Source organism: Nonomuraea sp. B12E4, from assembly GCF_039871825.1.
Taxonomy (GTDB): Bacteria; Actinomycetota; Actinomycetes; order Streptosporangiales; family Streptosporangiaceae; genus Nonomuraea.
In genome coordinates this window covers 1-57671 of sequence record NZ_JBDPME010000029.1, presented here as the reverse complement: position 1 = coordinate 57671, position 57671 = coordinate 1, and the positions used below count along the sequence as shown (strand labels likewise).

At 70.4% G+C, this 57671-nt stretch carries 50 protein-coding genes (1 of these 50 running past the window's edge); 35 read left to right on the top strand and 15 right to left on the bottom strand.

Annotated elements, in window-relative coordinates:
* Nucleotides 1–682, bottom strand: the 5' portion of a protein-coding gene (gene iolC, locus ABGB18_RS40445; protein ID WP_347700975.1) for a 5-dehydro-2-deoxygluconokinase. The gene continues 302 nt to the left of window position 1, outside the view; the window shows 682 of its 984 coding nt (coding positions 1–682); its start codon is at nt 680–682; its stop codon lies off the left edge, out of view.
* A 265-nt stretch (nt 683–947) separates the two neighbouring features.
* Between iolC and ABGB18_RS40440 the strand changes: the two genes are divergently transcribed.
* Genes ABGB18_RS40440 through ABGB18_RS40395 form a run of 10 tightly spaced genes read left to right on the top strand, consistent with a single transcriptional unit; the run spans nt 948 to nt 12312 of the window.
* Nucleotides 948–2336: an extracellular solute-binding protein gene (locus tag ABGB18_RS40440; RefSeq protein WP_347700974.1), complete on the top strand. Its 1389-nt coding sequence runs from the start codon at nt 948–950 to the stop codon at nt 2334–2336.
* On the top strand, nt 2311–3240 hold the full coding sequence (locus ABGB18_RS40435) for a sugar ABC transporter permease (RefSeq protein ID WP_347700973.1): 930 nt from the start codon (nt 2311–2313) through the stop codon (nt 3238–3240). The genes ABGB18_RS40440 and ABGB18_RS40435 overlap by 26 nt, the downstream gene beginning before the upstream one ends.
* Entirely contained in the window at nt 3237–4055 is an 819-nt protein-coding gene (locus ABGB18_RS40430; RefSeq protein WP_347700972.1) for a carbohydrate ABC transporter permease, read from the top strand. The genes ABGB18_RS40435 and ABGB18_RS40430 overlap by 4 nt, the downstream gene beginning before the upstream one ends.
* Nucleotides 4056–5120 carry an ABC transporter ATP-binding protein gene (locus ABGB18_RS40425; protein ID WP_347700971.1) on the top strand — a complete coding sequence of 355 codons (1065 nt, stop codon included), beginning with the start codon at nt 4056–4058 and terminating at the stop codon, nt 5118–5120.
* Nucleotides 5117–6319, top strand: coding sequence for a CehA/McbA family metallohydrolase (locus tag ABGB18_RS40420; protein WP_347700970.1), 1203 nt, complete (start codon nt 5117–5119; stop codon nt 6317–6319). Before ABGB18_RS40425 ends, ABGB18_RS40420 begins: the two co-directional genes overlap by 4 nt.
* Nucleotides 6316–7197 carry a TIM barrel protein gene (locus ABGB18_RS40415; RefSeq protein WP_347700969.1) on the top strand — a complete coding sequence of 294 codons (882 nt, stop codon included), beginning with the start codon at nt 6316–6318 and terminating at the stop codon, nt 7195–7197. Before ABGB18_RS40420 ends, ABGB18_RS40415 begins: the two co-directional genes overlap by 4 nt.
* The gene (locus tag ABGB18_RS40410) at nt 7194–8273 is read left to right on the top strand and encodes a Gfo/Idh/MocA family oxidoreductase (protein WP_347700968.1); all 1080 of its coding nucleotides are present in this window, start codon (nt 7194–7196) and stop codon (nt 8271–8273) included. Before ABGB18_RS40415 ends, ABGB18_RS40410 begins: the two co-directional genes overlap by 4 nt.
* Nucleotides 8270–11065: a glycoside hydrolase family 38 C-terminal domain-containing protein gene (locus tag ABGB18_RS40405; protein WP_347700967.1), complete on the top strand. Its 2796-nt coding sequence runs from the start codon at nt 8270–8272 to the stop codon at nt 11063–11065. Before ABGB18_RS40410 ends, ABGB18_RS40405 begins: the two co-directional genes overlap by 4 nt.
* A 55-nt stretch (nt 11066–11120) precedes the next feature.
* Nucleotides 11121–11975, top strand: coding sequence for a hypothetical protein (locus tag ABGB18_RS40400; protein ID WP_347700966.1), 855 nt, complete (start codon nt 11121–11123; stop codon nt 11973–11975).
* 46 nt (nt 11976–12021) lie between these two features.
* Nucleotides 12022–12312, top strand: coding sequence for a hypothetical protein (locus tag ABGB18_RS40395; RefSeq protein ID WP_347700965.1), 291 nt, complete (start codon nt 12022–12024; stop codon nt 12310–12312).
* Here ABGB18_RS40395 and ABGB18_RS40390 read toward each other — a convergent pair.
* Nucleotides 12241–13710 (bottom strand): PucR family transcriptional regulator ligand-binding domain-containing protein, encoded by a 1470-nt coding sequence (locus ABGB18_RS40390; RefSeq protein ID WP_347700964.1) that lies wholly within the window; start codon nt 13708–13710, stop codon nt 12241–12243. The genes ABGB18_RS40395 and ABGB18_RS40390 overlap by 72 nt on opposite strands.
* Before the next feature lie 60 nt (nt 13711–13770).
* Between ABGB18_RS40390 and speB the strand changes: the two genes are divergently transcribed.
* Genes speB through ABGB18_RS40375 form a run of 3 tightly spaced genes read left to right on the top strand, consistent with a single transcriptional unit; the run spans nt 13771 to nt 16870 of the window.
* The gene (gene speB / locus ABGB18_RS40385) at nt 13771–14706 is read left to right on the top strand and encodes an agmatinase (RefSeq protein WP_347700963.1); all 936 of its coding nucleotides are present in this window, start codon (nt 13771–13773) and stop codon (nt 14704–14706) included.
* A complete protein-coding gene (locus tag ABGB18_RS40380) occupies nt 14703–16229 on the top strand; it encodes a cytosine permease (RefSeq protein WP_347700962.1) in 1527 nt (508 codons plus the stop codon). Before speB ends, ABGB18_RS40380 begins: the two co-directional genes overlap by 4 nt.
* Nucleotides 16229–16870, top strand: coding sequence for a cyclase family protein (locus ABGB18_RS40375; protein WP_347700961.1), 642 nt, complete (start codon nt 16229–16231; stop codon nt 16868–16870). The genes ABGB18_RS40380 and ABGB18_RS40375 overlap by 1 nt, the downstream gene beginning before the upstream one ends.
* On the opposite strand, the gene ABGB18_RS40370 is transcribed toward ABGB18_RS40375, so the two are convergent.
* Nucleotides 16867–17358: an Lrp/AsnC family transcriptional regulator gene (locus ABGB18_RS40370; RefSeq protein ID WP_347700960.1), complete on the bottom strand. Its 492-nt coding sequence runs from the start codon at nt 17356–17358 to the stop codon at nt 16867–16869. The two genes, ABGB18_RS40375 and ABGB18_RS40370, sit on opposite strands and share 4 nt — an antisense overlap.
* A 199-nt stretch (nt 17359–17557) precedes the next feature.
* On the opposite strand from ABGB18_RS40370, the gene ABGB18_RS40365 reads away from it, so the two are divergent.
* The 8 genes from ABGB18_RS40365 (at nt 17558) to ABGB18_RS40330 (ending at nt 26288) form a co-directional block, all read left to right on the top strand.
* Nucleotides 17558–18991, top strand: a complete 1434-nt coding sequence (locus tag ABGB18_RS40365) for a gamma-aminobutyraldehyde dehydrogenase (RefSeq protein ID WP_347700959.1) — start codon at nt 17558–17560, stop codon at nt 18989–18991.
* Nucleotides 18992–18995: 4 nt separating this feature from the next.
* On the top strand, nt 18996–20063 hold the full coding sequence (locus ABGB18_RS40360; RefSeq protein ID WP_347700958.1) for an ABC transporter ATP-binding protein: 1068 nt from the start codon (nt 18996–18998) through the stop codon (nt 20061–20063).
* Nucleotides 20064–20102: 39 nt separating this feature from the next.
* Entirely contained in the window at nt 20103–21296 is a 1194-nt protein-coding gene (locus ABGB18_RS40355) for a spermidine/putrescine ABC transporter substrate-binding protein (RefSeq protein WP_347700957.1), read from the top strand.
* Nucleotides 21297–21298: 2 nt separating this feature from the next.
* A complete protein-coding gene (locus ABGB18_RS40350) occupies nt 21299–22150 on the top strand; it encodes an ABC transporter permease (protein ID WP_347700956.1) in 852 nt (283 codons plus the stop codon).
* Nucleotides 22147–22932 (top strand): ABC transporter permease, encoded by a 786-nt coding sequence (locus tag ABGB18_RS40345; RefSeq protein ID WP_347700955.1) that lies wholly within the window; start codon nt 22147–22149, stop codon nt 22930–22932. Before ABGB18_RS40350 ends, ABGB18_RS40345 begins: the two co-directional genes overlap by 4 nt.
* 30 nt (nt 22933–22962) lie before the next feature.
* On the top strand, nt 22963–24357 hold the full coding sequence (locus ABGB18_RS40340; protein WP_347700954.1) for an FAD-dependent oxidoreductase: 1395 nt from the start codon (nt 22963–22965) through the stop codon (nt 24355–24357).
* 15 nt (nt 24358–24372) lie between these two features.
* Nucleotides 24373–25245, top strand: coding sequence for an alpha/beta hydrolase (locus ABGB18_RS40335; RefSeq protein WP_347700953.1), 873 nt, complete (start codon nt 24373–24375; stop codon nt 25243–25245).
* Between the two features lie 236 nt (nt 25246–25481).
* The gene (locus tag ABGB18_RS40330; protein WP_347700952.1) at nt 25482–26288 is read left to right on the top strand and encodes a serine hydrolase; all 807 of its coding nucleotides are present in this window, start codon (nt 25482–25484) and stop codon (nt 26286–26288) included.
* A 7-nt stretch (nt 26289–26295) separates the two neighbouring features.
* Here the strand turns inward: ABGB18_RS40330 and ABGB18_RS40325 are convergent, their stop codons facing one another.
* From ABGB18_RS40325 to ABGB18_RS40295, 7 genes are all read right to left on the bottom strand, one after another.
* Complete coding sequence (locus ABGB18_RS40325; RefSeq protein ID WP_347700951.1) at nt 26296–27807, bottom strand: MFS transporter; 1512 nt, start codon at nt 27805–27807, stop codon at nt 26296–26298.
* 58 nt (nt 27808–27865) lie between these two features.
* Nucleotides 27866–30679: a BTAD domain-containing putative transcriptional regulator gene (locus ABGB18_RS40320; RefSeq protein ID WP_347700950.1), complete on the bottom strand. Its 2814-nt coding sequence runs from the start codon at nt 30677–30679 to the stop codon at nt 27866–27868.
* A gap of 7 nt (nt 30680–30686) precedes the next feature.
* Nucleotides 30687–31478, bottom strand: coding sequence for a hypothetical protein (locus tag ABGB18_RS40315; protein WP_347700949.1), 792 nt, complete (start codon nt 31476–31478; stop codon nt 30687–30689).
* A gap of 52 nt (nt 31479–31530) precedes the next feature.
* Entirely contained in the window at nt 31531–32202 is a 672-nt protein-coding gene (locus tag ABGB18_RS40310; protein WP_347700948.1) for a DUF998 domain-containing protein, read from the bottom strand.
* Nucleotides 32199–33404: a glycosyltransferase gene (locus tag ABGB18_RS40305; RefSeq protein WP_347701017.1), complete on the bottom strand. Its 1206-nt coding sequence runs from the start codon at nt 33402–33404 to the stop codon at nt 32199–32201. Before ABGB18_RS40305 ends, ABGB18_RS40310 begins: the two co-directional genes overlap by 4 nt.
* Nucleotides 33405–33488: 84 nt before the next feature.
* Complete coding sequence (locus ABGB18_RS40300) at nt 33489–34292, bottom strand: DMT family transporter (protein WP_347700947.1); 804 nt, start codon at nt 34290–34292, stop codon at nt 33489–33491.
* Nucleotides 34293–34328: 36 nt separating this feature from the next.
* A complete protein-coding gene (locus ABGB18_RS40295; protein WP_347700946.1) occupies nt 34329–34946 on the bottom strand; it encodes a DedA family protein in 618 nt (205 codons plus the stop codon).
* 392 nt (nt 34947–35338) lie between these two features.
* Here ABGB18_RS40295 and ABGB18_RS40290 point away from each other — a divergent pair, with 392 nt between their 5' ends.
* Nucleotides 35339–36487, top strand: a complete 1149-nt coding sequence (locus ABGB18_RS40290; RefSeq protein ID WP_347700945.1) for a histidine kinase — start codon at nt 35339–35341, stop codon at nt 36485–36487.
* Nucleotides 36488–36838: 351 nt separating this feature from the next.
* The gene (locus tag ABGB18_RS40285) at nt 36839–37534 is read left to right on the top strand and encodes a hypothetical protein (protein WP_347700944.1); all 696 of its coding nucleotides are present in this window, start codon (nt 36839–36841) and stop codon (nt 37532–37534) included.
* 221 nt (nt 37535–37755) lie between these two features.
* On the opposite strand, the gene ABGB18_RS40280 is transcribed toward ABGB18_RS40285, so the two are convergent.
* Both ABGB18_RS40280 and leuE read right to left on the bottom strand, forming a co-directional pair.
* Entirely contained in the window at nt 37756–38397 is a 642-nt protein-coding gene (locus ABGB18_RS40280) for a VC0807 family protein (protein WP_347700943.1), read from the bottom strand.
* Between the two features lie 224 nt (nt 38398–38621).
* Nucleotides 38622–39281, bottom strand: a complete 660-nt coding sequence (gene leuE / locus ABGB18_RS40275) for a leucine efflux protein LeuE (RefSeq protein ID WP_347700942.1) — start codon at nt 39279–39281, stop codon at nt 38622–38624.
* 313 nt (nt 39282–39594) lie between these two features.
* Here leuE and ABGB18_RS40270 point away from each other — a divergent pair, with 313 nt between their 5' ends.
* The 3 genes from ABGB18_RS40270 (at nt 39595) to ABGB18_RS40260 (ending at nt 44656) form a co-directional block, all read left to right on the top strand.
* Nucleotides 39595–41424 (top strand): M14 family zinc carboxypeptidase, encoded by a 1830-nt coding sequence (locus ABGB18_RS40270; protein WP_347700941.1) that lies wholly within the window; start codon nt 39595–39597, stop codon nt 41422–41424.
* Between the two features lie 266 nt (nt 41425–41690).
* Complete coding sequence (locus tag ABGB18_RS40265) at nt 41691–43259, top strand: cellulose binding domain-containing protein (protein WP_347700940.1); 1569 nt, start codon at nt 41691–41693, stop codon at nt 43257–43259.
* A complete protein-coding gene (locus ABGB18_RS40260) occupies nt 43256–44656 on the top strand; it encodes a carbohydrate-binding protein (protein ID WP_347700939.1) in 1401 nt (466 codons plus the stop codon). Before ABGB18_RS40265 ends, ABGB18_RS40260 begins: the two co-directional genes overlap by 4 nt.
* Nucleotides 44657–44748: 92 nt before the next feature.
* Here ABGB18_RS40260 and ABGB18_RS40255 read toward each other — a convergent pair whose 3' ends face one another.
* Nucleotides 44749–46332 carry a molybdopterin-dependent oxidoreductase gene (locus ABGB18_RS40255; protein WP_347700938.1) on the bottom strand — a complete coding sequence of 528 codons (1584 nt, stop codon included), beginning with the start codon at nt 46330–46332 and terminating at the stop codon, nt 44749–44751.
* Nucleotides 46333–46449: 117 nt separating this feature from the next.
* Between ABGB18_RS40255 and ABGB18_RS40250 the strand changes: the two genes are divergently transcribed.
* Nucleotides 46450–47844, top strand: coding sequence for a hypothetical protein (locus tag ABGB18_RS40250; protein WP_347700937.1), 1395 nt, complete (start codon nt 46450–46452; stop codon nt 47842–47844).
* On the opposite strand, the gene erm is transcribed toward ABGB18_RS40250, so the two are convergent.
* The gene (gene erm, locus ABGB18_RS40245) at nt 47833–48654 is read right to left on the bottom strand and encodes an ErmE/ErmH/ErmO/ErmR family 23S rRNA (adenine(2058)-N(6))-methyltransferase (RefSeq protein WP_347700936.1); all 822 of its coding nucleotides are present in this window, start codon (nt 48652–48654) and stop codon (nt 47833–47835) included. The genes ABGB18_RS40250 and erm overlap by 12 nt on opposite strands.
* 244 nt (nt 48655–48898) lie before the next feature.
* Here erm and ABGB18_RS40240 point away from each other — a divergent pair, with 244 nt between their 5' ends.
* The 8 genes from ABGB18_RS40240 to ABGB18_RS40205 all read left to right on the top strand — a co-directional run bounded on the left by ABGB18_RS40240 (nt 48899) and on the right by ABGB18_RS40205 (nt 56316).
* Nucleotides 48899–49576 carry a response regulator transcription factor gene (locus tag ABGB18_RS40240; RefSeq protein WP_347700935.1) on the top strand — a complete coding sequence of 226 codons (678 nt, stop codon included), beginning with the start codon at nt 48899–48901 and terminating at the stop codon, nt 49574–49576.
* The gene (locus tag ABGB18_RS40235) at nt 49573–50982 is read left to right on the top strand and encodes an ATP-binding protein (protein WP_347700934.1); all 1410 of its coding nucleotides are present in this window, start codon (nt 49573–49575) and stop codon (nt 50980–50982) included. Before ABGB18_RS40240 ends, ABGB18_RS40235 begins: the two co-directional genes overlap by 4 nt.
* A gap of 23 nt (nt 50983–51005) precedes the next feature.
* Nucleotides 51006–51524: a hypothetical protein gene (locus tag ABGB18_RS40230; protein ID WP_347700933.1), complete on the top strand. Its 519-nt coding sequence runs from the start codon at nt 51006–51008 to the stop codon at nt 51522–51524.
* A 5-nt stretch (nt 51525–51529) separates the two neighbouring features.
* Complete coding sequence (locus tag ABGB18_RS40225) at nt 51530–52615, top strand: peptidoglycan-binding protein (RefSeq protein WP_347700932.1); 1086 nt, start codon at nt 51530–51532, stop codon at nt 52613–52615.
* The gene (locus ABGB18_RS40220; RefSeq protein WP_347701016.1) at nt 52615–53373 is read left to right on the top strand and encodes an ABC transporter ATP-binding protein; all 759 of its coding nucleotides are present in this window, start codon (nt 52615–52617) and stop codon (nt 53371–53373) included. Before ABGB18_RS40225 ends, ABGB18_RS40220 begins: the two co-directional genes overlap by 1 nt.
* Nucleotides 53370–54566: an ABC transporter permease gene (locus ABGB18_RS40215; RefSeq protein ID WP_347700931.1), complete on the top strand. Its 1197-nt coding sequence runs from the start codon at nt 53370–53372 to the stop codon at nt 54564–54566. Before ABGB18_RS40220 ends, ABGB18_RS40215 begins: the two co-directional genes overlap by 4 nt.
* 147 nt (nt 54567–54713) lie before the next feature.
* Entirely contained in the window at nt 54714–55580 is an 867-nt protein-coding gene (locus ABGB18_RS40210) for a hypothetical protein (RefSeq protein WP_347700930.1), read from the top strand.
* Nucleotides 55581–55629: 49 nt separating this feature from the next.
* On the top strand, nt 55630–56316 hold the full coding sequence (locus tag ABGB18_RS40205; RefSeq protein WP_347700929.1) for a helix-turn-helix transcriptional regulator: 687 nt from the start codon (nt 55630–55632) through the stop codon (nt 56314–56316).
* On the opposite strand, the gene ABGB18_RS40200 is transcribed toward ABGB18_RS40205, so the two are convergent.
* On the bottom strand, nt 56293–57414 hold the full coding sequence (locus tag ABGB18_RS40200) for an AI-2E family transporter (RefSeq protein ID WP_347700928.1): 1122 nt from the start codon (nt 57412–57414) through the stop codon (nt 56293–56295). The two genes, ABGB18_RS40205 and ABGB18_RS40200, sit on opposite strands and share 24 nt — an antisense overlap.
* Nucleotides 57415–57671: the final 257 nt, after the last annotated feature.

Sequence of the window (57671 nt, the reverse complement as noted above, 5' to 3'; positions counted from 1 at the left end):
CCTGCGCGGCGGCCTCCGGGTCGCGCACGCCGACCGCGGTCTCCACCTCGTCCAGGTTGCCCACGGCCACGTTCGCGTACGGCAGCGTGTGCCGGGCCGTCTCCTGGGCCGCCTCGCGCGAGGGCCACAACGTGGGCCGGTAGTCGAGGTCGAACACCGTCCAGCCGGTCTTGCGCGCCGACAGCGCGGCGGCGTGGGCCGCGGCGCTGGGATCCTTGCTCAGGCCGGTCAGCGAGAACCAGAACAGGCGTGCGTCGGCGATCGCCTGGAGGTCCAGGAAGGAAGGGGAGATCCGCAGGTCGGGCGGGTGCTCGCCGCGGTAGAAGTAGATCGGGAAGTGGTCGGGCGGGAAGATCTCGCAGAACGTGACCGGGGTCGGCACCCCCTCGACGGTGCTCACGAAGGTGTCGTCCACGCCGAAGTCGCGGATCGCCCGGCGTACGAACTCGCCGAAGGGGTCGGCGCCCACGGCGGTGATCACGGCGGAGCGCAGCCCGTGCCGTGCCGCGGCGACGGCCACGTTGGTCGGGCTGCCGCCGAGGAACTTGCCGAAAGTCTCGACGTCGGCCAGGCCGACGCCGGTCTGCAGCGGATAGACGTCGACGCCGCAGCGGCCGATCGTGATCAGATCGTACTCGTCGGGCCGCGTCCAGCGGCCTTCCGCGGGTGGCGGACTCTGCACCTAAAGCACCTCCAGGACGGAGTGTTCCCTCGACACTATGGCATATTGTCATGACATTCGGATGTCCGCTATGTTCCTCCCGTGCCCCCTTCTGGAGGTTCGGTGACACGCACCGCACAGTCTCGGGCAGCCGGTCGGTTCCTGTCCGAGCAAAGACGCAGCATGCGGGCGCATCCTCGATTATGGCCAGGCCTTTACGTCATATGCATGTCATGACATATTGGCCCATGGCTTCCTCCCTTTACGGACTTGTCGGAGGGTTTGCATGGCATTGCGGAAACGGTCGATGGGTGTGGTCGCGGTCCTCACGGCGTCCGTGGTGGGGTTAGCAGCCTGCGGCCAGTCGTCCGGTGGGAGCGGTGACACCATCGAGCTGACGATCACCCAGAACGCCATCGCGGGCGGGAAGAACGCCGCGGGCGCGAACTTCATCGCCAACTGGGTGATCCCCAAGTTCGAGGCGGCCCAGAAGGCGAAGGGAAAGGACGTCACGGTCAAGTTCGTTCCCAGCGGCGTCGACGACGAGCAGTACAAGACCAAGCTCTCCCTCGACCTCAAGTCAGGCAAGGGCGCCGACGTGATGGACATCGACTCGATCTGGGCCGGTGAGTTCGCCGAGGCGGGCTACCTCAAGCCGCTGCCGGACCTGGTCGGAGCCGAGGCCGACGGTTGGGACGGCTGGGCGCAGATCCCCGAGGCCGTGCAGGGCATGGTCATGTTCAACGGTAAGAAGTACGCCCTGCCGGTCGGCACCGACGGCCGGGTGCTCTACTTCAACAAGACGCTCTTCCAGAAGGCCGGGCTGCCGGCCGACTGGCAGCCGACGAGCTGGCAGGAGATCCTGGACGCCGGCGCCAAGCTGAAGGCCGCGGGCGTGCCCGTGCCGATCCAGATCAACGCCGGCACCGCCATGGGCGAGGCCACCTCGATGCAGGGCGTGCTGCCGCTGATCGCGGGCGCGGGCGGCGAGGTCCAGCAGGACGGCAAGTGGACCGGCGCGTCCCAGCCGCTGAAGGACGCGCTCGGGCTCTACCAGAAGATCTACGGCGGCGGACTCGGCGACCCCAAGCTGCAGCAGGAGGCCAAGGGCCGCGACAAGTCGTTCCAGCAGTTCGCCGAGGACAAGATCGGCATCCTGCTGGAGGGTGACTACTTCTGGCGCAGCGTGATCAACCCCGCCGAGGGCGTGGCCAAGATGGACGACCGCGACCGACGCGTCGGTTATGCCATGATCCCGGCGGTGGAGCCGGGCAAGGGCCTCAAGGGCCAGGACTTCGTCAGCATGTCCGGCGGCTCCCTGCGCGCGGTGAACCCCAACAGCGAGCACCCGAAGGAGGCCTTCGAACTGGCCACCTTCACGTTGTCGCCCGAGGCGCTCAAGGAGGAGACCAAGGACGGCAACGAACGCATCACACCGCGTACCGACGTCAACAAGGAGATCCTCGCGGACGATCCGCTGATGACCTACATCTCCGAGAAGGTGCTGCCGCTGACGGCCTACCGGCCGCCGGTCGCCGTCTACCCGCAGGTGTCGGTGGCGCTGCAGGAGGCCACCGCGGCGGTGGTCAGCGGCACGGCCCCCGACCAGGCGGCCGCCGACTACCAGAAGAAGCTTGAGGGAATCGTCGGTGGCGCAGGCAACATCGCCTCCTGAGGTCGTCACGGAACCGGCTCCGGCCCGCCGTTACAACTCCGACGCGGCGGGCCTGGGCAGGCTGCGGGCCGGGGCCTTCGCGGCCCCTGCCCTCCTGCTCATCGCGGCCTTCCTGGTCTTCCCCGCGCTCTGGGTGCTCTATCTCGGGCTCACCAACTACCGCCTGACCGGGGTTGCCGCCGCCGAGCCGCGGTTCGTCGGGCTGGACAACCTCCTCAGCGCGGTGTCCGAGCCCACGTTCTGGAGCTCCACCTGGCTGACCGTGCAGTTCGTGCTCGGCTCGGCCGTGATCGGCCAGGTCGGGCTCGGGTTCACCATCGCCTGGCTGCTGCGCGACCGGCGCGGCCCGCTGAAGCGGCTGGTCGAGGGCCTGGTCATCCTGGCCTGGATCCTGCCGGGCGCCATCGTGTCGTTCCTGTGGGTGGCGCTGCTGGAGCGCGACGGCGGCACGCTGAACACGCTGCTCTCGATGCCCGAGTTGGCCCCGCTGCTCGATCACCCGATGCTGTCGATCATCGTGTTCAACATCTGGCGCGGCACGGCCTTCTCGATGATGCTGTACGGCGCCGCGCTCGGGAACGTGCCACCCTCGCACCTGGAGAGCGCCCGCCTGGCCGGGGCCTCCGGCTGGCAGCAGCTCAGAGACGTCGTGTTCCCGCACATCAGGGGCCACATCCTGACGAACCTGCTGCTGATCAGCCTGTGGACGTTCAACGACTTCACCCCCTTCCTGCTCACGGCGGGCGGCCCCGACGGCAGGTCCGAGGTGCTGGCGGTGCACGTGTACCAGGTCGCGCTGCAGGGCGGCGAGCTCGGCTACGGCGCCGCCGTCTCCACGATCATCCTGCTGATCAACCTGGTCGTGGCGGTGTTCTACCTGCGGCTGCTGCGGAGCAAGAAATGACCCGTTTCGTACTGGGCCGGATCGGCTTCTACACGCTGATCGCGGTGCTGCTGGCGTTCTTCACGATCCCGCTGCTGTGGCTGGTGACCGCCCCGTTCACGTCCGACCCCAGCTACAAGGTGTCGGTGCCGGACTTCACCCTGGACAACTTCCGGGCGATCGTGGAGCACCCGTACGCGCTGCCGTCGTTGTGGAACTCCGTGCTGCTCTCGGCGGGCACCGCCGTGCTGGTCGTCCTCCTGGCCGCGCTGGCGGCGTACGCGCTCAGCCGGGTGCGGCTGCCGGGCCGCGACGCGCTGCTCTACGCGCTCCTGCTGCTGTCGTCGATCATCACCGGGACGGCGGCGATGGTGCCGCTGTTCCAGCTCGCGGTCGCGCTCAACCTGATCGACTCGCGGCTCGGGCTGATCCTGATCCTGACCGGCGGGCTGCTGCCGGCGGCGATCTTCATGATGAAGGACTTCATGGACGCCACGCCGAAGTCCTACGAGGAGTCGGCGCGGGTGTTCGGGGCGACGCCGTTGCAGATCGTGCGGCACGTGGTGGTGCCCCTGGTACGGCCGGGGCTGGCGACCATCGGGGTCTGGGCCGTGGCCAACGTGTGGGGAAATTTCCTGATGCCCTACCTGTTCCTGCGGGACGTCGAGGCGCAGCCGGCGGCGGTGATCACGTACACGCTGTACACCGAGGGCGGCCAGGCCAACCTGAGTATGTTGTCCACGTTCGGCCTGCTGTACTCGATCCCTGTGGTGCTCATGTACCTGTTCGTCAGCAAGAAGTATGGCTTCCGCTTCCACGGAGGGATCAAGCGTTAAATGGCGGCAATCGAACTACGCGGCCTGACCAAGGTCTATCCGGGCGGCGTGAAGGCGCTGGACTCACTCGACCTGGTCATTCCCGACGGCGAGTTCTTCGCCCTGCTCGGCCCCTCCGGCTGCGGCAAGACCACGCTGCTGCGCACCATCGCCGGGCTGGAGACCGCCACCGGCGGCGCCGTGGTCATCGGCGAGCGCGACGTGACGGGGGTGCAGCCGGGAGCCCGGGACATCGCGATGGTCTTCCAGGACTACGCGCTCTTCCCGCACATGGACGTCACGGACAACATCTCCTACCCGCTGCGGATCAAGAAGGTCGGCAAGGGGCCGCGCCGCGAGAAGGCCGCCGAGGTGGGCGCCCGGCTCGGGCTCGAACACCTGATGGACCGGCGGCCGGGCCAGCTCTCCGGCGGGCAGCAGCAGCGGGTCGCGCTGGCCAGGGTGATGGCCACACAGGCGCAGGCGTTCCTGTTCGACGAGCCGCTGTCCAACCTGGACGCCAGGTTGCGGCTGGAGGCGCGTACGTTCCTGAAGAAGCTCCAGCGCGAGCTGGGCGTCACCACCGTCTTCGTCACCCACGACCAGGCCGAGGCGCTGGCCATGGCCGACCGGATGGCCGTCATGGAGAGCGGGCACATCCGGCAGATCGGTACGCCGGCCGAGGTGTTCCAGCGGCCCGCCAACACGTTCGTGGCCGGTTTCATCGGATCCACCCCCATGAACCTGCTGGACGGCGCCGTACGAGGTGACACGCTGGAAGTGGCAGGGTGCAAGGTGGCGGTCCCGGCCTCGGCCGAGGGGCTGCTGTCCGACGGAGAGAAGATCGTGTACGGCGTGCGACCCGAGTACATGGCCTACTCGAACGCCCCCGCGGAGGGCGCGTTCGGCGGGCGGGTGGCCATCGTGGAGAACCTGGGCGCCTCCCATCTGGTGACCCTGGAGGTCGGCGGCGTCAGCGTGCAGGCGGTCGTGCCCGAGGGCGGCGAGCCCGCGGTCGGCGACGACGGCCACGCGGTGCCCCGGCGCGACCGGGCCCTGATCTACCGGGACGGAGCGCTCGTATGACGACGAGAAGCGGCCACTGGAGCCTGGACGACCGGCTGGAGCGGATCCTGCGGGAGGTGCCGTTCGAGGTGCCGGCCGGCACCGCCGCCGTGACCGTGCGGCTCGGCTACGACCGGTCGCAGGGGGTGATCGACCTCGGCTGCGGCGCGCCCGACGGCTTCCGCGGCTGGTCGGGCGGCGCGCGGGACGAGTACACGATCACCGCCGGCTGGGCGACCCCCGGCTACCTGCCGGGCGCGCCGGAGGCCGGGACCTGGCACGTGTGGCTGCGCCTGCACCGGATCCCGCCGCAGGGCCTCGACTTCACGCTGGACATCGCCACCGAGGCCGCCGTCCCGCCGCGCCCCGAGGCCGGCGAGCCGCCGCACGGCGAGCGCCCGCCCCGCCGGGACATCCCGGACGTCGACGGCCTGCGCTGGTACGCCGGGGACTTCCACGCCCACACCCTGCACAGCGACGGCGGCCTGACCATCGCCGAGCTGGCCGAGCTGGGCCACGGGCGCGGGCTGGACTTCCTGGCCGTCACCGACCACAACACCGTCAGCCACCACCCGTGGCTGGACAAGATCGACCGCGAGATCACGCTCATCCCCGGCCAGGAGGTCACCACCGACCGGGGTCATGCCAACGTGTTCGGCGACGTAGGCTGGGTGGACTTCAGGCAGCCGGTCGACTCCTGGGTCGAGCACGCCGAGCGCGCGGGCGGCCTGATCTCGATCAACCACCCGCTCGGCGGCGACTGCGCCTGGTTGCAGCCGGTGAGCCGGCGGCCCCGGATCGCCGAGGTCTGGCACTCCGGCTGGTGGGACCGCCGCTGGGGCGCGCCGCTGGCCTGGGCCGACGCCTGGCACGAGGACGTGGTGGCGATCGGCGGCAGCGACTTCCACCGCCACGGCTCCGACGGCCTGCCCGGCGCGCCCACCACCTGGGTGCTGGCCGAGGACGCCGGCACGGTGCTGGAGGGCTTGCGCGCGGGCCGTACCGCCGTCTCCGCGGGCCCTGACGCGCCGCTGCTGCTCAGGCTGGGTGACGAGCTGCTGGCGCTGGACGCCGACGGGCTCGTCCTGGTGCGCCCCGACGGCGGCCGGCAGGTCGTGCGCGGCGAGCGCGTCCTGCTGCCGGCCGCCGACGGGCGGCACCGGCTGGAAACCTACGAGAACGAAGTGATCGCGCTATGCGAGGGAGGGACACGCGCGTGAGGAAGATCGCCAACGCGCCCGTGAGTTTCGGCGTGTTCGAGCTGAGCGACGGGCCGGCCCCGCTGAGCGCCGACGAGATGGTGCACGCCCTGACGGAGGCCGGATACGACGGCATCGACCTGGGGCCGGTGGGTTACCTGGGCACCCCGGCGACCCTCGGCGAGCACCTGGGAGATCTGCGGCTGGCCGGTGGCTGGGCCGACCTGCGCTACAGCGACGCGGAGCAGTTCAGGAAGGGCGTGCCCCTGCTGAACGCCACGCTGGACGTGTTCGCCGCCGCGCCGGAGGGACCGTTCGCGCCGCGGCCCACGCTGGGCTGCTCGGGCTCGCCGGAGCGGTTCGCCCGGCCGGGCGGGAACGCGCCGGGGCTGGCCGGCTCCGACTGGGCCGCCTACGCCGCCCGCGTGCAGGAGGCGGCCGACCGGTGCCGTGAGCGCGGGCTGGAGCCCGCCTTCCACCACCACCTGGGCACCTACGTCGAGACCACCGAGGACGTGGAGCGGCTGCTGGAGCTGACCGACGTGCCGCTCTGCCTCGACACCGGGCACCTGCTGCTGGCCGGGGGAGACCCGGTGACCGCGCTGCGGGAGTGGGCGGACCGGGTCGGCCACGTGCACATCAAGGACGGGGACACCCGGATCCTCGCCCAGGCCCTGGCCGACGGCGTGGACCTGCGCGAGCTGATGGGCCGCGGCGGGTTCACCCCGCTCGGCGAGGGCGAGCTGGACCTGCCCGGCGTGGTGCGCGTTCTCGACGAGATCGGCTATGAGGGCTGGATCGTCGTCGAGCAGGACACGCTGCCGGGCCGCCGCGGCGTCGCCAGGAACATCGCCGACCAGGCCGCCAACCTCCGGAAGCTGAAGGAACTGGGACTGTGAAGATCGCTCTTGTCGGCTGCGGCGCCGTCACCCAGGCGGTCTACGTACCGCTGCTGTCCAGGCGCCGCGACCTGTTCGAGGTGAGCGCCGTCTGCGACCTGTCGCGTACGCTCGCCGACGCCGTGGGCGAGCGGCTGGGCGCGGCCGGGCGTTTCACGGCGGTCGGGGAGATGCTCGACGCCGGCGGGTTCGAGGCCGTGCTCGTGCTGGCCTCCGGCTCGCACGGCGAGACCGTGCGCCGGGCGCTCGCCGCCGGCTACGCCGTCCTCTGCGAGAAGCCGCTGGCGCTGACCAGGGCCGAGGTCGCCGTGCTGCCCTCGGGGCGGCTGATGGTGGGCTACATGAAGCAGTACGACCCGGCCGTGCGCCGCGCCGAGGAGGTGCTGGCCACGCTGGGCGGGCCCGAGGTGATCAGGGCGGTCGAGGTGACCGTGCTGCATCCGAGCGGGGAGTCGCAGCTCGCCTTCGCGAACCTGGAGCAGGCGCGGGACGTGGACGCGGGGCTGCTCGGCTCGCTGCGGGCCGCGGAGGGCGCGCTGGTGTCGCGGGCGCTGGGGGAATCGGCGCCGGAGGCGGTGCGGAATCTGTACGGGGTGTCACTGGGGTCCATATGCCACGATTTGTCGCTTATGAGGCGCTTTACTGGGGCTCCTTCGGAAATTTCGTACGTTGAGACGTGGGGGGCCGCGCCCGGGTCCATCGAGATCTCCGGCGCGCTGCCGGTCCGGGGCCGGTTCTCGATCCGCTGGCACTACCTGGAGGACTATCCGGCCTACCGCGAGACCGTGGCCATCCACCACGACCAGGGCTCGCTGGAGCTGGTCTTCCCCTCGCCCTACCTGATGAACGCGCCCACCACCCTCACCGTCGTGTCCGGTGCCGAGAGCCGGACCGAGTGGCGCGACGTGACTGAGGCGTTCGAGGTGCAACTGGCCGCCTTCCATGCTTTCGTGAACGAGGGCAAGCCGCCGCTCACCGACGTCGGCGGCGGGCTGGAGGACATCGTGACGGCCCAGCGGATCGCCGCCCGCTACGCCGTACAGCATGGGCTGCCCATTGGAGGGGAAGCAGCGTGAGCACGGAGATCGTCGTCGTCCCGCACACGCACTGGGACCGGGAGTGGTACGAGCCGTTCCAGCGCTTCCGGCTGCGTCTGGTGGCGCTGCTGGACGAGGTGCTCGACACCATGGAGCGCGAGCCGGACTACCACTTCACCCTGGACGGGCAGCTCGCCTGCGTGGACGACTATCTGGAGGTGCGGCCGGACAACCGTGACCGCATCGCCGCGCTGGTCGAGTCCGGGCGGCTGGCCGTCGGGCCGTGGCAGATCCTGCTCGACGAGTTCCTGTGCTCGGGCGAGAACATCATCCGCAACCTCGAAATCGGCATGGACCGGGCGGACAAGCTCGGTGGGGCGATGCCGGTGGGATACCTGCCGGACATGTTCGGCCACACGGCGCAGATGCCGCAGATCCTGCGCAGGGCCGGGCTGCTGCACGCCTGCGTCTATCGCGGGGTGCCGTCCTCGGTGACCACCGACGCCTTCGCGTGGGTGGCGCCCGACGGCACGGCGATACGGACTCAATACCTGCCCGCCGGCGGTTACGGCAACGGCGCCTACCTGTTCCACGAGGGCGAAGGGCTGGCCGGGCGGGCGGCGACGTTCGTGGCCACCATGCGGGAGTGGCACGGGGCGGAGGGGCCGCTGCTGGCCATGTACGGCACCGACCACTCGGCGCCCGTGAGCGGGCTGCCGGAGATGGTGGCGGAGATCGGTGCCCGCATGGACACCTTGTCCGGCTATATCGGGATTTATTCGGGCGAGGTGGACGGCCTGCCGCAGGTCGTCGGAGAGCTGCGCTCCCACGCCAGGGCCAACATCCTGCCCGGCGTCATCTCGGTCCGCGCCCACCTCAAGCAGGCCATGGGGCGCGCCGAGCGGATGGTCGAACGCTACGCCGAGCCGCTGGCCACCCTCTGGGGCGGCGACTGGCCGGGACGCTTCCTGGACATGGCGTGGTGGCGGCTGGTGGACGCCAGCGGGCACGACTCGGTGACCGGCTGCGGCGTGGACGACACCACCCAGCAGGTGGCCGCCCGCATCGCGGAGGCCGAGCACCTCGGCCAGGCCGTACGCGACATGGTGACCGCGCGGCTGGCGGCCTCCGTACCGTCCGACGGGGTGCTGGTGGTCAACCCGACGCCCGCCGTACGCAGCGGCGTCGTGGTCGTGGACGTGGCCGGCACCGACCCGCTGGCCGACGCCACCGGTGCCGCGGTGCCCACGCAACCGCTCGAATACGCGCCCACGCTGCTGCTCGACGAGGAGATGGACCCGGCGGTCGCGCTGAGCTTCGTCCACGGGACCGAGCTGTACGGGCAGCACATCACCTCCTGGTCGGTGGCGGACGGGACGCTGACGTTCACGGTCGCCCACGAGACGTCGGTCGCCTACGACGTGGCCGACATCCGGGCGGCGCTGGACGGGGTGACCCGGGTGCGCATCCTGGCCGAGCCGAGGCGCACGGTCGCCGCCCTGGTCCGGGTCCCGCCGCTGGGCCACACCAGCGTCCGGCCGGTGCCCCGCGACCAGCTCTACCCCTCCGCCGTCGCCGATCCCGCCGCCGTCCCCTCTGTCGTCGCCGATTCCGCCGCGGCCGCTGCCACCGGTCCGGCCCCGGCCGTCGCCGGGCATGACCCGTCGTGCTGGCTCAGCTCCGACTCGGGCCCCCTGCCGGTGCGGGGAGACGAGGAGGTGCTGGACAACGGCCTGCTGCGGGTCACGATCGCGGCCGACGGGACGCTGACGCTGATCGGCGCCGACGGCACGACGGTCACGGGCGCGGGCCGCATCGTGGACGGCGGTGACGTCGGCGACACCTACAACCACGCGCCGCCGCTCGCCGACCGGCTCGTGGCCGAGCCGGAGTCCGTGGAGACCGAGCTCGTCTGCTCGGGTCCGCTGGTGGCGGCGGTGGACGTGCGGCGCACGTACCGGTGGCCGGCGGGCGGCGAGGGCGTCGACGGCTCACCCGAGCTTCCGGCCGCCGCGCGTACGCTCCGGGCCGAGGAGGTCGTCGTCACCACCCGGGTGGAGTTGCGGGCGGGCGAGCCGTACGTACGCCTGGAGGTGTCGTTCGACAACCGCTGCGACGACCATCGCGTACGCCTGCACGTGCCGCTGCCGGTGGAGGCGACGCAGTCGTACGCGGAGGGTCAGTTCGCGGTCGTCACCCGTGGGCTGACCGCCGAGGGCGGCTGCGGCGAGACCCCGCTGCCCACCTTCCCCGCCTCCTCCTGGGTGGCGGCCGGAGGCGTGGCGGCACTGCTGGAGCACGTCACGGAGTACGAGCTGGCGGACGGCGACCTCGCCCTCACCCTGCTCCGCTCGGTCGGCTACCTCTCCCGCAACCGCAACGCCCTGCGCCCGGAGCCCGCCGGACCGCAACTCCCGACGCCGGCCGCGCAGTCACGCGGGATGCGCTCGGTGCGGCTGGCGCTGATGCCGTACCAGGAGTCCTGGGAGGAGGTCGTCCCGCACGCGGAGACCTTCCGGCACGACCTCCTGGTGGTCCCCGGCCAGGCCACGCCGGCCGCCGCCCTGCCCGAGCCCGCGCCCGGATTGTCGGTCACGGGTGATGGAGTGGTGATGAGCTCACTCCGGATGCGCGACGACCGGCAGGAGCTCCGGGTGGTCGCCCTGACACCTTCGGCCACGGAGGCGCTCATCGAGGGCCCGTTCACCCGAGCCCGCCGGGCGGACCTGCGAGGCCGGCCGGGCGAGTCCCTGCCGGTCACCGGCGGCGTCCTCCGCCTCCCCCTGAAGGCGTGGGAGATCGCCACGATCCAGATCGCCAACTCAGAGTAATCAATCGAACGCGTGTAGTAATGTATGGGCCATGCTCACACGGCAACACGAGGGTGTGACCAAGCTCCCCACCCTCGATCTCGGGCACACCGCACAAATGCTGCGGGCGCTGTTCGATCTCCCCATACCCGACTCGGGCGAGGCTCGCCTGGCCTCGCCCGACCTGTCGGATCCCGAACCGGCCGTCTGCCGAGCGGACGCGGCCCTGCTGTATGGCAAGGACAAGGAGAAATACGGCGTCATCACGGAGACGCAGCGTGCTCCGGACCCGGAGAAGAAGTATTCGTGGCTGGAATACATCGCCAACTTCCGGGCGCGTGAGGAGTGCCCGGTCTGTCTGGTCGTCATCTGCCCCAATCGAAGAACCGCCCGTTGGGCCAGGAAGCCCATAGCGACCGGCCACCCAGGGCTGACCCTGACCCCCTTGGTCATCGGCCCCGACGAGACCCCTTTCATCACCGATGTGGACGAGGTGCTGAGCAACATCGGACTTGCTGTCGTCGCAGCCATCACAAAGAACGACGACCCGCTGGTCAAAGACGTCCTGGCCCCCTTGATCAAGGCTCTGCACAGGCTCGATCGCGGGCTTGCCACTCGCTACGCTCGGTATCTCGACATATCACTGACAGGCGTCGCACGGAAGGAATGGGGGAGGCTCATGGCTATGCAGACCTACCCGTATCAAGGAGAATACGCCGAAAGCCTGCGGGCCGAGGGTAAGGCGGAAGGCAAGGCGGAAGGCAAGGCGGAAGGCGAGGCCACGCTTCTGCTGATTCTGCTCAAATCGCGCGGTATCGCGGTGTCAGACAAGGTTCGTGAGCGGATCACGACATGTAATGACACTGCCACGATCGAGGCATGGTTTCAGCGGGCGCTGACCGCCGACCCCGCGGAGGAGTTCTTTGTATGACTTTCATGAACCCCCGGACACCGCAGCGGGATACTGGCTGCGCCTCATGGCCACCGAGCAATACGAATACCAGCGTCTCTTCATGCAGGAGATGCGTGAGCAGGCCGAATCGGTGGTCGAGATCCTGGACGCTCGTGGCATAACCATGTCCGGCGAGGTCCGCGAGCGGATCCTTGCCTGCCGCAACTCGTTCATGCTGGACCTGTGGTGTCAGATAGCGAAGAGAGTCCCCTCCGCGCTGGAGCTGTTCCCGCCATGGCACCCGCTACGGGCCGAGAAGGCCGAGGTGGCGGGCGGCGCGGATGGCGAGCCAGACCTCGGTGAACGCGGCGCTTGAGGTCAGATCCCGGCCGGTGAGCGTCGCGAAGCGGCGTAGGCGGTAGGCCAGGGTGTTGGGGTGGATGTGGAGGGCCGCCGCGGCGGCCTCCGTTTGGCGGTTGCGTTCCATCCAGACGCGCACCGAAACGAGCAGTTGCGAATCGTGGGTCTCGTCGTAGGTCAGGGCCTCGCCCAGGACGTGGTCCACCAGGGCCGTCAGGGTGGCCGGGTCGTCGGGGAGCCAGCGGCCCGTGGTGTCCTCGCCGTAGTGGACCAGGGGCTTGCCGGACTCGGCGGCGTGGGTGGCGGCCCAGATCGCCTCGCGTTGGGCCACCCGGAGGGACTCGCCGGGTGGGAAGGGGCGGCTGGCGCCGGCTATGACGGCCGGGACCGTGGCGATGGCGGGGGCCAGGGACGCGGGGCCGAGGACGTAGTGGTCGTCGGCGCGTCTCAGGATGAGGTGGGGGTGGTCGGACAGGGTCCGGCGGAGGGCCTCGTCGTCCGTGCCGCGGATCACCAGCAGGATCGAGTCGGTGTCCAGGGCGAGTCCGAGGCGGGTCAGGCGGCGGCGGGCGGCCGGCGGGTCGAGGACGTCCTGGAGCAGCTCGGCGAGGGTTTCGGCGCCCTCTCGGCGCAGGGTTTCGCGTTCGTGGCGGGCCATGGCGACCTGGAGTGCCGCGACCGTGGCGATGTGCTGGACCACCGCGAGGCCGGCCGGGCGGGCGCCCTCGCGTTCGCGGGCCACCAGGAAACCCGCCGGTCCCCCGGGCGCCGGGACCGGGAGGGCGAAGCCGCCGGGGATGGTGGGGGGTGCCTCCGGGCCGGAGGGGAGGAGGTCGAGGGCGGGGGTCGGGACGCCGGGGAGGAGCGGGCGGCCCTGGGGGGTGCACAAATAGACGTCGTAGCCGGACAGGCGTTCCAGGCGGTTGAAGAGGGTGGTCGTGTCCAGGTCTTCGGAGGCCAGCCAGCGCAGCGCACCGAACACCTGCAACTGCGCCCCGAGCCGGTGGGCGGAGTCCTCCTGCAGCGCCGCCGCGACCTCCTGCGCGATCGCGATGAACGGCACCGCCAGCGGCACCTCCAGCACCGGCATCCCGCGCTCCGCCGCGGCCTCGAAGAACGCCTGGTGCAGCGGCGGCACGTGGAGCTGGGCCGACAGGGCCAGGGCCGAGACGCCGGCGTCGTCGAGGCGTTCGAGATAGGCGCGCTGCCGGGCCGCCCCGCGGGGCACGCCGATGCCCGTCGTCATGATGACCTCGGCGCCGAGCAGCCAGGGCGTGGGGTCGTCGAGCTCGCTCACATGTGCCCACGAGACCGAGCGTGACAGCCCGGCCTCGCCGGCCAGCAGGCGGAGCTGGAGCGCCGGGGAGCGGAGGAGGTCTTCGACCGTGAGCTTGTGGTCGGGCACAACAGACACGGTAATACTTTGTGAACCCGACAATTGTCGCTGGTCGGGTGGCTGGCGAACACTGTCCGCATGAACACAGGTCCCGTCGACTCCTCCCAGGTCCCGCGGTTCGCCGGGCCTGCCACGTTCGCTCGGCTACCCCGGCTCGACCAGGTCGAGCGGGCCGATGTGGCGGTGGTGGGCGTGCCCTTCGACACCGGTGTCTCCTACCGGCCCGGCGCCCGGTTCGGGCCCGCGGCGGTCAGGGAGGCGTCCCGGCTGCTGCGGCCCTACCATCCGGGGCTGGACGTGTCCCCGTTCGAGCGGGCGCAGGTGGTGGACGCCGGGGACATCGTGGCCAATCCGTTCGACATCGGGGCCGCGATCGAGGCGGTCGAGGCCGCCGCCGGCGGCATCGACGCGCGGCTGGTCAGCATCGGCGGGGACCACACGATCGCGCTGCCGCTGCTGCGGGCCGTCGCCAGGAGGCACGGGCCGGTGGCGCTGGTGCACTTCGACGCGCACCTCGACACCTGGGACACCTACTTCGGGGCGGAGTACACGCACGGCACACCGTTCCGGCGGGCCGTCGAGGAGGGGATCCTCGACACCGAGGCGCTCAGCCACGTCGGCATCCGCGGGCCGCTGTACGGCAAGCGGGACCTGGAGGACGACCGGCGCCTCGGGTTCGGCATCCTGACCGCGGCCGACGTGCTGCGGCGGGGCGTGGACGAGGTGATCGACGTGCTGCGGCAGCGGGTCGGGGACCGGCCGGTGTACGTGTCCGTCGACATCGACGTGCTCGACCCCGCCCACGCCCCGGGCACGGGCACCCCGGAGGCGGGCGGGCTCACCAGCCGGGAGCTGCTGGAGATCCTGCGCGGCCTGGCCGGGTGCGACCTGGTGGGGGCGGACGTGGTCGAGGTGGCCCCCGCCTACGACCACGCGGAGGTCACCTCGGTCGCCGCCTCCCACGTGGCCTACGACCTCGTCAGCCTGCTGGCCCTAGGGGAGAGGCGACCATGAGCGGAGGCCTGACCGAGATCGAGACGTACGGTGTCGAGCGCATCCCCGACGCCGACCGCACCGCGCGCCCGCTGGACCTGTTCCGGGTCGCCTTCGGCGGCGCCAACACCTTCGCCACCTGCGTGCTCGGCGCCTTCCCGATCCTGTTCGGGCTGTCGTTCTGGCAGGGCCTGGCCGCCACCGCGCTCGGGCTGGTGGTCGGGGCGCTGATCCTGGCGCCGCTGGCGCTGTTCGGGCCGCTCAACGGCACCAACAACGCCGTCTCCTCCTCGGCCCACCTGGGCGTGCACGGCCGGATCGTCGGCTCGTTCCTGTCGCTGCTGACGGCCGTCGCGTTCTTCTCGATCTCGGTGTGGTCGTCCGGCGACGCGCTGGTGGGCGGCGCGCACCGGCTGGCGGGGCTGCCGGACACCGAGCTCTCGTACGGCGTCGCGTACGCGATCTTCGCCGTCCTCGTGCTCGTCGTCTGCGTGTACGGCTTCCGCTTCATGCTGTTCGTCAACAAGATCGCGGTCGCGGCGGCGTCACTGCTGTTCGTGCTGGGCGTGTTCGCCTTCGCCGGCGACTTCGACCCGTCCTATCCGGGCACGCTCCCACCCGGCGACCCGCTGTTCTGGCCGTCGTTCATCGGGGCGGCGCTGATCGTGCTGTCGAACCCCGTCTCCTTCGGCGCCTTCCTGGGCGACTGGTCCCGCTACATCCCGGCGAACACGCCGCGCTCCCGCGTGATGGCCGCCGCGTTCCTGTCGCAGATCGCCACCATCCTGCCGTTCTTCTTCGGCCTGGCCACCGCCTCGATCATCGCCGCCAGGGCCGCGGACTACGTGGACCCGGCCGCGCCCAACTACGTCGGCGGCCTGCTGGCGGTCTCGCCCGGCTGGTATTTCGTGCCCGTATGCCTGATCGCCCTGATCGGCGGCATGTCCACCGGCACGACCTCCCTCTACGGCACCGGCCTCGACTTCTCCAGCGTCTTCCCCCGTTTCTCCAGGGTGCAGGCCACGGTGTTCATCGGCACCCTGTCGATCGCGTTCATCTTCGCCGGGCGTTTCGCGGCGAACCTGACGCAGAGCATCTCGACGTTCGCCACACTGATCATCACGTGCACCGCCCCATGGATGGTGATCATGATGATCGGCTATGTGACCCGCCGGGGCTGGTACGACCCCGAGGCGCTCCAGGTCTTCAACCGCCGCCAGCGCGGCGGCCGCTACTGGTTCAGTCACGGCTGGAACTGGCGCGGGCTGAGCGCCTGGCTGCTGTCGGCCGGGCTGGCGCTGATGTTCGTCAACCTGCCGGGCCAGTTCGTCGGCCCGCTCGGCGGGCTGGCCGGCGGGGTGGACGTCTCGCTGCCGCTCGGGCTGGCCGTGGCCGCGCTGCTGTACCTGGCGTTGCTGGCGCTCTTCCCGGAGCCGCGCGAGGTCTACGGCCCGGCCGGGCCGCGCCTCGCCCGGTCCGCCGACACCCCGGTCCTGCCCATTGTGGACAGAGTTACGGACGCTGCCACCGAGCAGGTGGCGTGATGGAGTTGGTGGACCTGTCGGTGCCGATCGAGACCGGGATGCCCGTCTATCCGGGCGACCCGGAGGTCTCGGTGGGCCCGGCGCTCACCGTGGCCCGGGACGGCGTCAACGTGCTGGGCCTGCACCTGGGCTCCCAGTCGGGCACCCACGTGGACGCGCCCTTCCACATCGACGACACGCTGCCGGCGCTCGACGACCTGCCGCTCGACCGGTTCTGCGGCCCCGCCGTCGTGGTGGACGCCCGGGGCCTGGCGCCGCGCTCCCCGATCGGGGCCGAGCGCTTCGCGGAGGTCGTGGCGCCGGCGATCGTGCTCGTGGCCACCGGGTGGTCGGCGCACTGGGGGACCGGGGCCTACCAGGGGCATCCCTTCCTGACCGAGGAGGCCGCGGAGCTGCTGGCCGGGCGCGGGATCCGTACGGTGGGCATCGACGCGCTGAGCGTGGATCCCACGCCCGCCACGGACTTCCCGGCGCACCGGGTGCTGTGCGGCGCGCACGCCGTCATCGCCGAGAATCTGACCGGCCTCGGCCGCCTGCTCGACGCGCAGGCACGCGGCCGGTCGATCGAGGTGTTCCTCATGCCGCTGCGGCTGCCCGGGGCCGACGGCGCGCCCGTGCGCGCGGTGGCCAGGGTCGGTTAGCGGGTGCCCCAGGAGTAGGTCTGCTTGCGTAGTTTCAGGTAGACGAACGACTCCGTGGCCCGAACGGCGGGAATGGCGCGAATTTTACTAAGAATTTCCAGGAGGTGGCCGTCACCCTCGCAGACCACCTCGACGATCACGTCGAAGGACCCCGCGGTCAGCACCACGTAGTCGATCTCCTCGATGGCCGCCAGCTCGTCGGCGACCGTCTCCAGGTCGCCCTCGCAGTTGACGCCGATCATGGCCTGCCGGGGGAAGCCGAGAGTGAGGGGATCGGTGACGGCGACGATCTGCATGACCCCCGAGTCCTGCAGGCGTTGCACGCGCTGGCGCACGGCGGCCTCGGACAGCCCGACCGCCTTGCCGATCGCCGCGTACGGCATGCGCCCGTCGTTCTGCAACTGCTCGATGATCTGCTTGGACAGGTCGTCGAGCACCACCGGTCCGGCATTGGAGTTGGTGCGGCGTACGCGCGGTGGCGTCGTCATCGGGGGGGGTCCTCCTAGCGGTCCGGCATCACGGGGGCGTTCCCGCTGGATTGCCTTCCTGGTGCGACATGTTGTCAGTTTCCGGCAGTCTGTCAAGCGAATTCGTAGCAATTTGGTATCTTCGCCACGAAATCCCTTGTCCAGATGCGTACGCTCTGTAAGAGTCGCGGCATCTCAGCCACCTCACGAGGAGGTCACCTTGACCACCCGTCTGCAGAACTTCATTAACGGCGAGTTCGTGGACGCCAAGAGCGGCCGATTCTCCGACATCATCGATCCGTGCACGGGCGAGACCTACGTCCAGGCCCCCCTGTCCGGGACGGAGGACGTCGACGCCGCCTTCGCCGCCGCGGCCACCGCGTTCGAGTCGTGGGGCAGGACCACTCCGGCTGAGCGGGCGAACCTGCTGCTCAAGGTCGCCGACGCGATCGACGCGCGGGCCGATGAGATCAACGAGGCCGAGTGCCTGAACACCGGCAAGCCGCGCGCCCGCATGGCCGAGGATGAGACTCCCGTAGCCGCCGACCACTTCCGCTTCTTCGCCGGCGCCGCGCGCACGCTGGAGGGGCCCACCGCCGGGGAGTTCCTGGCCGAGCACACCAGCGTCATCAGGCACGAGCCGATCGGCGTGGTGGGCCAGGTCACCCCGTGGAACTACCCGATGATGATGGCGGTCTGGAAGATCGCCCCCGCGCTGGCGGCCGGCAACACGATCGTGCTCAAGCCGTCGGACACGACCCCGGTCTCCACGCTCAAGCTCGCGGAGATCCTCGGCTCGGTGCTGCCCGCGGGCGTCTTCAACGTCGTGACCGGCGACCGCGAGACCGGTGCCCAGGTGGTGGGCCACCCCACGGCCGCGATGGTCGCGATCACCGGCTCGGTCGGCGCGGGCATGTCGGTCGCCAAGAGCGCCGCCGACGACCTCAAGCGGGTGCACCTGGAGCTCGGCGGCAAGGCCCCGGTCGTGGTGTTCGAGGACGTCAAGGACCTGGCCAAGGCCGCCGGGGACATCGCCGTGGCCGGCCTCTACAACGCCGGCCAGGACTGCACCGCCGCCTGCCGGGTGCTGGTGCAGGAGAGCGTGCACGACGAGTTCGTGGCCGCGCTGACGGAGGCCGCCGCCGGCACCGTGACCGGCGACCTGTCCAACGCGGAAGCGCTCTACGGGCCGCTCAACAACGAGAACCAGCTCGCCCGGGTGCAGGGCTTCATCGAGCGGGTGCCCGCGCACGCCAAGGTCCTCACGGGTGGCCGGCGGATCGGCGACAAGGGCTACTTCTTCGCGCCGACGATCGTGGACGGGCTCCGGCAGGACGACGAGATGGTGCAGAACGAGGTCTTCGGGCCGGTGATCACCGTCCAGACGTTCACCGACGAGGCCGACGCCCTGGCCAAGGCCAACGACGTCAAATATGGCCTGAGCGGCTCGGTCTGGACCTCCGACCACGGCCGCGCGATGCGCATGTCGAACCGGCTCGACTTCGGCGTGGTCTGGGTCAACACCCACATCCCGTTCGTCTCGGAGATGCCGCACGGCGGCTTCAAGCACTCCGGGTACGGCAAGGACCTGTCCGTGTTCGGCCTGCACGACTACACCAGGGTCAAGCACGTCATGCACTACATCGGTGAATAGCCCGATGACCGGATCATCGGCGATCGAACTCGTCGACGTCGTCAAGGAGTACCACTCGCACGGAGAGGTCGTCCGGGCGGTCAAGGGCGTGACGCTGGACATCGCCGAGGGGGAGTTCTTCTCCCTCCTCGGCCCGTCCGGGTGCGGTAAGACCACCACCATGCGCATGATCGCCGGCTTCGAGGCCCCCTCGAAGGGCCTGGTGAAGCTGCTCGGCCAGGACGTCACGAACGTCCCGCCGAACAAGCGCGACGTCAACATGGTCTTCCAGTCCTACGCGCTCTTCCCGCACATGAGCGTCTGGGACAACGTGGCGTTCGGGCTGAAGCAGCGCAGGACGCCGCAGGAGGAGATCAGGCGGCGGGTCGGCGAGATGCTGGAGATCGTCGATCTCGCCGGCCGGGAGAAACGCCGGCCGCGCGAGATGTCCGGTGGCCAGCAGCAGCGGGTGGCGCTGGCCAGGGCCCTGGTCAACCGGCCGCGGGCGCTGCTGCTGGACGAGCCGCTGGGCGCGCTCGACCTCAAGCTCCGCCAGGCCATGCAGATCGAGCTCAAGCGCATCCAGCGCGAGGTCGGCATCACGTTCGTGTACGTGACACACGACCAGAACGAGGCGCTCACCATGAGCGACCGGATCGCGGTCATGAACGACGGCCTGGTCGAGCAGCTCGCCGGGCCGCGCGAGATCTACGAGCGGCCCTCGACCGCGTTCGTGGCCGGTTTCATCGGCACCTCCAACCTGCTCGCGGGCAGCGCCGTGGGCGGGGAGCTGAAGGTCGGCGGCGGCCGGGTGCTGGTGCCCGGGCACGACGGCGACGTGTCGGTGACCGTGCGACCCGAGAAGATCACCATCGGCGGGGACGAGCCGGGGACGGGCGTGAGCGCCGTTCGGGGCACCGTCAGCGAGGTGGTCTACCTGGGCACCTACAACAGCTACACCGTGAGTCTCACTGACGGGGTGGAAATTACGGTTTTCCAGCAGAACGTGCACGATGCCGCGGCCACGGCGGAGCGGGGCGACTCCGTGTGGCTGGCCTGGCAGGCGCAGCACTCGTATGTGATTGGAAGTTGATAGCACTCCATGGACCCCCGCCTGCCTCTCCTACGAGGCATGACCCAGCCCCGTACCCGCCGTGACGCCCTCAGGCTGGCGGGCCTGTCGGCTGCCGGTCTCGCCCTGGCCGCCTGTGGCGTGCAGGGACAGAAGGCCGCGCCGCCCAAGGCCGACGCCGTCCAGGACTTCTGGTCCAAGCAGACCAAGCACGGCAAGGTCGTCTTCGCCAACTGGCCCGAGTACATGCCCGAGGACAAGGGGCCGCTGGAGAAGTTCAAGAAGGACACGGGCATCTCGTACGAGTACAAAGAGGTCATCCAGGAGAACGCGGAGTTCTTCGGTAAGGCCGACCCCGTGTTGCGCGCCGGGCAGTCGCTGGGCTACGACATCGTGGTCATGACCAACGGCGTCCAGCTTGAGCACATGATCGAGCTGGGCTACGTCGTGCCGCTCGACCACGCCCGGCTGCCGAACTTCCAGGCCAACGCGGGCCAGAAGTACAAGGAGCGGGTCTACGACCCCGGGAACAAGTACACGATTCCGTACACGTCGGGTGTGACGGGGATCGCGTACAACACCAACTACGTCAAGGACGACATCACCAGCATCGAGTCGTTGTTCGATCCCAAGTACAAGGGGCGGGTCGGCATGATGGCCGACGCTCAGGAGATCGGCAACTTCGGGATGTTCGCGCTGGGGATCGATCCGGAGAAGTCGACCGAGGCCGACTGGAAGAAGGCCGGGGAGAAGCTCCAGGCGCAGCGCGACGCCGGAATTGTCCGGAAATATTACGATCAGAGCTACATTGACGCCGTGTCCAAGGGCGACATCTGGCTGAGCATGGCCTGGTCGGGCGACATCTTCCAGCGGCAGCTCGCCGGTGAGCCGGTCAAGTTCGTGGTCCCCGAGGAGGGCGGCACGATCTGGACCGACAACATGCTCATCCCCAAGGGCGCCGCCAACCCGGTGGACGCGCTCATGCTGATGGACTACCTCTACCAGCCGGCCGTGGCCGCCGAGCTGGATGAGTTCATCCAGTACGTCACGCCGGTCCCGGCCGTGCAGGACCTGCTGCGGGAGAAGGCGAAGGCGGCCACCGGCGAGGACAAGAAGTCGCTGGAGGAGATGGTCGACAGCCCGCTGATGTTCCCGACCGAGGCCGACTACGCCAAGCTGCGTACCTACACCAAGCTCACCACCCAGCAGGAGCAGGTGTTCAACCCGATCTTCCAGTCGATCACGCAGGCGTAGCGATGAGGCGGCTCACCCCCTACCTGCTGGCCCTGCCGAGCTGGATGTGGCTGGCGATCTTCCTGGTCGTGCCCATGGTCGCGATGGCGTCGGTGTCGTTGCAGACCGGCAACGCGATCGACGGCTTCGTCATGACGTTCAGCTTCTCCAACTACGGTGACGCGCTCAGCAGGTACAGCCCCCAGTTGCTGCGCTCGCTGCTCTATGGCGGGCTCGCCACCGTGGCCATGCTGGTGATCGGCTATCCGGTGGCGTACTGGATCGCCTTCCGGGGCGGCAACCGCAAGTCGATGTACCTGTTCCTGCTGCTGCTGCCGTTCTTCGTGTCGTTCGTGCTGCGTACGATCTCGTGGAACTTCCTGCTGTCCGACAACGGCATCCTGTTCGGCACGCTGAAGGGCTGGGGGTTGCTGCCTGCGGACTTCCACGTGCTGGCCACGACGTTCGCCGTGGTGGGCGGGCTGACGTACAACTTCCTGCCGTTCATGATCCTGCCGATCTACGTGGCGCTGGAGCGCGTGGACCCGCGGGTGGTGGAGGCCGCGCAGGACCTGTACGCGACCCGGGCGGCGGCCTTCCGCCGGGTGGTGCTGCCGCTGTCGCTGCCCGGGGTGTTCGCCGGGGTGCTGATGACGTTCGTGCCGGCCACGGCCGACCCGATCAACGCGCAGATCCTCGGCGGCACCGCCAACACCATGATCGGCAACATCATCCAGACCGAGTACCTGACGAACCTCGACTACCCGACCGCCTCCGCGCTCTCGTTCACGCTCATGGCGGTGCTGCTGGTCGGCATCTTCATCTACGCCAGGGTGCTGGGGACGGAAAACGTCCTTGAGGCGGCGGCCCGATGAGGGGCACGAGGGTCGGGGACCGGCTGCTGCACATCTACACGTGGATGATCATCGTCTGGCTGTCGTCGCCGATCGCCGTGATGATCGTCTTCGGGTTCAACGACAAGCAGAGCAAGTCGAACACCTCCTGGCAGGGCTTCACATTCCGGTGGTACACGGAGTTGTTCGACATCTCCGACCTGACCGTGGCGTTGTACAACTCGCTGAAGATCGCTGTGATCAGCACCGTCATCACGGTGGTGATCGGCACCATGCTCGGGCTGGCGCTGGGGCGGCACCGCTTCCGCGGCAGGGGCGTGACGAACTTCCTGGTCTTCGCCGCCATCTCCACGCCCGAGCTGGTCATGGGCGCGTCGTTGCTGTCGCTGTTCGTCTCCGGCAGCGTGCCGCGCGACCAGGACACGATCATCGTCTCGCACGTGCTGTTCTCGCTGTCGTTCGTGGTGGTGACGGTGCGGGCGCGGGTCGTCACGCTGGACCCGGCGCTGGAGGAGGCGGCCAGGGACCTGGGGGCCACCGCGTGGGGCACGTTCAGGCAGGTGACGCTGCCGTCGATCCTGCCGGGCGTGCTGGCCGGGGCGATGTTGTCGTTCGCGCTGTCCATCGACGACTACGTGGTCACGAGCTTCGTCAACGGCTCCACCGTCACGTTCCCGCTGTGGATCGTCGGTGCCGTGAAGACGGGGATCCCGCCGCAGGTCAACGTCATGGGTACGTTGATCTTCGGCGTTGGCGTGCTGATCGCGATCGCCAATGCGGTGGCGGCGCGGCGCCGTCATTGACAACTATGACTTCGTAGGGAAGTGGGATTTGTGGATCCGCTGAAGGCGCTGGCTGATGCGGAGCGCAAGCCGTACTGGCTGGACAGCCCGGCCAGACCCGAGCCGCAGCCGCGGCTTGACCGCAGCACCCGAGCCGACCTGGTCGTCGTCGGCGGTGGCTTCTCGGGGTTGTGGACCGCCCTGATGGCCAAGGAACGTGACCCCTCGCTGGACGTGGTCCTGCTCGAGGGCCGCAGGATCGGCTGGGCGGCCACCGGCCGCAACGGCGGGTTCTGCATGGCCACCCTCACCCACGGCCTGGCCAACGGGGTGGAGCGGTGGCCCGACGAGATCGCCCGGCTGGAACGGATGGGAGTGGAGAACCTCGACGAGATCGAGGGCACGCTGGAGCGCTACGGCCTCGACTGCTCGTTCGAGCGCACCGGGGAGCTGCACGTGGCCACCGAGCCGTGGCAGCTCGACGCCCTGCAGGAGCACCTGCGCCTGGTCTCCGGCCTGGGGCTGGACTACCTGGCGCTGGACCGGGAGCAGGTGCGGGCGGAGGTGAACTCGCCGACCTACCTGGGCGGCCTGTGGGACCGCGGCGGTTGCGCCATGCTCGACCCGGCGCGGCTGGCGTGGGGGCTGCGCGAGATCTGCCTGCGGCTCGGCGTGCGGGTCCACGAGCGCACCCCGGTCCGGGCCCTGCACGACGACGGGACCACGATCACCCTGCGCACCCCGCTCGGGGCCGTCTCGGCGCCGCGGGTGGCGCTGGCCACCGGGGTGTTCCCGCCGCTGCTGCGGCGGCTCAAGCACTTCCTGGTCCCGGTGTACGACTACGCGCTGATGACCGAGCCGCTGACCGAGGCCCAGGTCGCCGAGGTGGGCTGGCGCAACCGGCAGGGCGTGGGCGATTCGGCCAACCGGTTCCACTACTACCGGCTGACCGACGACAACCGCATCCTGTGGGGCGGCTACGACGCGGTCTACTACAACGGCGGCCTGGTCAAGCCCGAGTACGACCAGCGCGACGAGACCTTCGTCAAGCTCGCCACCCACTTCTACGAGACGTTCCCGCAGCTCGACGGGGTGCGGTTCACCCACAGGTGGGGCGGCGTGATCGACACCTGCAGCCGGTTCAGCGCCTTCTACGGGCGGGCGCACGGCGGGCGGCTGGTCTACGCCGCCGGCTACACCGGCATGGGCGTCGGCGCCACCCGGTTCGGCGCGAACGTGATGCTCGACCTGCTGTCGGGCCGGCCGACCGAGCGGACCGAGCTGCGGATGGTGCAGGAGAAGCCGATCCCGTTCCCGCCCGAGCCGGTGCGCTCGGGGGTGATCCAGGTGACCCGGTGGTCGATCGCCCAGGCCGACGAGCACCAGGGCCGGCGCAACCTGTGGTTGCGTACGCTCGACAAAATGGGGCTGGGCTTCGACTCGTGACGCAAACTTGGGCGTATGAGAGTTGATTTCGTCGTGGACGGCCTCACCCTGGCCGGAGACCTGCGGGTGCCGGGCGGGGTTGGGCCGTGGCCGGGGCTGGTGTTCACCGGGCCCTTCACCGGGGTGAAGGAGCAGGTCACGGGGCTGTACGCGGAGCGGCTGGCGGCGCGCGGCTACGTGACGCTGGCCTTCGACCATCGCAACTGGGGCGAGTCGGGCGGCCGGCCGCGGTTCGAGGAGGATCCGCAGGGCAAGTTGCGGGATCTGCGGGCGGCGGTGTCGTTCCTGCGGGGGCGGTCCGAGGTGGACGCGGAGCGGATCGGGGCGGTGGGGGTGTGCCTCGGAGGGGGATATGCCCTGAAATTTGCTGCTTTTGAGCCTCGGGTGAAGGTGTTCGCGGGGATCGCCGGGGCGTACAACAACCCCTACACCATGCGGGCGGGCATGGACTACCAGGACGTGCTGGGGACATTCGCCGAGGTGCTGGAGCGGCAGGATCGGGGCGGGCCGGTCGAGTGCCTGCCGGCGGTGTCGGAGCGGGGCGAGGCCGCCATGCCGGGCGACGAGCCGTACGCCTACTACGGGACCGAGCGCGGCGCCGCGCCCTCCTGGGAGAACTCCGTGACCAGGGCCGGCGTGCGAGAGCTGGTCACGATGGACAACATGATGGGGGCGGACTTCCTGTCGCCCAAGCCGGCGCTGATCGTGCACGGGGTCGTCGACCGGTTCTGCCCGCCGGAGGGCGCCGAGGAGGTCTTCCGGCGGCTCGACCAGCCCAAGCGGCTCGTCTGGGTGGACGCCAAGCAGCACATCGACCTCTACGACCGCGAGCCGTACGTCACCCAGGCCGTGGACGCGACCGCCGACTTCCTGCGCGAGCACCTGTGACGTGGCAGGCAAGGCCGTCGTGAAGGAATGGCCAGGAAAGCGCCGGGTCCGATGAGGTTGGCCGGAAAAAGGGAAGTATGCGTGCGAACCCCCGCTGAGATCGCGGGGGTTGGCGCGTGCGTGCTGAGTGGACTTGCTGGCGGGCCTGCCTGGCCCTGGCGCTCGTGGCGGGGTGTGCGGGGTGCGGGTCCGATCAGGCGGCGGTCCTGCCCGCCCCGGTGAGGGAGCCGGCCAAGATGGTGCGCTGTTTGCTGAAATATCCGCATATCAGGGCCGGGCGGGTGGCCCGGGTCCGTCTCAGGACGGACCTCGCCCGCTACGTGAGCGGGCGCCCCGGTCGGATCGTCTACGCCGCGCAGGACCTGGTCAGCGGGGTGCGGCTGGGTCAGGGAGAGCACGAGCGCGACATGATCAGCGCCAGCGGGGCCAAGGTGGACATCGTGACCGCGCTGCTGCAGCGGCGTACCGGCGGGCTCGACGAGGAGGAGCTCGACCTGGCGGCCCGCATGATCAAGGAGAGCGACAACAAGGCGGCGGACGCGATGTGGTCGCGGATCGGCGCGGGCGGGGCGATGAGCGAGTTCTACCGGCGGATGGGGCTGAAGGAGACCACACCGGGGCCGGGCAAGTACTGGGGCGGCACCACGACGAGCCCCGCCGACCGCCTCCGGCTGATGAAGGTGCTCGTCAAGGGCGGCAAGGGCCTGAGCGCCCGCGACCGGCGGCTGGTGTTGAGGCTGATGAGCCAGGTGATTCCTGATCAGGCGTGGGGCGTCAGCGCCGCCGCCCGGCCGGGTGACCGGGTGGAGCTGAAGAACGGCTGGACCCCGCGTCCGTTCAAGAACAACACCTGGGCCGTCACCAGCTACGGGCGGGTGACCGGGCCGGGGCGCGACCTGCTGCTGTCGGTGCAGACGGACGGACAGCCGGGGGAGGGGACGGGCAGGGAGACGATCGAGGGCATCACCCGCCTGATCGGCACCCGCCTCGACTCCCTCTCCCCGACCGTCACCCGCCTCTGTCCGACCAACGCCTTCGCCTGACCGGGCCTCAGGAGCGGGCGCCGGCCAGGACCTCCTCGGGGATGACCTTCGGCACCCCGCGCAGCCCCACCAGCGCCAGCACCGCCACCACCGCCAGCAGGCCCGCCGTGACGAGCGAGGTGAGGTGCACCCCCTCGATGAAGGCCGCCTGCGCCGCCTGGACGAGCCGGCCGGCCTGGTCCGGGGGCAGCGTCGCGGCCGTCCCCACCGCGCCCGCGATCGACTCCCGCGCGGCCTCGCCGGGGACCCCGGCGGGCAGCACCAGATTGGCCCGGTAGGCGCTGTTGAGCACGGTGCCCAGGATCGCGATCCCGAGCGCCCCGCCCAGCTCGAACGCCGTCTCCGACACCGCGGCCGCCGCCCCCGCCCGCTCCCTGGGCGCGGTGGCCAGCACGTTGTCGTTGTTGACGGTGAAGGCGAATCCGATCCCCAGACCACCGATGATCATGACGGGCAGCAGGACGAGGTAGTTCAGCTCGGTCCCGAGCGTGCTGTAGTAGAGGAAGGCGCCCGCGTTCATGGCCAGGCCCAGCGCGACCACGCCGTTCCTGCCGATGCGGTGGATGAGCTTGGCCGCCAGCACGCCGCCCACCGCGCCGCTCAATCCGCCGGGGATCTGGGCCAGGCCCGCCTGCAGCGGCGACCAGCCGAGCACGAGCTGCAGGTACCAGGCGAACATCAGCATCATGGCCGACATCGCGAAGATCGACAGCAGGTTCGTGTAGATGGAGGCCGTGAACGCCCGGCGCCTGAACAGCCGCACGTCGATCAGCGGCTCGGCCAGCCGCGTCTGCCGCCACCCGAACAACCCCAGCAGCGCCATCCCGGCGATGCCCGCCGCCAGCACGTCCGTGTGCTCCAGACTCTTGTGCGCGGCCTCCTTGATGGCGTAGACGGTGGTCACGATCCCGGCGAAGGACAGCGCGACACTGATCAGGTCGAGCCGGCCGGCGTGCGGGTTGCTCGACTCGGGCAGCACCAGCACCCCGCCGACCAGCACGACCACCATGATCGGCACGTTGATCAGGAAGACCGAGCCCCACCAGAAGTGATCGAGCAGCAGGCCACCGACCACCGGGCCCAAGGCGAAACCGGCGGCGCTCATCCCGCTCCAGATGCCGACGGCCGTGGTCCGCTCACCGGGGTCGGTGAACACGTTGCGGATGATCGATAGGGTGGACGGCATGATCGTGGCGCCGGCCACGCCGAGCAGCGTCCGGGCGGCGATCAGCAGCTCGGCGTTGGGGGCGTACGCGGTGATCACCGAGGCGACGCCGAACGCGGCCGCGCCGATCAGCAGCAGGCGCTTGCGGCCGATGCGGTCGCCGACGTTGCCCATGGTGACGAGCAGGCCGGCCAGCGCGAAGCCGTAGATGTCGCCGATCCAGAGCAGTTGCGTGGAGCTCGCGCCGAGGTCGGTCACCAGCCTGGGCAGAGCCAGGTGCAGGACCGTCAGGTCGAGCGAGAGCAGGAGGGTGGCCAGGCAGGCGATGGCCAGACAGGACCATTTGTTCTTCATGCCGCCCACTCTGGGAAGGGCGGCTGACGGCCCACGTACCGTTCGCTGACGGGCCCGCCTACGGGCTGCCCAGCGTGGCCAGGCCCGCCTCGATGCGGACGCGGGTGCTCTGGGCGCTGTACCAGTCGTCGGGGCACACCTCGCGCGCCTGGTCCAGCAGCGTGCGCGCCTGGTCCAGGTCTCCCTCGGCCAGCGCCACCTCGCCCAGGCCGAGATACGCCCAGGCCAGCACCTCCGTCGAGCCGTTGCGCCGCGACTGCTCCGCCGCCTGGGCGTAGTCGTCCCGTGCGCCCATCCGATCGTCCAGACCCATCAGGGCGTCGCCTCGCCGGCACAGGCTCTCGGCGATCTCCGTCTTCGCGCCCAGCTCCCACGCCGTCGTCAGCGCCTCGCCCGCCAGCGTGCACGCGGCCTCGAACTCGCCCTGCTCGTGGCACAGGTTGCTGAGCCCGGACAGCACCAGCACCGTGCCCCAGCGCTCCCCGATGGCGGTGAACGCGGCCCGGCACTGCTCGAAATGGGCCCGCGCCTCGTCGATCTTCCCCTTGATCTGCATCACGAAGCCCGACCCGCCGTGGGCCAGCGCCCGCTGCCAGGGTGGAAGGTGGGCGACGTTCCGCATGACGAGCATGTACGCCTCGTCGAAGTCGTCGGGCGGCCCCGTGAACATGGCCAGCAGCATCATCAGGAACTCGACCCGCATCGGCACGTAGGTCAGCGGCAGCAACTCGCGCACCACGGCCAGCCGGGCCTGCAGCCGGTCGTCGGCCTCGCCGGTCCAGGCGGTGACAAGCACGCACGTGGCATATTCCTCGTCCAGGTGCTCGAACGACGGGGCCGGATCCAGCTCGGCCAGCAGCTCGGCGGCCAGGTTGGCGCTGGCGACGCGATGGCCGCGCATCCACCAGTAGCAGGCGCTGTGGGCCAGCAGCCGCAGCCCCACCTCCAGCCGCCCGGACTCGGTCACCCAGCGCACGGCCGCGCTGAGGTCGTCGCTCTCCTCGTCGAGCCGGGCCAGCCACTCCATCTGCTCGCGGGTGCGCAGATGGGAGTCGGCCGTGATCACCAGGTCGAGGTAGTAGTCGGCGTGCGCGTCCCGGGTCGCGGCCACCTCGCCGGAGTCCGCCAGCCGCTCGGCGCAGAAGGCCCGGATCGTCTCCAGCATCCGGTAGCGCCCGTCCACGACCTCCACCAGCGACTTCTCCGCCAGCGAGAACAGCACGTCCTCCGGCAGCCCGCACACCCGCTCGGCCGCCTCGGGCCGCGCGCCGGCCACGAACACCGTCAGCCGGGCGGCCAGCCGCTGCTCGTCCTCGTCCAGCAGGTCCCAGCTCCACGCGACGACCGCGTGCAGCGTCTGGTGCCTGGGCAGCGCCGTACGGCTGCCGCGCGTCAGCAACCTGAACCGGTCGTCCAGCCGGGCCGCGATGTCGGGCAGCGACAACGTACGCAGCCGCGCCGCGGCCAGCTCGATGGCCAGCGGCAGCCCGTCGAGCGCCCGGCAGATGCGCGTCACCTGTGCCGCGTTGCCCGCGTCGACCGCAAAGCCCGGCCGCACGGCGGCGGCCCGGTCGGCGAACAGCCGGACGGCGGGATGGTCCAGCGGGTTGCCCGCCGCCGGCGGCGGCAGCCGCAGCGGCGCCACCGGCAGGATGGACTCGCCGGTGATGCCGAGCGCCTCGCGCCCGGTCACCAGCACCCGCAGCTCCGGGCAGGAGGCCAGCAACTGGTCGGTCAGCTCGGCGGTGGCCGCGACGAGATGCTCGCAATTGTCCAGGACCAGCAGCAGTTTGCGGTCGGCGAGCGCGGTGACGAGCCTGGCGACCGGGTCGAGCACGGGCCGGTCGGGATTGTGCAGCAGGGCGTCGCGGATGTCGAGCGCGTCCAGCACCGCCCAGGGCACGTCGGCACCGTCGGAGACCGGCGCGAGCGGCACGACGCACACGTCGCCCGCCGCCTGCTCGGCCGCCTCGGTCGCGAGCCGGGTCTTGCCCGCGCCGCCCGGGCCGATCAGAGTGACAAGCCTGTTGGCGCCCAGCCGCTCGCCCACCTGCGCCAGCTCCTCCGACCGGCCGACGAAGCTGGTGAGCTGGGCCCGCAGCCCCCGCCTGAACCGCGGCCCGCCGGCGGTCGCCGGGGCGCCGAGCGCGGGGTCGGCCCGCAGCACGGCCAGGTGCGCGGCGGCCAGCTCGGCGCCAGGCTCGACGCCCAGCTCCTCGTCCAGCAGCTTTCTGGCCTTGTCGTAGACGGTCAGCGCCTCCGCCTGGCGGCCGCTGCCGTAGAGGGCGCGCATGAGCTGGGCCCGCAGCCGCTCGCGCAGCGGGTGCGCGGCGGTGAGCTGGCTCAGCTCGGCCACCAGCTCCCGGTGCCTGCCCAGGTCGAGGTCGGCCTGCACACGGGCTTCGGTGGCGGCCAGCCGCAGCTCCGCCAGCGCCGCCGCGGCGGCCTCGGCGTGCGGGGCGTCGGCGAGCGGCTCCCCCCGCCACAGCTCCAGCGCCTCGCGCAGCAGGGCGGCGGCCCGGCCGGGGTCGCCGTCGGCCAGCGCCTGCCGGCCCTCCTGCGCCCGCAGCTCGAACTCGCGCGCGTCCACGTCGCGCGGGTCCGCGATCAGCCGGTATCCGGCCGGGTGGAACTCCACCAGATCCCGGCCCAGCGCCCGGCGCAGCCTGGACACCTGTGACTGCAGCGCGTTGGCCACGCCCTCGGGGGGCCGCTCGCCGTACATGCCGTCCACGAGCTGCTCCGCGCCGACGATGCGGCCGGCGTGCAGGGCGAGCAGCGTCAGCAGGGCACGGACCCGGGGACCGCCGAGTGTGACCGGCTCGCCCTCCTCATCCAGCACGGTGGTGGGACCGAGGATCTGGAAGCGCATATGTCGATTATCGCGGCCGCGGGTCCACTTCGGTCTGGGCGGACTCACGGGGGCTCCTGCTCAGCAGGGCTTCCAGCACTCCCGCGGCCAGGGCGAGCGCGTGCTCGGGCGCGGGGCAGGGACGCAGCCCGGCGCCGAACGTCAGGTGCGGGGTACGGCCGCGGGCGAGGTCGAACCGATCGGGTTCGGCGAACGCCTCCGGGTCGCGGTTGACCGCCACCAGATCGATCGTCACCTCCTCACCCGTCCGGGTGTCGAGCCTGCGGGTGGCCTTCAGCGGCGGATCCTGCCGGAGTGTCTCGTGGAGCAGCGCCTCGACGTCGTCATCCGCCGATGCGTGCGCGAGCGCGGTCTCGATGAGCGCCTCCGTGGCGGCGTGTCCCTGCAGCAGGAGCGTGATCGCGGGCAGGTCGGTCAGACCGAGCAATTCGGCGACGGCGGCGTCGGCCGGCGGGCTCTCCTCGCCGGACAGGTAGCCGGTCGCGGCGGCGGCCACGGCGCTCGTGTCCCGCACGCCGAGCGCGGCGCCCAGCACCGCCGTGGGCACGCCCCGCCAGTCGCCGTCCCGCTCGGCGGTCATGGCCCTGGCGGCCGTTCTCAGCTCGGCCGGGTCCAGCGTGGCCAGCCGCTCCACGAGCAGGTCTCGCCGCTCCGCGTGCGTCCGGCCGGTACTGAACCTGGACACCTGGGCACGCAGCCAGGCGAGCGTGCCCTCGCCGCCGTCCTGGCGGACCGGAGACGGCACGTATCCGGCGTCGCCCAGCAGTGTCCTGGCCTGGGCATGGCTTGTGATCAGCATGTTCAGCACGTTAGGACGTCATGGCTTCGGTGGTGGCCGAAGTGTGCAGGTGTCAGGCGGCCAGCCGGTGCGGCCGCTCGGTCTCCGTGGGCCGCGCCGGGACCGCCACGTCCGCCGCGACCCGATGCTCCCGGTGCGAGGCCAGCGCCATGACGACGATGAGCCCCATCTCCACCAGCACCAGGGCCCGCTCCATCAGCCCGTAGAAGGACGCGCCGTTGATCAGCGGGGAGGTGAAGCTGGCCGGGTGCGCCGCCAGGTAGATTGCCAGCGTCACCGCGGAGGTCAGGCTCATGGCCCTGACCGCGTTCCACCGGGGCGCCGCGTCCCGGCGCCGGGCCAGCACCCAGCCGGCGACCGGCAGCGAGTTGAAGACCACGGCCGCCGACCAGCGGTGGATCTCGCCGGACAGCGAGCCGATCTCCGACCCGCCGGGGTCGGTGGGGAAGATCGCGCTCATCATCAGCCCGGCCGCCCCGGCCAGTAACAGCACCCTGGTCGCCGCGGTGCGCGACGGGTCGCCGGCCGCCAGTCCGTAGGCGAGAGTCAGGCACGCCCCCGCGAGTGCCAGCATCCCGATGAGCACCGGCGCCGGCCCGCCGGACACGAGCACGTAGTCGCTCAGCAGCGGTTGCGCCGGCAGGGCGACCTGCGCGTAGACCAGAGCGCCCGCGGACACCGCCGTCCCGCACACGGTGCCCCAGAGGATCTGGCGTTGGGTCATCGGGCCACCTCATCGTAGATCTGCTCGAACCGGGCGAGCGACGCCTTGTCGTCGTGGGTGAGAGCCAGGTCCCTGCTGGCCTTGCCGAGCCGCGCACGCAGGTCGTCGTCGGTCAGGATGGTCGTCAGGTGACGGCCGAGCGAGATCACGTCGCCGGGCTGGAAGAGATAGCCGTTGTCGCTCACCAGGTGCGGCAGCGCCATCGCGTCCGCGGCCACCACGGGCAGCCCGGTGGCCATGGCCTCCAGCGTGGCGATGCTCTGCAACTCGGCGATGCCCGGCATGGCGAACACGTCGGCGGCGGCGAAGGCCTGGGGCATGCTCTCGTCGGGCACGAAGCCGAGGAAGAACACCCGCTCGCCCACCCCGATGCGGCGGGCCAGCCGCTCCAGCTCCGCCCGCTGGTTGCCCTTGCCGACGAGCGCCACCTGCGCGTCGGTCTCGTTGAGCACCAGGGGCAGTGCGCGGACGAGCTCGTCCAGGCGCTTCTCCTCGTCCAGCCGGCCGACGAACATGATGGTCGGCCGGTCGGGCAGGTCGAACCGCTTGCGCGCCCACGCCTTGGGCTCGGCGTGCGGGTGGAACCGGGCCAGGTCGATGCCGCAGGAGACCGGCTCAACCTGGCGCGAGAACCCCTGGTCGGCCAGCAGCTTGGCGGCCAGCGGGGTGGGCGTGGTGATGTGGTCGGCGCGGTTGAAGATGCGGCTGAAGTCACGCCAGGCCAGCCGCCCGGCCTTGGTCCGCAGCCGGTCGGGGATGTGCACGAACTGGAAGAGGTTGTCCGGCATGAAGTGGTTGGTGGCCACAATGGGCACGCCGGCGCGGCGGGCGGCCGCCATGGCGGCCCGGCCGACCACGAAGTGACCCTGGGTGTGCAGTACGTCGGGCTTGACGCCGGCGAACAGCCGGTCGAGCCGGGTCGGCACGGTGAACCGCATGGTGGGGTGGACCAGCAGGGGCGCCGAGCGCAGCCGGTGCACGATCACGCCGTCCAGCAGGTCGGCGCTGGCCGGGCCGAGCTCCGACTGGCAGACCACGTGCACCTCGTTGCCGCGCGCGGCGAGCCCGGTGGCCAGTCGATGGGTGAAATAGGCGGCACCGTTCACATCAGGGGGATAGGTGTCGCTCGAGATCAGGATGCGGCGGGGACGCACGGGCGCGGCGGCAAGGTCGGCGAGCTCGGAAACGCGGTGCAGGGGCATGGCCATGACAGGTGACTCCAATTTCACGATGCCCAGGGGAGGGCCGGGGGGACAACGGGTGGTACGCGGACGGGTTCGGCATGATCAGTGACGGGCCTCCAGCGGGGTGGTTCTGGCCAGGGCGACGGTTCCGGCGGCGGTCAGCGCCGCGGCGGCGATCGGCAGGATCCCGGTCGGCAGCGGCTCGCCGAGCAGCAGCGCGCCGAACGCCACCGCCGTCAGCGGGTCGGCGACCTGCAACGAGGCGAACGAGACGCCGAAGTGCCCGATGGCGTAGGCGCGCTGGAGCATCACCAGTGCCAGCAGGGTGGGCACCGGCAACGCCAGCAGGTACCACCAGTTCCACGTGCCGTCCACCAGGACGCGCATGAGAGTGGCCGTGGCGCCGTACAGGACGCCGGCGCTGGTCGCCAGCAGGGCCGCCCGGCCGGCCGGGGAGGCCGCCCGGGAGCCTGCCCACAGCAGCACCGCCGCGACCCCGGACACGGCCAGCAGCGTCAGGACACCACCCGGGCTGAGGTAGGTGGGGCCTTGGGAGTCGGGGACCAGCAGGACCAGGCCGACCAGCCCGGCCGCCACGACTCCCGCCGCCGACAACTCCTTGGGGCTCGGCCGGCGGCCGTGCAGCGCGGCCGCGATGGGCAGCGCGAACAGCAGGCTGGCCACGCCCATCGGCTGGACGATGGTCAGCGGGCCGAGGCCGAGCGCGACGATGTGCAGGCCGCCGCCCACCAGGATGGACGCGCCGCCGATCAGCCACCGCGGTTTCCGCAGCAGGGCGAGCAGCCCAGGCTTGGCGGTGCCGACCGCCTCGAACTGCTGGAGGGCGGCTCCGAGCGCGAAAAACAGCGAACCGACCAGGGCGACCACCGCGGCCAGCACAGTCATGCAGACTCCTTCCCCACGGATGGTGACCAGACAGGGTCAAACGGACGTGTCGGCTGGAAGACGTTCTGGGAAAGCCTGGGTGGCGCGTCGCTTCCTGAGCCATCTCACGACCTCGACGACCGCGGTGATGGACAGTGCGATGCCGAGGCCGAGCAGCAGTCCCTTGATCGGGTCGTTCTCGAAGGCCATGCCGCCGAAGAAGCCGATCAGCCCCGAGTAGACCGCCCATGAGACCGCCGCGATGGCGTCGAAGAACGTGAACGAGCGCAGCCGATAGCGCACCGCGCCCATCGTCAGCGTGGTCGCGGTACGGCCACCCGGGATGTACCTGGCCACCACGAGGACGAGGCCGCCCCGCTCGTCAAGGGCCCGGCGGGCCCAGACGAACGCCTTCTTGCCCCGCAGCCTGCCCGCCGACTTGTAGCCGACCAGGTAGGACACGTGATCGCCCATGAACGCCCCGAGCGCCGCGACCGCGATGACCAGAGCGAGGTTCGTCTCTCCGGTGGCGGCGAACACCCCAGCGGTGATCACCGCCGTCTCGGCGGGCACGATGGGGAAGAACCCGTCGAGCAGCGCCAGCGCGAAGATCGCCGCGAATAGCCAGGGTGCGGACATCACCTGGTTGACCAGGTCGAGCATGGCGTGGGACATGGGCGTGTACTCCGATCATTCAAGGCACTCACACAGCGTGTCGGTGTGGGTGGTGCGGGGACATCCGGGAATGCCCCTGGTCGAACGCGGACCCGACCCCTACGGGAGTCAGGGCCGCCACCCCATGAACGTAGAAACACCGCAGGTCACAGCACATCGAACGATCGGTGCGAACCATCCCCTACCTTCGTCGGGGTAGGGGCTACGATCTGCGTGCCGACCCTTCGATCAAACCGGTTTCCGCCGGTCGGCACAGCAATGGAGGTAGGTATTTTCCAGGTGGGGTTATCCCTACCGTGACGGTGGATCATCCCCCACCCTGACGATCGTCAGGGTCGGCACCCCACTTCCGCCGGGGGCCGTGGCTCCCGGCTGCGGATAACGTCGATGCAGTGCAGTTTCTGAGCCGTATTCGCCGGGAGAGCCGCCGCCAGGTGGTCTACGACCTGCTGCTCTTTGCCGGGCTCGGCATCTTCGTCGCCGCCGTGGGGCCCGATCCGATCCGTGACCCCGCCGCGTTCGGCATGGTGACCGTACCCAGGATCGCGCTCGCCGGAGCGGCCGTGCTGGTCGGCCGGCGGTGGCCGTTGGCCGCGCTGGTGCTGCTGTTGCCGCTCGGGCCGTGGGAGTTCAGCCAGGGCTTCGCGACCGTGGACATGAGCTGGCTGCTGCCCCGGCAGCGCGTCCGCATCGTCCCGCTGGTGACCACCTCGCCGTACATCATGTGGTACGCCTACCTGACCGGGCGGCGCATGACCGGGCTCTGGCCGCCGCTGGGGACGTTCTTCCTGATCAGCGCCGTGGGTGTGGGCGTGGTGGTGGCCCAGGGAGGCGACCTGGCCCTGTGGGTGGCCATGACCACCGGGCTGGTCGGCACGTATCTGGTGCCGTTCCTGCTCGGGTTGCTCCGGCGCAAGCTGCTGCAGCAGCGGACGCAGACCCGGCTGTCGGCCGAGGCGCAGGCCAGGCTGCGCGAGCGGGCCAGGATCGCGCGGGACATGCACGACTCGCTCGGCCACGACCTGGCCCTGATCGCGGTACGGGCCGCCGGGCTGGAGCTGGCTCCCGGGCTCGACCCGGCGCAGGTCAGGGCGGCGGGCGAGCTGCGGATCGCGGCCGCGGACGCCACCGAGCGGCTACGTCAGATCATCGGCCTGCTGCGGGAGGACTCGGACGGGCCGCCGCTGGCTCCCATCGGCGGGGACGTGACCGAGCTGGTGCGCCGGGCCGGCGACTCCGGCATGGCGATCAGCCTGGACCTGGCCCGGGAGCCGGTCCCCGACCTGGCCCCCGCCGTCGTGCAGGAGGGGCTCACCAACGCCGCCAAGCACGCGCCCGGAGCCGCCGTCGAGGTCGAGGTGTCGCGCGAGCGCGTCGTCGTGCGGAACGGGCCGTCGCGCTCCCGGCCCACGGCGCGGCCGGGCGGGCTGGGGCTGGCGGGGCTGCGCGAGCGCGTACGGCTGGCCGGCGGCACGCTGACCGTGGGACCGGCGGGCGACGGCTTCGAACTGGTGGTGACCATCCCGCGCGACGACCACTGATGCTTTCAACGGATGAGGTAATAACCGATTCACGCTCCGTTAATTCGCCTTGCGGAGTGTTCCTTGCCGAATTCGCGGCGACGAACGCGCGCCAAAATCCCGTCAAATACCGACATTGGGATTTCTTAGGGAATGCAGTGCACTGTAGTTGGTTGCGGGATGTGAGTTACCAGATACGCAATTGAGAAAATTGCGCAGGATATGGCCAGTTGGTGTATAACTGTTCAGCGCCCGCGTCTCTGTGCGTTGATTGGCGTGTTCATTTCGTAATCAGCCCCCTCTGGAAAGGCCCTTTCGTTGAAGACCCGAGCCCTTCTCGCCGCGGGCTTTCTCGCGGCCTCGAGTATCGCTGTGACGGCCCAGGCCGCCGTTGCGGAGCCCACCCCCAGCCCCAGCGCCGAGCCCACGGCCACGGCCACGGCCACGACACTCCCGGCTTCCACCGACGTGCCGAGCGCGACGAACGCAGTGGAGTGTGGCAAGGTCACCCTGACCTTCAACAACCCGACCAAGTACGAGCACACCTTCGATTACCGCGTGGACAACCAGCGGCCGAAGTACCGGCCGATCTCTCCTGACGTGATCAAGGAGGGTCCGTTCGCGGGCAAGAAGTTCGACTGGCGCTACAACCCGGTCAAGGTCGCCGCGGGCAAGACCCAGAAGGTGACCGTGCCGTTCAAGGCCAAGTCCGGCACCCACCAGGTGAGCTACTGGCTCCAGGCGGGCCCGGAGCAGAAGTGGTTCCTCGCCCCGGTCAAGGTGTCGGTGAAGTCCACCTGCACGACGGGCACCAAGGCGCCGGAGTTCAAGCAGCCGCGCTGCTCGGACAAGAACGCGCACATCGTCACTGCGGCGACGCCGGGTGTGCGCTACTACTACCAGTCGGGCCGCCGCAAGACCGCCCTCGTCGAGGGTGACAACAAGGTCCGCGCGGGTTCCTCCGGCGTGGTGATCGCTGTGGGCACCAGCAGGGCGACGGTCCTCTGGGGCAAGAAGAGCTGGCCCGTCAAGTTCGACAAGGCCCCGAGCAGGTACACCTGCTCCTGACCTTTTCGGCTGAGTAACCCCCGTCCGGCATTGCCGGGACGGGGGTTCTCCCAATTTCTGGCCCCTTCGCGTGATGGCGAATTGGTTGCCTTGTCGCGATAACAGAATGGGCAAGATTGCGATACGCGGGGGACTTCGAAAAAATGCATGTCCTCGGCGGGGCGGTGCGCCATCACTCCGGCCGTGGATCGTGACCGTGCCGAATCACGACCCGGGGGTCTCTAGGCGTGGGCGACGTGCAGGCGGTGCAGCAGGCGCTTGAATCCGAAGACCGAGATCGTGATCGCCACGCCGCTGATCAGGGCCACCGCCGAGGTCCGCAGCAGCATGAACGTGCCGAGCGACCCGGCCAGAGACTGGTAGACCGCCAGCAGGATGCTCACCGTGGAGTTCGCCAGCAGCACGAACGCCCACAGCAACGTGATCCTGGCGAAGAACTTGCGCACCCGCTCGTGCTTGAGCACCGCCGAGGGCAGATGGATGTAGTCGAGCGTGAGCTTCTGCACGAGCGGCTTGTTGAGCCGGACGGAGGCGAGGAACACCATGCTCATGCAGATGGTGCCCATCTCCGGCTGGATGAAGAACCACATCCAGGTGCCCGTCCAGAACGCCACGAGGGCGCGCACGGTGATCGCGAACGCGGCGAGATACATGGTGGCGGGCACCTTGATCCGCCTGATGAGCCGCCAGGCCACGCCGAGGTAGACCCAGGCGACGGTCATGATGAGCGCCCACTGGAACCCGAGGACGACCATGGCCAGGTAGAACACCGCCAGCGGCGCGACGACCGCTTCGAGGAGCCTGGGGGCCGCCTGCCGGGCGAGCGCGGTGAGGCGTGGGAGGGTGACCGGTGGATGGTTCAAGGCTGCTCCGCAGATAGGCCGACGACCAGCGACTACCCGGGCTTCGGGGTCCAGGCATTCCAGGTGGAACGCCTCGGTAACGGGCGCTGAGTAACCAGCACGGCATCACCCGAGTCGGGAAGCGCGCCGGTGGCCCACCGTACCCGAGCCCCGGGGGTGCGACTGCCGCTTTTGACACGTTCCAGCTGTCACCAACCAAACCAGTACACCCTTGAACCGAACTTTCAACCGAGTGACGTGGTGGCGAGTTTCGCGCCGAACCCGATGAAGACGATGCCGGCGCAGGAGGTCAGGCCGGCGCTGAGCCGCCGGCTGCGGCGGAACCGGGCCGCCAGGAAGGTGCCGCTGAAGATCAGGGTCGTCAGGTAGAGGAAGCTGAAGAACTCGACCACCGCGCCCAGGATGAGGAACGACAGGGCGGGGTCGGCGTAGCCCGGGTCCACGAACTGGACGAAGAACGAGACGAAGAACAGGATCGCCTTCGGGTTCAGCAGGCTGATCGTCAGAGCCCTGCGGAAGGGGCGGCCCGGCCGCTCCACGGCCGGGGGCTGTTCCTCCTGCGGGAGCGCGGCCGGCCTGGCGCGCCAGGCCCGCCAGGCGCCTGTGATCATCTGCAGGCCGATCCAGGCCAGGTAGGCGGCGCCGGCGTACTGGAGGATGGCGAAGAGCGTGCGGTTGGACTGGAGCAGGGAGGCGGCGCCGGCGGCGGTCACGAACATCAGGACGGTGTCGCCGAGGAAGACCCCGGCCGCGGCGCGGTAGCCCTGGCGGACGCCGTGCCGGGCGGCGAGGCTGAGGACGTAGAGGGAGTTCGGCCCCGGGAGGAGAATGATCAGAAAGGCACCGACCACGTAAGCCCAGAAATCCGTGATACCAAAGAACATGCCGTTTGCCCCTGGGTGAGATTGATGGCATGTCACGCTATCGCATGGTTGGTCGCCTGACGCGTGCCAAATGCCGCCATATGCCTGTTTGTAACCAGGGCCTGCTACGCAGCGTTCACCAGTGCCTGGCCGGCCTCAACCCCATGCGCCTGTCGCTGTGGCAGCTCGTCTGCTGGTCGTTCCTGATGTCCTCGGCCCGCGGGGCCGGGCGGAGCAAGTCAGGAAATTTGGGTCTTTTCTAGGGGAGGCAACGTCTTCACTCTCGGTTCAGGCGCCGGTCAACACCCGACCCCGCGCGCCTGAGGAGGACGAGGTGCAACGCCGATTAGTCATCCTGCTGGCCGTCCTGAGCCTGATCAGCCTGACCGGCATGACCGGGGCCGGCGCCGCCGCCGAGCCGCCCGCCAACAGGCAGTACCGGGTGCAGGGCCCCGCGGACGCTCAGCAGCGCAGCCGCGTCGCGGCCACCGGCGCGGCCATCGAGGAGGTGGCCAAGGACTCGGTCCTGGTCACGGCCACGGAAGCCGAGATCTCCGCCATCAGGCGGCTCGGCTACCGGGTGACGGAGATCCCGCGCCCGACATCCCCGTCCGCCGTGGAAGCGTTTGACTTCCCGTCGGCGGACTCGCAGTATCACAACTTCGCGGAGCTGACCGCGGACATCAACGCCCTGGTCGCGGCCCGGTCGAGCATCGTCAGCCAGACGACGTTCGGCACGTCGTACGAGGGCAGGCCGATGCGGCTGATCAAGATCAGCGACAACGTGGGCGTGGACGAGAACGAGCCCGAGGTGCTGTTCACCGCGCACCAGCACGCCCGCGAGCACCTCACGGTCGAGATGGCGCTGTACATCATGCACCTGCTGGCCGACAACTACGGCACCGACGCCAGAATCACGAACCTGGTCAACACCAGGGAAATCTGGATCATGCCGGACCTCAACCCGGACGGCGGCGAGTACGACATCGCCACCGGCTCCTACCGCTCCTGGCGCAAGAACAGGCAGCCGAACTCCGGCTCCTCGGCCGTCGGCACCGACCTCAACCGCAACTGGGGCTACAACTGGGGCTGCTGCGGCGGCTCCTCCGGGTCCTTCTCCAGCGAGACCTACCGTGGCGCGAGCGCCGAGTCGGCGCCCGAGGTCAGGGCGGCGAGCGACTGGGTGCGCAGCCGCGTCGTCGGTGGTGTGCAGCAGATCAAGACGCACATCGACTGGCACACCTACGGCGAGCTGGTCCTGTGGCCCTACGGCTACACCTTCAACGACACCGCGCCCGGCCTGACGCTGGACGACCGGAACGCGCACGCCACGCTCGGCCAGAACATGGCCTCCACCAACAACTACACGCCGCAGCAGGCCAGCGACCTCTACATCACGGACGGCACCATCGACGACTGGCTGTGGGGGGTCTACAAGATCTTCAGCTTCACGTTCGAGATGTACCCGGTCGGCTCCAACCCCGGCTTCTATCCGCCGGACGAGCAGATCGTCCCGCAGACGACCCGCAACAGGGAGGCCGTGCTGCGCTTCCTCGAATACTCGGACTGCGTCTACCGGATCATCGGCAAGGAGGCCCAGTACTGCGGCACCGGCAACCCGCCGGTCACCGTCTACGACGACACCTTCGAGACGGCCACCGGCTGGACGGTCAACCCGGGCGGCACCGACACCGCCACCCTCGGCCAGTGGGAGCGCGGCGACCCGGCGGCCACCACGTCCTCCGGGACCAAACAGCTCGGCACCACGGTCAGCGGCACGAACGACCTGGTCACGGGCAGGCTGGCGGGCACGGCGGCCGGTGACCACGACCTCGACGGCGGCATCACCTCGATCCAGTCGCCGCCGATCACGCTCCCCACGACCGGCGCCCTCAACCTGTCGTTCTCGTGGTACCTGGCGCACGGCTCGAACGCCTCCAGCGCCGACTACTTCCGGGTCCGCGTGGTCGGCAACACCACGACCACCGTGCTCAACCAGGCGGGCGCGGCCACCAACCGCAACGGCGCCTGGGCCACGGCCGGCGCGAGCCTGAACGCCTTCGCCGGCCAGACGGTCCGCATTCTCGTCGACGCGGCCGACGCCTCCGGGGCCTCCCTGGTCGAGGCGGGCGTGGACGACGTCAGGATCACCCAGCAACCGTAAACCGCACCGCACTCCGCCGTACAAGATCGACGATCTCGTACGGCGGAGTCATGTCTGCCGGGATTGGGCCTTGTAAGCGCCCGGAGTCAAAGCTACGATCGCGGCAACTCTTAAGAAACTTTCCTAAGAGTAATCCCAATCGAACAAACGCTTACAAGCCCCGCAAGAAAAGGCCCGCGTGCGCCTCCGTGGGCCCGTGCCGTACGGCTTGCGCTCTCACCCCCCGGTGCAAGCCGTACGGCACGTCACCCCCCGAAGGAAGCACCGTGAGACTCCGCGCGCTCCTCCTGGCCTTCGTCACCCTGGCGCTCAGCCTGTACGCCCAGCCCGCCCAGGCCGCGGCCGCCACCGCGACCTTCACCAAGGTCGCCGACTGGGGCTCCGGCTTCGAAGGCAAGGTCACCGTCACCAACGCCAGCACCACCGCCATGTCCGGCTGGAACGTGCAGTTCGACCTGCCCGCCGGCCACTCGATCCCGTCGGCCTGGGACGCGGTCATGACGCGGAACGGCCAGCACTACACGTTCACGAACCCGAGCTGGGCCGCCACCCTCCCGGCCGGGGCCAGCGCGAGCTTCGGCTTCAACGGCAGCCCCGGCAACTTCCCCGGCATCACCGGCTGCACCCTGAACGGCGCGTCCTGTGGGGGCGGCACGCCGACCCCAGGGGTCCCCGGCAGGCCCGGGACGCCCACCGCCACCGCGGCCACCGGCGCGATCACGCTCACCTGGGCGGCCGCCTCGGGCACGGTGACCGGCTACCGCGTCTACGAGGGCACCGCCGTCAGGGCCACGGTCACGGGCACCACGGCCACCATCACCGGCCTCGGCACCTGCCAGAGCCACACGTACACCGTCAAGGCGTACAACGCGCAGGGCGAGTCGGCGGCCAGCGACCCGGCGACCGCCACCACCCCCGGCTGCACGAGCGGCGGAACGCTGCCCCGGCACTTCCTCACCGGCTACTGGCACAACTTCGTCAACCCCGCCGTCGAGCTCAAGCTGTCGGCCGTGCCCAACGAGTACGACCTCGTCGCCGTCGCGTTCGGCGAGGCCACGGCCGTGGCCGGCGAGGTCGCCTTCGCGGTCGACGCGGGGCTCGCCACGGCGGTGGGCGGCTACACCGACGCCCAGTTCAGGGCCGACGTGCAGGCCCTGCACCAGCGGGGCAAGAAGGTGATCCTGTCCGTCGGCGGCGAGGCCGGGCGGGTGCAGGTCGCCAGCGCCGCGGCGGCCACGCGCTTCGCCGACTCCGTGTACGCGCTCATGCAGAGCCACGGCTTCGACGGCGTGGACATCGACCTGGAGAACGGCCTCAACGCCACCTACATGGCCCAGGCCCTGAGGTCGCTGCGCTCGAAGGCCGGCTCCAGCCTGATCATCACCATGGCCCCGCAGACGATCGACATGCAGTCGACCGGGATGGAGTACTTCAAGCTCGCCCTGTCCATCAGGGACATCCTCACCGTCGTCCACACGCAGTTCTACAACTCCGGCTCCATGCTCGGCTGCGACCAGGCCCAGGCGTACGCGCAAGGCACGGTCAACTTCATGACCGCGCTGGCCTGCATCCAGCTCGAGAACGGCCTGCGCCCCGACCAGGTGGCCCTGGGCCTGCCTGCCGGGCCCGGCGCCGCCGGGGGCGGGGTCGTCCCGCCCGCCCTCGTCAACCAGGCGCTCGACTGCCTGGCCAAGCGCACCAACTGCGGGACCTTCGTGCCCCCGCGTGCCTACCCCGACATCAGGGGCGCGATGACCTGGTCCGTCAACTGGGACGCCAGCAACAACTGGTCGTTCGCCAAGACCGTCAAGCCGCACCTCCAGGGAATGCCATGAAATTTCGCAGCAAACTCACCGCATTAGCTGTAGGGCTGGCCCTCGCCCTGACCGGAACCGGCCTCGTCCCCGCCGCACCCGCGAACGCCGCGGTGCAACTCGCCGCCGCCTGGGCCCCGTGGACCTCCTACGCCGCGGGCGCCGTCGTCACCTACAACGGCGTCGACTACGTGTGCCTGCAGTCCCACACCTCACAGCCCGGCTGGGAGCCGCCGAACGTGCCCGCCCTCTGGCGGCCCGGCACGGGCGGCGGCACCGGCACCCCCGGCCAGCCGGGAACGGTGTCCACGTCGGTCACCAACTCCAGCATCGCCCTGAGCTGGGGAGCCTCCTCCGGCACGGTCACCGGCTACCGCGTCTACGAGGGCGGCACCCAGCGCGCCCAGGTCACCGGCACCAGCGCGACGATCTCCGGGCTGGGCGCGTGCACGACGCACACCTACACCGTGCGGGCCTACAACTCGGCGGGCGAGTCGGCCGGCCGCGACGCCACCGCCACCACCAGCGGGTGCACCGGCAACCCCGGCAAGATGGCCGGCGCCCCGTATCTCTACATGGGCTGGGGCAACCCGCCCAACCCGGGCACCGTCATGGACGCCACCGGCGTACGGTCGTTCACGATGGCGTTCATCCTGGCCAGCGGCGGCTGCAACCCGGCGTGGGACGGCAACCGCCCGCTGACCGGCGGCGCCGACCAGCAGGCGATCAACACCATCAAGTCCAAGGGTGGCAACGTCCAGATCTCCTTCGGCGGCTGGTCGGGCAACAAGCTCGGCCCGAACTGTTCGACGCCGCAGGCGTTCGCCGGTGCGGTGCAGCAGGTCATCAACGCGGTCGGCCCCGCCGTGGTGGACTTCGACATCGAGAACTTCGACGAGTTCGAGAACTACACCGTCCAGGACCGCATCCTGAACGGCCTCAAGATCGTCAAGCAGAACAACCCGAACGTCAAGGTCGTCGTCACCTTCGGCACCACCAGGACGGGGCCGAACGCCCACGGCATCCGCCTCATCAACCAGTCCAGGGCGCTCGGCGTGCCGATCGACAACTACACGATCATGCCGTTCGACTTCGGCGGCTCGAACATGTACCAGGACACGGTCAACGCCTCCGAGGGCCTGAAGAACGCGTTGAAGAGCGCGTTCGGCTGGAGCGACGCCCAGGCGTACGCGCGGATGGGCATCTCGGGCATGAACGGCCTGTCCGACCAGCAGGAGCTGACCTCCCCGGCCACCTGGACGCAGATCCGTGACTACGCCAGGTCCCGGGGGCTGACGCGGCTGGCGTACTGGGCCGTCAATCGTGACCGGCCCTGCCCCGGCGGTGGTGTGACCTCGACCTGCAGCGGCATCGCCCAGGCCGACTGGGAGTTCACCAGGATCACCGCCGGCTTCTGACCCCGCCGACCGTCACCGACAAAACCAGGAGACCGCTATGCCTGACTGGCCCGCATTTCCTCCCCGCTCTGAAAGACAGGGCTTCCTCGCTGTTACTGTGCGGTGACGCGGACGAGCTGGGTGGGCTTCAGCGGGAGACCCAGCCCGGGCGGGCGGTAGGTGGGGAGCGCCTCGCCGTATTCGTGCATCCAGGCGTGGTCCACCAGCAGCCGCATCCGCCCCCCGGCCGGCGCGGCGCCGGGCTCTGCCGGCGCCGTCCGGCCGGACAGCCGCGCCACGGCCGCGGCCACCAGCTCCGGGTCCGGCGGCGACAGGTCGCAGTTCTCGTCGGGCCCGATGAGCAGGTCCACGTCGGGCGGCAGCGGGTAGATCGGCCGCGGCAGGGCGAGCACGCGCGGCGCGGGCGCCATCGGCCACCCGTCGCGCACCGCCTCCAGCAGCACCGAGCGCGACGTCCTGCGCGCGAACAGGCCCTCCGACAGCGCCCAGCTCAGCGCGCCCACGTCCGACCGGTCCTCACCGCAGGCGTGCAGGCACAGGTACGGCACCAGCGGGATCCCCGCGCCGCCCGCCTGCGCCCAGCCGCTGCCGCACCCGGTGAGCACCAGCAACGCCAGCATCGCCCGGTAGGCGGTGTCGGCGTGTGCCGTCTCCAGCCGCCCCGGCACGATCACGCACCGCCCGCCGGTCTTCTCGGCCGTCACCCCCAGCTCCCGCGCGATCTTCAGCGTGCGCGACGCGGGCACCCCGGTGTAGGGCTCCTGCCAGGCGGGCGTGTACGGCTCGCGCCGGTCCTCGTACCCCTCGGGCCACGCCCCCGGCAGCCCCGGCCGCGCCACCCCGTACGCGGCCAGCAGCAGGTCGAACACGGTCGTCACCAGCTCGTCGCCGTCACGCAGCACCGGCACCCCCCGGCGCAGCACCCCCGGCCCGTCGTCGAAGCGCGGCAGCAGCACCTCCGCCGTCTCCCCGCCGTACACGCTGAGCCGGTCGCACACCCGCCCCAGCAGCCCGCCGGGCACGAAGGCGCCCTCGCGGGCCCGCAACCGCACCAGGAACGGCAGATCGGTACGCTCCGCGGCGTGCCCGGCGAACGGCGTGCGATCCAGGAAGAACTCCTTCAGCAGCACGTGCCCCATGGCCATGGCCAGCGCCCCGTCCGTGCCCGGGCGCACCACCAGCGTCTCGTCCGACAGCCGCGTCGGGTGCGTGCCGATCGCGACCACCTTCTGGCCCTTGTACCGCCCGGCGATCACCCAGGGCGTGTCCGCCGTGCGTACCAGCCGGTTGTTCTCCCCCCACAGCAGCACGTATGCCGCCCGCGCCCAGTCGTCGGCCTCCGGGCCGGCGAAGCGCGGCCCCAGCACCTGCTCGGGCGCGCACGGGTGCTCGGTCAGCACCGCGCCACCGACCCCGCGGACCACCCGCGCCAGCGGCGTGCTCGCCAGCGCCGCCACCCGGTCGGCCCCGTGCCGGGCCACGGTGTGCACGATCGCGGCCGCCACCAGCTCCGCGGCCGTCGCGTCGTCCAGCGGAACGCGCCGCTCACCTCGCGCTCGCTGGTATTCCTGAGAGTTGCCTGTGAGTTTCGCCCAGGTCGCGACCGGGTCGCGCGATGCCTCCCCGACCTCGTAGTAGAGCCTGACCAATGACCGGTTGACCTGCGATCCCCCCATGGAAAAAGTTGAACACAGACGGTGACGTTCTAGTGCCATACGTGGCGGCATGTCGGGGATAAGAATGGGAAGCGCAAGTGGCAGCAGCCCTTCAGGTACGGCAGGCTAGAGGCCGCCATGGATTACGCAGTTCTCACGGGGATAGTCCTCGTCGCCGGTGTCGTGCTCGCCCTTGTCGCGCAATGGCGCGACTGGCGGCCTCCGCTCCTCGTCGCGATCCTCGTGGGCGTGGTGGTCCGCGTGTTGATCATGTATACGTCCGCGATCGACACCTGGCAACCCGTCGACTTCGTGGAAAGCTTCAAACCCGCGGGCGAGGCCGTGCTCAGGGGCCAGGACCCGGTGCTGGCCAGCGACGGCGGCTGGCACTTCCTGCCGACCATCCCCTACGTCTATGGCATCCTGCTGTGGCTCGGCATCCCGTGGGAATACGCCGGCCGCCTGGTCACCGTGGTCGCCGACATCGTGCTGATCCCGCTGGTCGGCAAGCTGGCCGGCGGCCCCAGGGGCTCGCTGCGCGCCTTCCAGTACGCGCTCAACCCGCTCGCCCTGCTCATCGCCTCCGTCCACGGCCAGGTCGAGCCGGTCGCGCTCATGTTCGGCGTGGCCGCCTTCGTGGTCGCCAGGGGCCCCGGCGCTCCCGAGCGGCCCGGCATCACCACCGACGTGGTGGCCAAGCTGCGCAGGGGCGTGGCCGCTTACGGTGCCCGCGACTCGGTCCGGCGGGTGCTCGGCCGCGGCGGGATGCTGCACCGGGCGCTGCTGCCCGGCCCCGACGACCGGGGCGACCTCAGGCGGGGCGCGCTGGCGGGCGTGCTGATGGGCCTCGCGCTGTGCGCGAAGAGCTGGCCGATCTGGCTGATCCCCGGGATGCTGCTGCTCCTGCCCAACCTGCGGTCCCGGGTGGCCGGCCTGTTCACCACCGGGCTGGTGCCGCTGTTCTTCCTGGTCACGCTGCCGGTCTTCGCGGGCACGAGACTCGACCAGATCCCCGCGGTCATCCACACCATCCAGGACATCCGGCCGATCGTCGGCGAATACGGCTGGACCCCCTGGTTCACCGGCGGTGACTGGGCACTGCGCGCGGACCTGGCGTCGTTCGGCACGAACCTGATCTACGTCAGCGTCATAGCCGTGGTGCTCTACTGGCGGCGCGCCGACCCGGTCGACCTGACCACGGCCATCCTGCTCGTCTTCATGGTCATGACGCCCCGGCTGGGCGCGCAATACCTGCTGTGGTTCATGCCGTTCCTGATCGCCCGCCCCACCAGGTTCGCCTGGCCGGCCATCATCGCCGCCTCCGCCTGGGCCGCCTACGGCTACCTCTACATGACGCAGTTCGACACCGGCGGGTGGTGGGTCATGCACTCCTACTGGTCGCGCGCCTCGATCGTGCTGCTGCCGATCCTCGCGCTGGCCATGCCCTGGGGGCGGCGCATCGCCGCCGCGGCCCCAGGGACGGCCTCCGTGGTCAGGCCCGCCGGGCAGGCCAGGATCAGGTCAACGGCATAGGCGCTCCCACAAGGTGATCCACTGGTCGGGGTGCACGTGGCCCACGACGGCGTCGCGGGCCACGCCCGCGGCCGCCAGGGCGGCGTCCACCCCCCGGTAACGGGCCTTCAGCGACGCGCGCACCGAGCCGCCCACCCCGCCGAAGCCCAGCTCGACCAGCTCCCGGTAGGAGCGGCCGCCGTGCACCAGCGGCTCGGGCCTGCGCTGGATACGCAGGATCGCCGAGTCGACGGCCGGCACGGGCCGGAAGCTCTCCCGGCCGATCGTGTCGCCGAGCCGCCAGCCGAACCACGGCCACGACTCCACCGTGACCAGGCTCCAGCGGCCGTAGTCGCCCGCGCGCTTGCGTGCGTACTCCCGCTGCGTGAGCAGCGTCGCCGAGGTCAGGGCCGGCGCCCGCAGGCACCAGTCCACGATCTTCGACGTGATCGAGTAGGGGATGTTGCCCACGACCGCGAACGGCTCGCGCGGCGCCCGCGCGTTCGTGAAGTCACCCCTGACCACGTCGATCCGGGAGTCGTCGCCGGTGCGTGCGGCCAGCCGGCCTGCCAGCCGCGGATCGAGCTCGTAGCCGACGACCCGCGCGCCCGCCTCGGCCAGGGCCAGGGTGAGCACGCCGGTGCCCGAGCCGGGCTCCAGCACGAGCCCTTCGGGGGCGGCGGCCTTCACCACCAGGTGGACGGCATGCCTGTCGACCAGGAAATTCTGCGACAGAGCGCGCCGGGCCACGTCCCTGGGCGTGCGGCCGCCGCCCTTCCTGGCCTGCTTCTGGGTGTGTGAATAGTTTCCGTGCGCGAAATTCTGCGCCACAGCACTGCCCTTTCGGGTCCTCGAGATTGACAGGTCTCGAAGGGCCCTGGGCGCGCGTGCGGACGCTCAGCCTCGAACGAAAGCGTCCGCTAGCGGGCCAGAGCCCGGCCGTGGCGGATGCGGATGAACATCGGGCAGGCGAACATGCATGTCATGCCGGTCACTGTAGGCAGGGCCGATTCGGCCGGGCAACGCAATAAACGCTTTGAGCCGGCATTGAGCTGGCTCGGGTAAACCTTTGAGCATGGACCGACCGGCCAGGGTGCTCGTCGTGGACGACGAGCCGAACATCCGCGCCCTGCTGTCCCAGACGTTGCGCCTGGTCTCGTTCGAGGTCAGGACCGCGGAGACGGGCACCGAGGCCGTGACGGCCGCCAGGGAGTTCAACCCCGACATCGTGGTGCTCGATGTCATGTTGGAGGACTTCGATGGGTTCGAGGTCGCCCGGCGGCTCGGCGAGCGCATCCCGGTGCTGTTCCTGACGGCCCGCGACGGCGTCGAGGACCGCGTGCAGGGCCTCACGCTGGGCGCCGACGACTACGTGGCCAAGCCGTTCAGCCTGGAGGAGGTGGTGCTGCGCATCCGCGCCATCCTGCGGCGCAGCCGCGCCGAGCCCCGGCACGACCTCCTGACGTACGCCGACCTGGAGCTGGACCCGCAGGCCCACGAGGTGCGCCGGGCCGGCGTGCCGGTCGACCTGTCGCCCACCGAGTTCAACCTGCTGGAATATCTGCTGACCAACGCCGGCCGGGTGGTGAGCAAGGCGCAGATCCTCGACAGCGTCTGGCGCTACGACTTCGACGGCGACTCCAGCATCGTCGAGTCCTACGTCTACTACCTGCGCAAGAAGATCGACAAGTTCGAGCCCCAGCTCATCCACACCGTACGCGGCGTCGGCTACACGCTGAGGACCCCGCGGTGAGGCCCGCCACCTGGACTCTGCGCACCCGGCTGGTCGTGGCCATCCTCGGACTCACCACGGTCGCGCTCGTGCTCTCCAACGTCGTCGGCGTCGTGTTGCTGCGCGACTACCTGCTGGGCCGGGTGGACGCCCAGCTCACGCAGTTCACCAAGGCCGTCACCAACAAGGGCGTCCAGGCCCTGACCAAACCGCTCGGAAACGTCAATGACCTGGCCGCCGTGCTCACCAAGCGCGTCCCGGCCGTCCAGCAGTTCAGGATCTACAACCCTGACGGCACGATGCGGTCCACGAGCGCCGAACCCGGCCAGCCGGCTCCGGTCATCGACGAGGTCCGGTTGGACGTCCCCTACACCGTGCCGGGCAGCACGGGCGCCGCGTGGCGGGTCCGCGCCGCCGGGCTGCCCGGCGGCGGCGTCTGGATGATCACCCAGTCGTTGGAGGAGCTGGAGCAGATCCAGACCTCCGCCCTGGGCATCGCCGTCGCGGTCAGCGCGTTCGTGCTGCTCCTGCTCGGCCTGGCCGCCGACGCCGTGGTACGCCTCGGGCTGCGCCCCCTCACCAGGATGGAGGCCACGGCGGGGCACATCGCCCGCGGCGACTTCGCCCGCCGGGTCCCCGCCCCCGACCCGCACACCGAGCCCGGCCGTCTGGCCCGCGCCATGAACGTCATGCTCGACCGCCTGCAGTCCGAGATCGCCGCCAGGACCGGCTCCGAGGCCCGGATGCGGCGCTTCCTGGCCGACGCCTCCCACGAGCTGCGCACCCCGCTCACGTCCGTCCGCGGCTTCGCCGAGCTGCACCGCCGGGGCGGTGGGGACACCGATGAGGCGATGCGCAGGATCGAGCACGAGGCGGCCAGGATGGGCGTGCTCGTCAACGACCTGCTCACGCTGGCCCAGCTCGACGAGGAACGCCCGCTCGACCGCCATCCCGTCGATCTGCTGGAAGTGGCTGCCGACACGATCCGCGACGCCCGCGTACGCGTGCCGGAGCGGCAGGTCAAGCTCATCGGCCTGGGCGACCGGCTCGCACCCGTATCGATCGTGGGCGACGAGGCCCGCCTGCGGCAGGTGGCCGCCAACCTCGTCGCCAACGCGCTCTCCCACACCCCGCCCGAGGCCGCCGTCACCGTGAGCGTCGGCAGGTCGGACGGCATGGGCGTGCTGGAGGTGTCGGACACCGGGCCGGGCGTGCCGCCCGAGCATGTGCCGCGCCTGTTCGACCGCCTCTACCGCGTCAGCCAGGGCCGATCCCGGGCCGACGGCGGCGCGGGGCTGGGCCTGGCCATCGTATCGGCGATCGTCCGCGCGCACGGCGGCCGCGTCGAGCTGGACACCGCGCCCGGTGCCGGCGCGACCTTCCGTGTGTTCCTACCTGACTCCGAGGTGACTCCCAGCCCGCATTGAGCCGCGCTCGCCAGATTCGGGGCATGAGACGAACACTCATCGCCACAGCCCTGATCGCCTCGTTCGCCGCGGCGGGGTGTGGCAGCGCGCCGGGCGGCACCGAAGTCGCCTCCGTGGCACGCACGACAGCGGCCGCCGCGAGCGCGTCGCCGACCGCCACGGTGGATCAGGAGGAGCAGGGCAGGAAGTTCGCCCAGTGCATGCGCGAGCACGGCATCCCCATGGAGGACCCCGGCCCCGACGGGGGCGGCGGCTTGAAGTCGCTCGGCGGGAAGATCGACAAGAAGGCCCTCCAGGTGGCCACCGGGGCCTGCCGCGACTTCGCGCCGTCGAAGATCCGCGAGCCCTCGTCGCGGAACGTCGACCAGATCCGAGTGCTCGCCCAGTGCCTGCGCGAGCACGGCGTGAACATGCCCGACCCCAACCCCGACGGCAGCTTCCCCTCCGGCACGATGGGCAGCATCCAGCGCGACGGTGCCAAGTTCCAGGAGGCGCTCAAAGCCTGCAACAAGGCCAAGGCCCCGGTCGGAGCGGGCGGGTGACACAGGTGAAGGAACCCACGGAGCGGCCCGCGCGTGTCGTGCCGCCCCGCCGCCGTGGCCCGCTCCGGGTGCTCGCGTGGACGGGCGGCGCCGCGCTGCTCGCCGCCGCGGTCGCGGCCGCCGCCGTCGGCTTCGGCGGCGACGGCACCGGTACGACCGTCGCCACCCGCACACCGCCGGCCGTCGCCAAGGTGACCCGCACCACTCTCACCGCGACCAAGACCGTGGACGGCACCCTCGGCTACGGCGACCCCGTGACCGTCAGCGGCAAGTCGCAGGGCACGATCACCTGGCTCCCCGGCGAGGGCTCCACCATCACCCGGGGCCACGGCGTCTACAGCGTGGACGCCGACCGCCGCTCCCTCCTGTACGGCACCGTCCCCCTCTACCGCACCCTGGAGAACGGCGTCGAGGGCAGGGACGTCGAGCAGCTCGAACGCAACCTGGACAAGCTCGGCTACGACGGCTTCGAGGTGGACAACGAGTTCACCTGGACCACCAGGGAGGCGGTCGAGGAGTGGCAGGAGGACCTCGGGCACGAGGTCACCGGCCGGGTCCAGCCGGGAGACGTCGTGATCGCCGCCGGGCCGATCCGCGTCGCCGAGCTCAAGAAGGCCCTCGGTGACACCGCGACCGGCCCCGTACTCACCGCCACCGGCACCACCCGGGAGGTGCACGTCAACCTCGACGTGGCCGACGAGCACCTGGTCAGGAAGGGCATGAAGGCGACCGTCGAGCTTCCCGACGGCAGCAAGGTGGATGGCAAGGTCACCGGCGTCGGCAAGGTCGCCACCGAGACCGGCAGCGGCAACGAGGCCACCACCACCGTCGAGGTCAGGGTGTCGGTGAGCAAGCTGAAGAAGGCGTTCGACGCCGCGCCGGTGGACGTCACGATCGTGTCGGACCAGCGCGAGAACGTGCTGGCGGTGCCCGTCGGGGCGCTGCTGGCGCTGGCTGAGGGCGGTTACGGCGTCCAGGTCGTGGAGGGCGCCGCCACCCGCTACGTGCCGGTCGAGACCGGCATGTTCGCCGACGGTCAGGTCGAGGTCACCGGCGTCGAGGAGGGCACGACCGTGGCGGTGCCCAAGTGATCGTCGAACTGCGCGACGTGAGCAAGCGCTACGGCGAGGTCGTCGCGCTGCGCGAGGTCTCGATGGGTATCGACCACGGCGAGCTCGTCGGCATCGTCGGCCCGTCCGGCTCGGGCAAGTCGACCATGCTCAACATGATCGGCACCCTCGACCGGCCGTCTGCCGGAACCGTGCGTATCGCCGGGCACGACGTGCTCTCCCTCACCGACCGGCAGCTCTCCGCCCTGCGCGCGAACGTCATCGGCTTCGTCTTCCAGCAGTTCCACCTGGCCGCCGGGGTGCCCGCGCTCGACAACGTGGCCGACGGCCTGCTGTATTCGGGGCCGTCCCTGGGGGAGCGGCGGCGGCGTGCGTACGAGGCCCTGGAGCGAGTGGGGCTCGGGCACCGGCTGGGCCACCGCCCGCACGAGATGTCCGGCGGCGAGCGGCAGCGCGTGGCCATCGCCCGTGCCGTGGTCGGCGGCCCGCGACTGCTGCTGGCCGACGAACCGACCGGGAACCTCGACTCACGCTCGGGGGCCGGGGTGATGGAGCTGCTGCGCGAGCTGCACGCGGCGGGCACGACGGTGGTCATCATCACCCACGACCGCGACCTCGCCGCCGCCCTCCCCAGACAGGTCGAGATGCTCGACGGCCAGGTCGTGCCGGAGGCGCGTGGTGATCGGGTGCCGGAGGCGCGTGGTGATCGGGTGCCGGAGGCGCGTGGTGATCGGGTGCCGGACGGGCCCCGGGGGCTCCCGGACGGAGTGCGGACATGACCGTTCTCGTGCCGGCCCGCATGCGGCCCCGTGACGTGGTCCGGGTCGGCGGGGCGGGCCTGCGGTCCAGGCCGCTGCGTGTGTTCCTGTCGGCGCTGGGCATCGCCATCGGCATCGCCGCCATGCTCGGCGTCGTCGGGATCTCCGCCTCCAGCCAGGAGGACCTCAACCGGCAGCTCGAAGCGCTCGGCACCAACCTGCTGACCGTGTCACCGGGCCAGAGCCTGTTCGGCGAGCAGTCGCACCTGCCCGCCGAGTCGGAGGACATGATCGGCCAGATCGGCCCCGTCTATGCCGTCACCGCGACCGGGACGACCACGGCCAAGGTCTACCGCAACGACCACATCCCCGTCGCGGAGACGGGCAGCATCTCCGTCACCGCCGCCCGCCTCGACCTGCTCCAGGACGTCGGCGTCACTGTCGCCGGCGGCACCTGGCTGAACGAGGCCACCCACCGCTATCCCGCCACCGTGCTCGGCGCCAAGGCGGCCGACCGGCTCGGCGTCGTCAACGCGGGTCCCGACCAGCGGGTCTGGCTGGGCGGGCAGTGGTTCATCGTCGTCGGCGTGCTCGCTCCCGCCCCGCTGGCCCCCGAGGTGGACACGGCCGCCCTGGTCGGCTGGCCGGTGGCGGAGGAGCGGCTGGACTTCGACGGCTACCCCACCACGATCTACGCCAGGGCGCGGGAGGAGTCGGTGGTCGCGGTCCGCGACGTGCTCGCCGCCACCGCCAACCCGCAGGCGCCCAACGAGGTCCAGGTGTCCAGGCCGTCGGACGTGCTGGCCGCCAAGCAGGCCACCGATGCCACGCTCAACGCGATGCTGCTCGGCCTCGGCGGGGTCGCGCTGCTGGTCGGCGGGGTGGGCGTGGCCAACACGATGGTCATCTCGGTGCTGGAGCGCCGGGCGGAGATCGGCCTGCGCCGCTCGCTGGGGGCCACGCGCGGGCAGATCCGCCTCCAGTTCCTGGCCGAGTCGCTGTTGCTGTCGGCCATCGGGGGCGTCGGCGGCGTGCTGCTCGGCATCGGCGTCACCGCCGCGTACGCCGGCTTCCAGGGCTGGCCCTCGATCGTGCCGGTCTGGGCAATGGTGGGCGGCGTCCTGGCCACGCTCGTGATCGGCGGCATCGCGGGCTTCTACCCGGCGGTCCGCGCCGCCCGGATGTCACCCACGGAGGCGCTGGCCACCCCGTGACGCCACGAGGTCCCGGCGGCCCGCACCTTCCGGCGGGCCGCCGCTGCCGTACATGTCTGATTCCGACAAGAGAACGGCGCCGGGGAGGGATAGCTTCGGCGTGAGCACCAGCGACTCCGCATTCTCTCATTAGGAGACCCGGCTGACATGGATGTCCTCGACCGAGCCGCGACCTATCTGGACCTGCACGGCAGGCTGATCGACCGGTTGCGGTTCGAGGCGCTGTTCGGGCACGGCTCACGCGAGCGGGTGCTGGACGTGCTGCGCTGCTACCAGAACGCCGACGGCGGGTTCGGCAACGCCCTCGAACCTGACCTGCGCGGCGCGGGCAGCCAGCCGGAGCCGGTGGAGGTGGCCTTCTGGATCCTGGACGAGCTCGACGCCTTCGACTCCCCGATGGTGACCGCCGCCTGCGACTACCTGGCAGGTGTCACCGCCAAGGACGGCGGGGTGCCGTTCGTGCTGCCGTCCGTCCGCGGCACGCCTCACGCGCCGTGGTGGGAGACGGACGACGACCCGCCGGGCAACCTCATCCCCACCGCGTCGATCGCCGGGCTGCTGCACAAGCACGGCGTCACGCATCCCTGGCTGGCGACCGCCACGGACTTCTGCTGGTCGCGGATCGCCGAGGTGGAGGAGACGACGCCGTACCAGGCTCGCGCGATGGTGACGTTCCTGAACCTGGTGCCGGACCGGGCCCGTGCGGAGGCGGAGTTCGCCCGGCTGCGCGAAGCCCTCCTGGCGACCGTCGCGTTCGACCCGGACGAGCCGGGGGACGCGCATTTCCCGCTGGACTTCGCGCCCGCGCCGCTGCGGCTGCCGATGTTCCCCCAGGACGTCCTGGACACCCACCTCGACGCGCTGATCGCCGCCCAGGCCCCCGAGGGGGGCTGGAACGGCAACTGGCTGATGTGGACGCCGCTGGTGGAGCACGAATGGGGCGGATACGTCACCGTGCAGCGGCTCAGGACGCTGCGCGCGTACGGGCGGCTTGAGAGCTCTCCCGTGAGGTGATGCGTACTCGGGCACGGTTTCTGTCAGTGGAGTCACGTACGTTGAAGGCATGTACGTGGAGCTCCCTCCTGACCGTGGCCTCTCCGGGCGCATCGCCTGCGTGTGGCACCAGGCCGCCGAGGAGGACTCCACCCAGCTCGTGGTGCCCGACGCCTGCGTGGACCTCATCTGGGGCCCCGGCGGCCCGTTCGTGGCGGGGCCTGACACCGGGCCCATGCCCACGCCCATGAGGGCGGGCGACACCTTCGACGGCATCCGCTTCCGCCCCGGCGCGGTGGGCGACTTCTTCGGCCTCCCCGTGGAGGAGCTGCGCGACCAGCGCGTGCCGCTGACCTCCCTGCCGTTCCCGGGCGCTGCGGAGCTGAGCTCACCGGCCGCCATCCCCGCCCTGGTCAGGAGGCACCTGGCCAAGGCCGATCGGGTCGACCCGGCCGCGCCCGCCATCGCCGCCGCGCTCAGGATGGGCCGCTCGGTCGGCGAGGTGGCCCGGGACCTCGGGCTCAGCGAGCGCCAACTGCAACGCCGCAGTCTGGCCTCGTTCGGCTACGCCCCCAAGACCCTCCAGCGCATCGTGCGCTTCCAGCGCGCGCTGCGGCTGGCCCGCGCGGGCGTCCCGCTGGCCGAGGTGGCCGTCAGGGCCGGCTACGCCGACCAGGCCCACCTGTCCCATGACGTCAAGCGGCTGAGCGGGGTGCCGATACACCGTCTCGTCTCACCCGTGCGGGAGTTTGCCTGACAGCAGCGACTGCACCCACTTGGCGCTCGGGTCGCTGTCCACCAGCAACGCCCGCGTGAGCAGACTCAGCGGAATGGCGAGAACGGCGCCCAGCGGGCCCAGCACAAAAGTCCAGACGATCAGCGAGATGAACGTCATCGTGGTCGACAGCCCCACGGCGTCACCCAGGAATTTGGGCAGAATGAATGATTGGGTGACGACGTTGATGACGACATATGCGGCGATGACCAGCACCATTTTCTGCACGCCGCCGTCCAGCAGGGCGAGCAGGGCGGGCGGCACCAGGCTGATCACGAAACCGATGTTGGGGATGTAGTTGGCGATGAGCGCGAGCACACCCCAGAGCAGCGGCAGCGGCACGTCCAGCAACGACAGGGCGACGACGTCGAGTATCGCGCTCAGCAGCCCGAAGACGGTGGAGACGATGAGATAGCGTCTGGTCCGGTACGCGAACTCGGCCAGCGCCGTCACCAGTTGCGGCCTGCTGCCGGCGCCGTTGGTGAGAATTTTCGAGGTCGTCGGCGCATCCAGGCACATCGCCAGCAACAACACGACAATGAGAAAAAGCCCGGAAAGAACGCCGATGACGCCGCCGAGCAGACTTTGCGCGAATCCGAAGATCCTTCCGGGATCGAGTGCCTGCGTGGCCCTCTCGAGCATCTCGTTGCTGACGCCGTGCGTGGTCGCCCAGCGCTGGGCGTCGTCGAGGAGTTGCTGGAACTGGCCGGCGTACGTGGGCAGCAGCGCGGCGAGTTCGGTGGCCGAAATGGTGAGGATGCCCGCCATGCCGAGCAGCACCAGCAGCACGATCAGGAACGGCACCACGACCTGGAGCCAGACGGGCGCGCGCCGCTGGTCGAGCCAGCGGCGCACTGGAGAGACGGCGATGACCAGTACAAGGGCCAGCACCACAGGGCCGACGACCGAGGCCACTTCTCGGACACCGAAGAGGGCCACGACCGCGCCGGCTATGCCCACCAGAATGATGAGCGCCCTGGGGACGGGTTGATCTCGCACGCCTCCTACGTACCCGGGGCCGACAGCGGAACCATCGATTTGACGGTTCCGGGAGGCGTACATAGAGTTCAGCAGTCCCACGGGGACGGCGGAGATCGCCGGACTCACTCGGGGACGACCTCCAGACACCTCCACTCGGTGAGACGTGCGCGTCCACTCGGATCGGCTGGTAAGTTTGAGGGGTTGTCCCGGAAACGGGACGCAGCTGAATTTCCGCAGGTTGTGCAAGTCGGGTCAATTTGACAGGGACTTGAACGGCTGAAAGAATAAAGGCACAACGAAATGAACGCCACCGGGGACGGAAGCCCGCAAGGGTTGACGAAAACGGTGAACGCGTC

What these genes read in the sequence shown, in the direction of transcription:
- ABGB18_RS40330 (WP_347700952.1), top strand. Translation starts at nt 25,482, where the DNA reads ATGGTGCGCTGTTTGCTGAAATATCCGCATATCAGGGCCGGGCGGGTG.
- ABGB18_RS40355 (WP_347700957.1), top strand. Translation starts at nt 20,103, where the DNA reads ATGACCCAGCCCCGTACCCGCCGTGACGCCCTCAGGCTGGCGGGCCTG.
- ABGB18_RS40295 (WP_347700946.1), bottom strand. Translation starts at nt 34,946, where the DNA reads ATGTCCCACGCCATGCTCGACCTGGTCAACCAGGTGATGTCCGCACCC.
- leuE (WP_347700942.1), bottom strand. Translation starts at nt 39,281, where the DNA reads ATGTTCTTTGGTATCACGGATTTCTGGGCTTACGTGGTCGGTGCCTTT.
- ABGB18_RS40255 (WP_347700938.1), bottom strand. Translation starts at nt 46,332, where the DNA reads ATGGGGGGATCGCAGGTCAACCGGTCATTGGTCAGGCTCTACTACGAG.
- ABGB18_RS40440 (WP_347700974.1), top strand. Translation starts at nt 948, where the DNA reads ATGGCATTGCGGAAACGGTCGATGGGTGTGGTCGCGGTCCTCACGGCG.
- ABGB18_RS40345 (WP_347700955.1), top strand. Translation starts at nt 22,147, where the DNA reads ATGAGGGGCACGAGGGTCGGGGACCGGCTGCTGCACATCTACACGTGG.
- ABGB18_RS40320 (WP_347700950.1), bottom strand. Translation starts at nt 30,679, where the DNA reads ATGCGCTTCCAGATCCTCGGTCCCACCACCGTGCTGGATGAGGAGGGC.
- ABGB18_RS40375 (WP_347700961.1), top strand. Translation starts at nt 16,229, where the DNA reads ATGGAGTTGGTGGACCTGTCGGTGCCGATCGAGACCGGGATGCCCGTC.
- ABGB18_RS40360 (WP_347700958.1), top strand. Translation starts at nt 18,996, where the DNA reads ATGACCGGATCATCGGCGATCGAACTCGTCGACGTCGTCAAGGAGTAC.
- ABGB18_RS40205 (WP_347700929.1), top strand. Translation starts at nt 55,630, where the DNA reads ATGTACGTGGAGCTCCCTCCTGACCGTGGCCTCTCCGGGCGCATCGCC.
- ABGB18_RS40215 (WP_347700931.1), top strand. Translation starts at nt 53,370, where the DNA reads ATGACCGTTCTCGTGCCGGCCCGCATGCGGCCCCGTGACGTGGTCCGG.
- ABGB18_RS40335 (WP_347700953.1), top strand. Translation starts at nt 24,373, where the DNA reads ATGAGAGTTGATTTCGTCGTGGACGGCCTCACCCTGGCCGGAGACCTG.
- ABGB18_RS40350 (WP_347700956.1), top strand. Translation starts at nt 21,299, where the DNA reads ATGAGGCGGCTCACCCCCTACCTGCTGGCCCTGCCGAGCTGGATGTGG.
- ABGB18_RS40430 (WP_347700972.1), top strand. Translation starts at nt 3,237, where the DNA reads ATGACCCGTTTCGTACTGGGCCGGATCGGCTTCTACACGCTGATCGCG.
- ABGB18_RS40370 (WP_347700960.1), bottom strand. Translation starts at nt 17,358, where the DNA reads ATGACGACGCCACCGCGCGTACGCCGCACCAACTCCAATGCCGGACCG.
- ABGB18_RS40425 (WP_347700971.1), top strand. Translation starts at nt 4,056, where the DNA reads ATGGCGGCAATCGAACTACGCGGCCTGACCAAGGTCTATCCGGGCGGC.
- ABGB18_RS40260 (WP_347700939.1), top strand. Translation starts at nt 43,256, where the DNA reads ATGAAATTTCGCAGCAAACTCACCGCATTAGCTGTAGGGCTGGCCCTC.
- ABGB18_RS40250 (WP_347700937.1), top strand. Translation starts at nt 46,450, where the DNA reads ATGGATTACGCAGTTCTCACGGGGATAGTCCTCGTCGCCGGTGTCGTG.
- ABGB18_RS40420 (WP_347700970.1), top strand. Translation starts at nt 5,117, where the DNA reads ATGACGACGAGAAGCGGCCACTGGAGCCTGGACGACCGGCTGGAGCGG.
- ABGB18_RS40300 (WP_347700947.1), bottom strand. Translation starts at nt 34,292, where the DNA reads ATGACTGTGCTGGCCGCGGTGGTCGCCCTGGTCGGTTCGCTGTTTTTC.
- ABGB18_RS40315 (WP_347700949.1), bottom strand. Translation starts at nt 31,478, where the DNA reads ATGCTGATCACAAGCCATGCCCAGGCCAGGACACTGCTGGGCGACGCC.
- ABGB18_RS40240 (WP_347700935.1), top strand. Translation starts at nt 48,899, where the DNA reads ATGGACCGACCGGCCAGGGTGCTCGTCGTGGACGACGAGCCGAACATC.
- ABGB18_RS40305 (WP_347701017.1), bottom strand. Translation starts at nt 33,404, where the DNA reads ATGCCCCTGCACCGCGTTTCCGAGCTCGCCGACCTTGCCGCCGCGCCC.
- ABGB18_RS40395 (WP_347700965.1), top strand. Translation starts at nt 12,022, where the DNA reads ATGGCCACCGAGCAATACGAATACCAGCGTCTCTTCATGCAGGAGATG.
- ABGB18_RS40380 (WP_347700962.1), top strand. Translation starts at nt 14,703, where the DNA reads ATGAGCGGAGGCCTGACCGAGATCGAGACGTACGGTGTCGAGCGCATC.
- ABGB18_RS40230 (WP_347700933.1), top strand. Translation starts at nt 51,006, where the DNA reads ATGAGACGAACACTCATCGCCACAGCCCTGATCGCCTCGTTCGCCGCG.
- ABGB18_RS40325 (WP_347700951.1), bottom strand. Translation starts at nt 27,807, where the DNA reads ATGAAGAACAAATGGTCCTGTCTGGCCATCGCCTGCCTGGCCACCCTC.
- ABGB18_RS40310 (WP_347700948.1), bottom strand. Translation starts at nt 32,202, where the DNA reads ATGACCCAACGCCAGATCCTCTGGGGCACCGTGTGCGGGACGGCGGTG.
- ABGB18_RS40210 (WP_347700930.1), top strand. Translation starts at nt 54,714, where the DNA reads ATGGATGTCCTCGACCGAGCCGCGACCTATCTGGACCTGCACGGCAGG.
- speB (WP_347700963.1), top strand. Translation starts at nt 13,771, where the DNA reads ATGAACACAGGTCCCGTCGACTCCTCCCAGGTCCCGCGGTTCGCCGGG.